Origin of the sequence: Subdoligranulum sp. APC924/74, from assembly GCF_003324125.1 — a bacterium.
Taxonomy (GTDB): Bacteria; Bacillota; Clostridia; order Oscillospirales; family Ruminococcaceae; genus Gemmiger; species Gemmiger qucibialis.
The window spans coordinates 1-40,448 of record NZ_PSQF01000018.1 but is presented as its reverse complement, the minus strand read 5'-3'; the positions used below and the strand labels follow the sequence as shown (position 1 = coordinate 40,448).

The 40,448-nt window shown below is 57.1% G+C and carries 49 protein-coding genes, 1 tRNA gene and 1 pseudogene; 38 read left to right on the top strand and 13 right to left on the bottom strand.

What is annotated here, in order from left to right:
• Positions 1 to 75 precede the first annotated feature (75 nt).
• From C4885_RS06845 to C4885_RS06805, 9 genes and pseudogenes are all read right to left on the bottom strand, one after another.
• Positions 76 to 1,104, bottom strand: a complete 1,029-nt coding sequence (locus C4885_RS06845; protein ID WP_113999627.1) for a 3-deoxy-7-phosphoheptulonate synthase — start codon at positions 1,102 to 1,104, stop codon at positions 76 to 78.
• 254 nt (positions 1,105 to 1,358) lie between these two features.
• The gene (locus C4885_RS06840) at positions 1,359 to 2,057 is read right to left on the bottom strand and encodes an LrgB family protein (protein WP_113999626.1); all 699 of its coding nucleotides are present in this window, start codon (positions 2,055 to 2,057) and stop codon (positions 1,359 to 1,361) included.
• On the bottom strand, positions 2,054 to 2,410 hold the full coding sequence (locus C4885_RS06835) for a CidA/LrgA family protein (protein WP_113999625.1): 357 nt from the start codon (positions 2,408 to 2,410) through the stop codon (positions 2,054 to 2,056). Before C4885_RS06835 ends, C4885_RS06840 begins: the two co-directional genes overlap by 4 nt.
• A gap of 461 nt (positions 2,411 to 2,871) precedes the next feature.
• Positions 2,872 to 3,777 (bottom strand): type I phosphomannose isomerase catalytic subunit, encoded by a 906-nt coding sequence (locus C4885_RS06830; protein WP_113999624.1) that lies wholly within the window; start codon positions 3,775 to 3,777, stop codon positions 2,872 to 2,874.
• Positions 3,778 to 3,868: 91 nt separating this feature from the next.
• Entirely contained in the window at positions 3,869 to 4,201 is a 333-nt protein-coding gene (locus C4885_RS06825; protein WP_113999623.1) for a GH36 C-terminal domain-containing protein, read from the bottom strand.
• Positions 4,202 to 4,256: 55 nt separating this feature from the next.
• Positions 4,257 to 4,709 (bottom strand): annotated as a pseudogene (locus tag C4885_RS06820) (glycosidase); the annotation flags it as partial.
• Positions 4,710 to 4,761: 52 nt separating this feature from the next.
• Entirely contained in the window at positions 4,762 to 5,034 is a 273-nt protein-coding gene (locus C4885_RS06815; protein ID WP_147237790.1) for a hypothetical protein, read from the bottom strand.
• A 53-nt stretch (positions 5,035 to 5,087) separates the two neighbouring features.
• On the bottom strand, positions 5,088 to 6,461 hold the full coding sequence (locus C4885_RS06810) for a sodium-dependent transporter (RefSeq protein ID WP_113999621.1): 1,374 nt from the start codon (positions 6,459 to 6,461) through the stop codon (positions 5,088 to 5,090).
• A gap of 321 nt (positions 6,462 to 6,782) precedes the next feature.
• Positions 6,783 to 6,859 (bottom strand) — tRNA-Ile (locus C4885_RS06805).
• Positions 6,860 to 7,188: 329 nt separating this feature from the next.
• Here C4885_RS06805 and C4885_RS06800 point away from each other — a divergent pair.
• Positions 7,189 to 8,376, top strand: coding sequence for a glycoside hydrolase family 10 protein (locus C4885_RS06800; RefSeq protein ID WP_158538832.1), 1,188 nt, complete (start codon positions 7,189 to 7,191; stop codon positions 8,374 to 8,376).
• A gap of 166 nt (positions 8,377 to 8,542) precedes the next feature.
• Complete coding sequence (locus C4885_RS06795) at positions 8,543 to 9,484, top strand: DUF1848 domain-containing protein (RefSeq protein WP_113999619.1); 942 nt, start codon at positions 8,543 to 8,545, stop codon at positions 9,482 to 9,484.
• 1,739 nt (positions 9,485 to 11,223) lie between these two features.
• On the opposite strand, the gene C4885_RS06785 is transcribed toward C4885_RS06795, so the two are convergent.
• From C4885_RS06785 to C4885_RS06770, 4 genes are all read right to left on the bottom strand, one after another.
• Entirely contained in the window at positions 11,224 to 12,312 is a 1,089-nt protein-coding gene (locus C4885_RS06785; RefSeq protein ID WP_113999617.1) for a tyrosine-type recombinase/integrase, read from the bottom strand.
• 145 nt (positions 12,313 to 12,457) lie between these two features.
• Positions 12,458 to 12,880 (bottom strand): hypothetical protein, encoded by a 423-nt coding sequence (locus C4885_RS06780; protein WP_113999616.1) that lies wholly within the window; start codon positions 12,878 to 12,880, stop codon positions 12,458 to 12,460.
• A 36-nt stretch (positions 12,881 to 12,916) separates the two neighbouring features.
• Positions 12,917 to 13,540 carry a restriction endonuclease gene (locus tag C4885_RS16995; protein WP_242979501.1) on the bottom strand — a complete coding sequence of 208 codons (624 nt, stop codon included), beginning with the start codon at positions 13,538 to 13,540 and terminating at the stop codon, positions 12,917 to 12,919.
• A 52-nt stretch (positions 13,541 to 13,592) separates the two neighbouring features.
• The gene (locus C4885_RS06770) at positions 13,593 to 14,303 is read right to left on the bottom strand and encodes an XRE family transcriptional regulator (protein WP_113999614.1); all 711 of its coding nucleotides are present in this window, start codon (positions 14,301 to 14,303) and stop codon (positions 13,593 to 13,595) included.
• 214 nt (positions 14,304 to 14,517) lie between these two features.
• On the opposite strand from C4885_RS06770, the gene C4885_RS06765 reads away from it, so the two are divergent.
• The 36 genes from C4885_RS06765 to C4885_RS06615 form a co-directional block, all read left to right on the top strand.
• Positions 14,518 to 14,712: a helix-turn-helix transcriptional regulator gene (locus C4885_RS06765; protein ID WP_113999613.1), complete on the top strand. Its 195-nt coding sequence runs from the start codon at positions 14,518 to 14,520 to the stop codon at positions 14,710 to 14,712.
• 71 nt (positions 14,713 to 14,783) lie between these two features.
• On the top strand, positions 14,784 to 15,023 hold the full coding sequence (locus C4885_RS06760; RefSeq protein ID WP_113999612.1) for a helix-turn-helix domain-containing protein: 240 nt from the start codon (positions 14,784 to 14,786) through the stop codon (positions 15,021 to 15,023).
• Positions 15,024 to 15,037: 14 nt separating this feature from the next.
• Positions 15,038 to 15,307, top strand: a complete 270-nt coding sequence (locus C4885_RS06755) for a hypothetical protein (protein WP_113999611.1) — start codon at positions 15,038 to 15,040, stop codon at positions 15,305 to 15,307.
• Positions 15,292 to 15,594 carry a hypothetical protein gene (locus C4885_RS06750; protein ID WP_113999610.1) on the top strand — a complete coding sequence of 101 codons (303 nt, stop codon included), beginning with the start codon at positions 15,292 to 15,294 and terminating at the stop codon, positions 15,592 to 15,594. The genes C4885_RS06755 and C4885_RS06750 overlap by 16 nt, the downstream gene beginning before the upstream one ends.
• Complete coding sequence (locus tag C4885_RS06745) at positions 15,591 to 15,797, top strand: hypothetical protein (RefSeq protein ID WP_113999609.1); 207 nt, start codon at positions 15,591 to 15,593, stop codon at positions 15,795 to 15,797. Before C4885_RS06750 ends, C4885_RS06745 begins: the two co-directional genes overlap by 4 nt.
• The gene (locus C4885_RS06740; RefSeq protein ID WP_113999608.1) at positions 15,794 to 17,296 is read left to right on the top strand and encodes a hypothetical protein; all 1,503 of its coding nucleotides are present in this window, start codon (positions 15,794 to 15,796) and stop codon (positions 17,294 to 17,296) included. Before C4885_RS06745 ends, C4885_RS06740 begins: the two co-directional genes overlap by 4 nt.
• Positions 17,287 to 18,594 carry an ATP-binding protein gene (locus tag C4885_RS06735; RefSeq protein WP_113999607.1) on the top strand — a complete coding sequence of 436 codons (1,308 nt, stop codon included), beginning with the start codon at positions 17,287 to 17,289 and terminating at the stop codon, positions 18,592 to 18,594. Before C4885_RS06740 ends, C4885_RS06735 begins: the two co-directional genes overlap by 10 nt.
• Before the next feature lies 1 nt (position 18,595).
• On the top strand, positions 18,596 to 19,672 hold the full coding sequence (locus tag C4885_RS06730) for an ATP-binding protein (RefSeq protein WP_113999606.1): 1,077 nt from the start codon (positions 18,596 to 18,598) through the stop codon (positions 19,670 to 19,672).
• 22 nt (positions 19,673 to 19,694) lie between these two features.
• Entirely contained in the window at positions 19,695 to 20,189 is a 495-nt protein-coding gene (locus C4885_RS06725) for a DUF669 domain-containing protein (RefSeq protein ID WP_113999605.1), read from the top strand.
• A gap of 158 nt (positions 20,190 to 20,347) precedes the next feature.
• Positions 20,348 to 21,982 carry a DEAD/DEAH box helicase gene (locus C4885_RS06720; RefSeq protein WP_113999604.1) on the top strand — a complete coding sequence of 545 codons (1,635 nt, stop codon included), beginning with the start codon at positions 20,348 to 20,350 and terminating at the stop codon, positions 21,980 to 21,982.
• Between the two features lie 5 nt (positions 21,983 to 21,987).
• Positions 21,988 to 24,213 (top strand): AAA family ATPase, encoded by a 2,226-nt coding sequence (locus C4885_RS06715; protein WP_113999603.1) that lies wholly within the window; start codon positions 21,988 to 21,990, stop codon positions 24,211 to 24,213.
• A gap of 233 nt (positions 24,214 to 24,446) precedes the next feature.
• Positions 24,447 to 24,848, top strand: coding sequence for a RusA family crossover junction endodeoxyribonuclease (locus tag C4885_RS06710; RefSeq protein ID WP_113999602.1), 402 nt, complete (start codon positions 24,447 to 24,449; stop codon positions 24,846 to 24,848).
• Positions 24,845 to 25,078, top strand: a complete 234-nt coding sequence (locus C4885_RS06705) for a hypothetical protein (protein ID WP_113999601.1) — start codon at positions 24,845 to 24,847, stop codon at positions 25,076 to 25,078. Before C4885_RS06710 ends, C4885_RS06705 begins: the two co-directional genes overlap by 4 nt.
• A complete protein-coding gene (locus C4885_RS06700) occupies positions 25,065 to 25,331 on the top strand; it encodes a hypothetical protein (protein ID WP_113999600.1) in 267 nt (88 codons plus the stop codon). The genes C4885_RS06705 and C4885_RS06700 overlap by 14 nt, the downstream gene beginning before the upstream one ends.
• Positions 25,331 to 25,489, top strand: a complete 159-nt coding sequence (locus C4885_RS16450) for a hypothetical protein (protein WP_158538831.1) — start codon at positions 25,331 to 25,333, stop codon at positions 25,487 to 25,489. Before C4885_RS06700 ends, C4885_RS16450 begins: the two co-directional genes overlap by 1 nt.
• Positions 25,489 to 25,731, top strand: coding sequence for a hypothetical protein (locus tag C4885_RS06695; RefSeq protein WP_113999599.1), 243 nt, complete (start codon positions 25,489 to 25,491; stop codon positions 25,729 to 25,731). Before C4885_RS16450 ends, C4885_RS06695 begins: the two co-directional genes overlap by 1 nt.
• 6 nt (positions 25,732 to 25,737) lie before the next feature.
• Entirely contained in the window at positions 25,738 to 26,145 is a 408-nt protein-coding gene (locus C4885_RS06690; protein ID WP_113999598.1) for a sigma-70 family RNA polymerase sigma factor, read from the top strand.
• 165 nt (positions 26,146 to 26,310) lie between these two features.
• Positions 26,311 to 26,844, top strand: coding sequence for a hypothetical protein (locus C4885_RS16275; protein WP_147237788.1), 534 nt, complete (start codon positions 26,311 to 26,313; stop codon positions 26,842 to 26,844).
• Positions 26,841 to 27,152, top strand: coding sequence for a hypothetical protein (locus C4885_RS06685; protein WP_113999597.1), 312 nt, complete (start codon positions 26,841 to 26,843; stop codon positions 27,150 to 27,152). Before C4885_RS16275 ends, C4885_RS06685 begins: the two co-directional genes overlap by 4 nt.
• Before the next feature lie 25 nt (positions 27,153 to 27,177).
• The gene (locus C4885_RS06680) at positions 27,178 to 27,594 is read left to right on the top strand and encodes a protein-export chaperone SecB (RefSeq protein WP_158538830.1); all 417 of its coding nucleotides are present in this window, start codon (positions 27,178 to 27,180) and stop codon (positions 27,592 to 27,594) included.
• Positions 27,595 to 27,944: 350 nt separating this feature from the next.
• The gene (locus tag C4885_RS06675; RefSeq protein ID WP_113999595.1) at positions 27,945 to 28,427 is read left to right on the top strand and encodes a terminase small subunit; all 483 of its coding nucleotides are present in this window, start codon (positions 27,945 to 27,947) and stop codon (positions 28,425 to 28,427) included.
• Positions 28,414 to 29,688 carry a PBSX family phage terminase large subunit gene (locus tag C4885_RS06670; protein WP_113999594.1) on the top strand — a complete coding sequence of 425 codons (1,275 nt, stop codon included), beginning with the start codon at positions 28,414 to 28,416 and terminating at the stop codon, positions 29,686 to 29,688. The genes C4885_RS06675 and C4885_RS06670 overlap by 14 nt, the downstream gene beginning before the upstream one ends.
• Positions 29,689 to 29,690: 2 nt before the next feature.
• A complete protein-coding gene (locus C4885_RS06665; RefSeq protein WP_113999593.1) occupies positions 29,691 to 31,091 on the top strand; it encodes a phage portal protein in 1,401 nt (466 codons plus the stop codon).
• Positions 31,092 to 31,102: 11 nt separating this feature from the next.
• Positions 31,103 to 32,857 (top strand): phage minor capsid protein, encoded by a 1,755-nt coding sequence (locus tag C4885_RS06660; RefSeq protein WP_113999592.1) that lies wholly within the window; start codon positions 31,103 to 31,105, stop codon positions 32,855 to 32,857.
• Positions 32,826 to 33,011 (top strand): hypothetical protein, encoded by a 186-nt coding sequence (locus tag C4885_RS06655; protein ID WP_113999591.1) that lies wholly within the window; start codon positions 32,826 to 32,828, stop codon positions 33,009 to 33,011. The genes C4885_RS06660 and C4885_RS06655 overlap by 32 nt, the downstream gene beginning before the upstream one ends.
• 67 nt (positions 33,012 to 33,078) lie before the next feature.
• Positions 33,079 to 33,222: a hypothetical protein gene (locus C4885_RS16445; protein ID WP_158538829.1), complete on the top strand. Its 144-nt coding sequence runs from the start codon at positions 33,079 to 33,081 to the stop codon at positions 33,220 to 33,222.
• Between the two features lie 200 nt (positions 33,223 to 33,422).
• Positions 33,423 to 33,947 carry a phage scaffolding protein gene (locus C4885_RS06650; RefSeq protein ID WP_113999590.1) on the top strand — a complete coding sequence of 175 codons (525 nt, stop codon included), beginning with the start codon at positions 33,423 to 33,425 and terminating at the stop codon, positions 33,945 to 33,947.
• 14 nt (positions 33,948 to 33,961) lie between these two features.
• Positions 33,962 to 35,146 carry a phage major capsid protein gene (locus C4885_RS06645; RefSeq protein ID WP_113999589.1) on the top strand — a complete coding sequence of 395 codons (1,185 nt, stop codon included), beginning with the start codon at positions 33,962 to 33,964 and terminating at the stop codon, positions 35,144 to 35,146.
• 10 nt (positions 35,147 to 35,156) lie between these two features.
• Positions 35,157 to 35,567, top strand: a complete 411-nt coding sequence (locus C4885_RS06640; protein WP_113999588.1) for a hypothetical protein — start codon at positions 35,157 to 35,159, stop codon at positions 35,565 to 35,567.
• Positions 35,543 to 35,851: a DUF6751 family protein gene (locus C4885_RS16440; RefSeq protein WP_158538828.1), complete on the top strand. Its 309-nt coding sequence runs from the start codon at positions 35,543 to 35,545 to the stop codon at positions 35,849 to 35,851. The genes C4885_RS06640 and C4885_RS16440 overlap by 25 nt, the downstream gene beginning before the upstream one ends.
• On the top strand, positions 35,851 to 36,300 hold the full coding sequence (locus C4885_RS06635; RefSeq protein ID WP_158538827.1) for a minor capsid protein: 450 nt from the start codon (positions 35,851 to 35,853) through the stop codon (positions 36,298 to 36,300). Before C4885_RS16440 ends, C4885_RS06635 begins: the two co-directional genes overlap by 1 nt.
• A complete protein-coding gene (locus C4885_RS06630) occupies positions 36,297 to 36,710 on the top strand; it encodes a hypothetical protein (protein WP_113999586.1) in 414 nt (137 codons plus the stop codon). The genes C4885_RS06635 and C4885_RS06630 overlap by 4 nt, the downstream gene beginning before the upstream one ends.
• 2 nt (positions 36,711 to 36,712) lie before the next feature.
• Complete coding sequence (locus C4885_RS06625; RefSeq protein WP_113999585.1) at positions 36,713 to 37,225, top strand: hypothetical protein; 513 nt, start codon at positions 36,713 to 36,715, stop codon at positions 37,223 to 37,225.
• 3 nt (positions 37,226 to 37,228) lie between these two features.
• The gene (locus C4885_RS16435; protein WP_158538826.1) at positions 37,229 to 37,663 is read left to right on the top strand and encodes a hypothetical protein; all 435 of its coding nucleotides are present in this window, start codon (positions 37,229 to 37,231) and stop codon (positions 37,661 to 37,663) included.
• Positions 37,660 to 38,211, top strand: a complete 552-nt coding sequence (locus C4885_RS06620) for a Gp15 family bacteriophage protein (protein ID WP_158538825.1) — start codon at positions 37,660 to 37,662, stop codon at positions 38,209 to 38,211. The genes C4885_RS16435 and C4885_RS06620 overlap by 4 nt, the downstream gene beginning before the upstream one ends.
• A gap of 3 nt (positions 38,212 to 38,214) precedes the next feature.
• Positions 38,215 to 40,448, top strand: a 2,234-nt coding sequence (locus tag C4885_RS06615; RefSeq protein WP_147237786.1) for a hypothetical protein, incomplete at its 3' end; no start/stop codon positions are given.

Below are 40,448 nucleotides of genomic sequence, written 5' to 3'. Positions count from 1 at the left end.
TTGGCAACGCAGATGCCGTGCCGCAGCCGCCGGAGCGGTGCTTAAGCCGTCAGGCGGGAATTGTGCGGTGTTGCCTTAAGAAAGCTCTGCGATATCGTACAGCAGTCGCTCGGTATCGTCCCAGCCCAGGCAGGGGTCCGTGATGGACTTGCCATAGCAGTGCTCGCCGATCTTCTGGCTGCCCGGCTCAATATAGCTTTCGATCATCAGGCCCTTGACCAGGTTCTTGATGTCGTCCGAATGGCGGCGGCTGTGCAGAACCTCTTTTGCAATGCGGATCTGCTCCATATACTGCTTGCCGGAGTTGCTGTGGTTGGTATCCACAATGCAGGCGGGGTTCTTCAGGTTGCGCTTCATGTACAGCTCATACAGCAGGCGCAGATCCTCGTAATGGTAGTTGGGGATGGTCTGGCCGTGCTTGTTCACCGCGCCGCGCAGAATGGTGTGGCTGAGCGGGTTGCCGGGGCACTGGACCTCCCACCCGCGGAAGATAAAGTCATGGGGCACCTGGGCCGCCACAACAGAGTTGAGCATAACGGTCAAATCGCCGCTGGTGGGGTTTTTCAGGCCCACGGGCACATCGCAGCCGCTGGCCACCAGGCGGTGGAACTGGTTTTCCACCGAGCGGGCACCCACAGCGATGTAAGACATAATGTCCGAAAGGTAACGCAGGTTTTCGGGATAGAGCATCTCGTCCGCAGTGGAAAAGCCGGTTTCCTGCAATACGCGCATGTGCATATGGCGGATGGCCAGAATTCCCTCCAGCATATCCGGCTTCTTTTCCGGGTCCGGCTGGTGGATCATTCCCATGTAGCCCTCGCCGGTGGTGCGGGGCTTGTTGGTGTACACGCGCGGAACGATCACCAGGCGGTCCTTCGTCTTCTCCTGCACCTTGACCAGACGGGACACATAATCCACAACGGCTTCCTCGTTATCCGCCGAGCAGGGGCCGACAATGACCAGGAGCTTGTCGCTTTCGCCGGTAATGATCTTTTTGATTTCTTCATCCCGCTCTTTTTTGCGGACGGCCAGTTCCGGCGCAAGGGGAAACCTTTCCCGAATGACATCCGGGGAAGGAATTTCTGTCACAAACGAAAATCCCATGATTTTATGATCCTCTCTCCGTCAGCGTCGCACATTCCAGCCCTCTATTGCCGGGCGGCGCTGCGCTTTTTTCTCTGTATTTTGCACATACAAACAGCTTATTTATTATAGTATAGAACCCGCCGCGCGGCAAGAGCTGCCCCCGCTGCCGGGCAAAAAACTTGCAAAAAATGCCGTTTCCCGCCGTCCGGCGGCATACAAACAGCCCGTCCGCGCACCACAAACCAGGTGATGCGCGGGCGGGCCTTCTGTATTTAGTGAATCAATTCCGAGAACAGCGGGCAAAGCACGGCGGTCATGATACCGGCCACAGCAACGGAAAGGCCGCTCATCGCGCCTTCCACTTCGCCGATTTCCAGCGCCTTGCTGGTGCCCACGGCGTGGGACGCCGTACCAATGCCGATGCCTTTGGCAATGGGGTTGGTAATGCGGAACACCTTGCAGACGGTTTCCGCCGCCAGCGCGCCCACAATGCCGGTCAAAATCACAATGGCACCCGTCAGGGTGGCAATGCCGCCCAGCTCGCGGGAAACATCCATGCTGATGGCAGTGGTAACGGACTTGGGCAGCAGGGTGATGTACTGCTCATGGTTCAGGTCCAGCAGCAGGGCCAGTGCCAGCACGCTGAACAGACTGGCCATAACTCCGGCCAGCACACCGGCCACAATGGCTACCAGATTTTTGCACAGCAGATCCCATTTTTCATACAGCGGCACTGCCAGGCTGACCGTTGCGGGCAGCAGCAGGTAGCTGACGGGCGAAGCGCTGGCAGCGTATGTATCATAGGGGATTTTCAACACGCTGAGCACCACGATGACAAACGCCGTGCCCAACAGCAGCGGGTTGAAAATTGCCTGACCAGTGCGCTTGTTGATGAGCACCCCCAGGCCGAACGCAGCCAGCGTGAGCAGCACGCCCCATACGGCGGAAGATTCCAGAACTTGTGTGATCATTGCTTTTTCTCCTTCCGCTCTGCCAGGCGCTGGGTCACGCAGCCGGACACCGTCATGACCAAAATGGTAATGGGGATCAAGGCCAGCAGCACCGGCACCAGCATGGCCTGTAAATCCGCCCACAGATCCATCACGCCCGCAGCCGCCGGAACAAATAGCAGCGGGAAAATGCCGGTCAGAAACAGCGCCGCCGTGCGCACCTGCTCCAGTTTGACCCCCCCAAAGCGCAGCGCCGCCAGCAGCAGCATCAGCCCGTACACGCTGGCCGGGATGGGCAGCGGCAACACCAGGTGGCAAACCTCCCCCGCAAAGCAGAACGCCGCAATGCGGGCAAATTCAAATATCAGTTTCATTTATGCTTTCCCCTTTTGTCCGGCAGTGCCCCCACTACCGCCCTGCGCAAAACAAGACGCCTTATCGTTATCTTTTTTTTGCTTTCCCGGGCTGCACAGACAGCCCGGCTCTCATTTTTTCATGCTTCACAAGTATAGCAGACTCCCCCACCGGGGGCAAGGTCAATTTTCGACATGTTTGACAAATATGCAGGTGTTTTTTTGCATATTGTGACGAATCGTTTCGCCGCGCGTATCGCTCATTCTGTTTTGTTTTTCGATAAATATACAAATTGTATTTTTTGTGTTTTATTTCCAACTACAATAAATCCCTGCCCGGGAACCATCCGGACAGGGATTTGAAGGAGAAACGCAGCTTATTGTGTTCATGGTTCCCCTGCCTCCGTTTTGGCGCAGCCGGCGTTCCGCATACGCGGCTGCACAGCAGGCCGGGGTTCTTGTTCACTCTGCTTTGGTAATAATCAAACGGTTGTCAGCAGGGCTTTGCAGCTGCCCGTTAAAGCATAGGCACCGCTGCCCGCCGTGATAAAGAAACTGTCGCCCTTTTTTGCCTGCACCGTTTCGCCGCCGCAGGTCAGGCGCCCCTCCCCTTCGGTAATCAGGAGCGAAACAAAGGACGTCTCGTCCGCTATGCCGGTGTGACCACCTGCCACCACATCCACGGTAAAGTAATCGCACTTTGCCAGATGGGGGCTGAAATCATGCTGTTCCGGCGGGGTACGGCGCATTACCTCCAGCGCCTGCTTTACATGCAGCGCGCGCGGTTTGCCGTCCGCCCCCACGCGGCCGTAATCGTACACACGGTAGGTCACGTTGGAGTTCTGCTGCACTTCAACCACCACAACACCCTTGCAGATAGCGTGCAGCGTGCCGGACGGGATAAAGAAGCAATCGCCTTTTTTCACCGGCACGGCGTTCAGCACCTCGGTCAGGGTATTGTTCCGGATGCGCTCTTCCAGTTCTTCCCGGCTGATCTCATGGTCAAAGCCGTAATACAGGAACGCGCCCGGTTCACAGTCCAGCACATACCACATCTCGGTCTTGCCGTACTGGTGTTCGTGCTCCAGCGCATACTCGTTGGAGGGGTGTACCTGGATGGAAATGTTATTCTTGGCGTCAATGAACTTGGTCAGAACGGGGAACATTTCAAACTTTTTGCAGTCTGTTCCCGCCGCTTCCGGGTGGGCGGCCAGGTAGTCCGCCAACATGGTGCCGTCCGGCAGATAGCTGGGGCCATCGGGATGGCAGGAAAGCACCCAGGCTTCCGCCAGCGGGTTCAAATCGCTCTGCACGCCAAAGTCGGTGCGCAGGCGGCTGCCGCCCCAAAGGTAATCCTTGCAGGAAGGGGTCAGTTTTAGAATTGACATTGTCGATTTACCTCATTATATCACAGCACATTATAAAATGATAGGGTCATATCGCGGAATCATTTTCAGGTTGACGCACAATTTTTGCGCATTACACTTTGTGCAGGTACCACAGCTTTGCGGGCACCTGGCCGTAATCGCCGGGCAGAGGCAGACCAAGGGTCTGCAGCATAAAGCCGGTGTACCGTTTCCCTGCCTCATCCTGATAGGCTGCAGCCTCCTCCAGCCCCTGCAGAATCAGACGCGGGCAGGGTTTTCCACGGCCATTCAGGGCGCTGCCAGATGCCGTCCACAATTTCCGGGCGGGGGCGAAATCCAGGCAAAAGCTAGCCGCACCGCGCAGGGTCAGCAGCCCGCCCCACGGCACCGGGAACTGCGCGCCGACGCTGACATCCAACACCAGCAAAGCCAGCAGCGCCAGCATGGGCAGCCAGGGTGCGCCAGGGTGGACGCCCCCGCCGGGGCACGGGCACGCGATATTACCGGTCTTGCTGATTGAGATATGCCTGATTTTTTTCGATCAGCGCCACACGCTGGGCCACGCAGTCACGGCTGCGCAGCGGGTCTGCGGGGTTTTTGAATGCAAAGTCCAAAAGCTGGCCAATGGTCGTGGAAGCAACGTGCAGGCGCGTATCACTGGCGGCATAATAAATATACACCTTACCGTCATCATCCGCAATAGCACCATTGGTAAATACCACGTTGGAAACATCGCTGACGCGCTCCCAGCCACGCGGCGCGATCAAAAATCCGGCCGGTTCGGCAATCACTTTCCAGGGCTCTTTCAAATCGGTCACAAACAGGTAGATCACATAGCGCAGGCCCTCCGCAGTGTTGCGCACGCCATGGGCAATGTGCAGCCAGCCCCTGGCCGTCTTGATGTAGGTCGCGCCCTCGCCGTTCTTGCCTTCGGTGATGGTGTGGCAGCGGCGGGTCAGCAGGGCGTCCAGCTTTGCCTGCTGGCGGTAAAATTCAGAGTGCAGTTTACACATTGACATCGGGGTTCCTTCTCATGAGTTCCATGCACATCCGGCCATTGTGGTAAGGGCACTTCCACGGCTCCACAATGGGCTTGTGGGCGGGGGTGCCGTATTTATCCGTCTGCCAGAACCATTCGCTGCCGGGGCGGGTATCGACCATCTTATCCAGGATAAAATGGTACACATCGGCGGCAGCATCGGCATAGCGATATTCACCGGTTTTCTGGTATACACCTTTTTCAACCGCTGGCCGCCAAAGGTTTCGCCTGTAAATCATATTGAGGGGGTGTAAATCCATTTCCCCATATGGTATGATAATATCAAATTCTTTTACATCGAGATCCACCCGAGGGCATTCGCCACAGAACTTACCAGAATGATGGCAGCAAACACCGGGCAAAGGGTGCGGATCATAAAATTGAAAACCTTTTTTCGGCGGAAAGGTTGACCATTCTGGGTCACCTCTTCCTCAATCTTTTCCACGCCGATCACGCTGGTCACCAGCAGGCAGGTTGCAATGGCCGCAATGGGCATCATAACTGAGTTTGTCAGGAAGTCGAAAAAGTCAAGGAACTGCATCCCGATAACGGTCACGCCCGACAGCGGGCCATAGCCAAGCGCCGACAAGCTTCCAAGCAGCACCATAATAATCCCAATCACTGCCGCAGCCTTTTTGCGGCTCCATCCCAGTTCATCCTCAAAAGTCGATACTGCGCTTTCTGTCAATGCAATAGAGCTTGTCACCGCTGCAAACAGCACCAGCACAAAGAACAGCACGCCCACCAGCGAACCAAGTTCCATGCTTTCAAAAACTTTCGGGATCGTAATAAACATCAGTGCGGGACCGGCCTGCAGGGTGTCCGGGTCACCACCAGAGAACGAAAACACCGCCGGAATGATCATCAACCCGGCCATCATTGCAATCAGCGTATCAAAAATCTCAACGTTCTTGGTAGATCCCTCAATGGACACATCTTTTTTCATGTAAGAGCCGAATGTTACTAAAATACCCATTGCGATGGACAAAGAATAGAACATCTGGCCCATGGCTGTAACCACTGTCATCCATGAAAAATTGGCCGGATTCGGTACCAAAAAGTACTTCACTCCTTCCAGCGCACCGGGCCGTGTTACTGAATAAGCTGCAATAATTACTGATAACACCACCAGTACCGGCATCATCATCCGGGAAACACGCTCCACACCATTGCGGACACCGGCAAAAATGATGCCCAGTGTAAGCAGGGTAAAGAGCAGGAATACGATTTCCACCGAAGCGCCATTGGCGATGAAAGAGGAAAAATACCCATCCTGTGCCAGCTCACTGCCATGACCGGTAATATACCCCACCAGATACTTGATAACCCAACCGCCAATAACCGAATAATACGGCACAATCAAAATGGGAATTACCGCGTTGATCCATCCTCCAAATGCACGCCAGCGTCCCCTTCCAGAAGCTGCAAAGGCCCCAACCGGACTTTTCCGGGTCATCCGTCCCAACGCTGTCTCTGCCATAATCATTGTATAGCCAAAGGTGACCGCCAGCAGAATGTAAATCAGCAGAAAAATTCCACCGCCATATTTTGCCGCCAGGTATGGGAACCGCCAGATATTGCCCAAGCCAACCGAGGCGCCGGCTGCCGACAGGACAAAGCCAAGTTTGCCGGAAAATGAGCTCCGGCCGCTGTGTTGTGTTTCAATTTATTTTTTCTCCTTACCATTTTCACACTATTATTTTAGTGTAACATAACCGCCAAAAAACTGCAATCTACGCCACAAACAATCGCTTTCATAGGGAGGGGCAAAGTCGTTGCTTTTATATCCCTGTCTGCCATTCTATAAAAAAGCTTCCACCTTACGGCAGAAGCTTTTCTTTGGTGGGCCATCCAGGGACCCAACACCCACGGACTAATGAACAGTCCACTGGACTGTTCATTACCTCGCTCTCGCTCGGCCGTCCTTTCAAGTCCTAGATGGCCTTTTTATAAAAAAAGCTTCCGCCTTACGGCAGAAGCATTTCTTTGGTGGGCCATCCAGGACTTGAACCCGGGACCAAGCGGTTATGAGCCGCCAGCTCTGACCAACTGAGCTAATGGCCCTCATGATGTCAGATACCTGTTTAGTATATCACAATTTTACCCGCTTGCCAACACTTATTTTCGGCAACACCGCACAATTCCCGCCTTGCGGCTTAAGCACCGCTCCGGCAGCTGCGGCACGGCATCTGCGTTGCCAAAATGCTCGATAAGACATCCAGTATTATCTGCGCTTTTGGCTTGGCATCTGCCGCACCTCGCTCGCCGTATCGGCACTTAGAATTATGCGGTATTGCCTTTCGTTTTCGGCGCATATGCTGGGGTGTATGGCAAACCGGCAAAGGGGTGGTATCATGCGCATATTCTTATCAACCTTGGGGGTGTTTTTCCTTATGTCGTTTCTTTTCATAATGCCCGCCGTATTGGGGCCGTCTACCACGCCGCAGCCATCCGCAAGCCCGGTGCTTTCCGCTGCACCCGCTCCGTCCCCTGCTGCCGCGCAGGAGATTCGCGCCGTCTGGGTCAGCTTTCTGGAATGGCAGCATACCGATTTCAGCAGTGAATCCGCTTTCCGTGCCGATGCCGCCGCCATCATGCAGAACATTGCCTCCCTTGGGGCAAACACCGTTTTTGCCCATGTGCGGCCCTTTGGAGATGCCCTGTACCCCAGCCGGTATTTTCCGTTCAGCCACCTTTGCACCGGCACCCAAGGGCAGGACCCCGGTTTTGACCCGCTTGCCGTGCTGGTAGAAACCGCCCATGCCCAGGGCCTTACGCTGGAAGCCTGGATCAACCCCTACCGCCTGCAGGCCAACGGAACCCCGGCTGAGCTCTGCGCGCAAAGCCCTGCTCTGCTGCATCCCAACTGGGTCAAGCACACTGCAACCGGCCAGTATCTGGACCCCGCCAGCATCGAAGTCCAGCAGTACCTGGCCGATTCCATCCGTGAGCTATGTACCAATTATGCCATCGACGGCATTCATTTTGATGATTACTTTTACCCCACTACTGCCCCGGATTTTGATGCCGACAGTTATGCCGCAAGCGGCAGCACCCTTTCGCTGGCCGATTGGCGGCGGCAAAATGTAAACGATCTAATGCGGGCCTGTTACGCCGCCGCCCATGCGTTCAATGTGCGGTTTGGGGTTTCGCCACAGGGCACACTGAGCGGCTGCCGCGACGGCCAATACAGCGATGCCGCGCTCTGGCTGGCCAAGCCAGGCTATTGTGATTATCTGATCCCGCAGCTGTACTGGGGCCTGAACTACCGCAAAAATGGTTCCGATGCCCTGTCACTTGGCCGCCTTGCCGCCGAGTGGCTCTCGCTGCCGCGCACAGAATCCGTTCAACTGGCATTCGGCCTTGGTGCTTACCGTATCGGTGACGGCGACGAGGGCGATACCTCCGGTCCCGGCACCGAGTGGTGCACCGGCCATGCCCTCGCCACCCAAGCCACCACGCTGCGCTCCCTCGGTGCCAGCGGCGCTGCCCTCTACCGCTATGCTTTTCTCTTTGGCAATACGCTCTATCCTACTCTGGCGGAACAGGAGATTGCGGCGCTGCGGGAGGTTTGGGGATAGATTGTCGGTACCCACACTCACTTATTGTTCTAAATGTGGAATGTGCGAATTATAAAATTCAAGAAGAAAATTGTCAATCTAATTGTAAGAAATATTTAAGTAGATGGCCTATTTTAAAAGTAGGACATATTAGATATCAGGTAATCATATTTGAAGGGTGAATTAGATGATATTAAGCGTAAGTAGAAGAACTGATATTCCTAATTATTATTCGGAATGGTTCTATAATAGAATAAAAGAAGGATTTTTATATGTTCGTAATCCGATGAATGCTCATCAGATAAGTGAAATAAAAATTACTCCAGATGTTGTAGATTGCATAGTGTTTTGGACAAAGAATCCGTTGCCAATGATGAAAAGGTTAAACGAGATAAAAGATTATAATTACTATTTTCAATTCACATTGACTGGATATGGAAATGATGTTGAGGTTAATTTACCAAATAAAAAAACAGAAATGATTCCGGTATTTCAAGAACTGTCAGAAAAAATTGGCAAGCAAAAAGTGATTTGGAGATATGATCCTATATTCTTTTCTGATAGATATACGAAAGAATATCATTTGAAGGCATTTAAAAGCATTGCTGAGGCTTTAAGTGGATACACGGAAAAATGCGTGATTAGTTTTGTTGATATATATCCTAAGAATAAAAAAAATATGGATGGATCGTCAAGTTATGAATTAAATGATGATGAGCTGCGGGAATTTGCTGAGAAATTAAGTAAGATAGCTGCGGATAATAATATTAAGATTGGAAGTTGTGCAGAAAAAATAGATTTGGATGAATGTGGTATAATTCATAATTGTTGCATAGATAGAGAATTAATTGAAAAAATTATCGGATGTAAACTTAATGTTGGCAAAGACAAAAATCAGCGTAAAGAATGTGGATGCGTTGAAAGCGTTGAAATAGGTACTTATAATACATGCAAAAATGGATGTGCATATTGCTATGCAAATTATAGTTCAAAAAGTGTAGAAACAAACGCTGCCAAATATGATCCTTCGTCACCTCTTCTATGTGGGCAAGTTCAAGAAGATGACAAAATAACGATTAGAAAAGTTGAGTCATTAAAAGAAACACAGCTAAGTATTTTTGATATGTGAGTTCATTATTATAACGTATATTTTTAAGAGTATATTTGGCTCCATTTTGGCTCTAAAAATTTTAGACGAGGTACACAAAAATGCGAAATAAGATGAATATGAAGAATAAAATGCACAAATGTGCACCTAGAAACAGCCAGATAAATCTCTCCGCCCAAGAGTTCGTATAACGCGCTGCTGCAAACTATTGCCATATACCACGACGCGTGCTCCATTTGTAGTGGCCGATGCTCACCATCGGCCCGCCTGAGCACCCGCTTTGTGTATTAGGGCAATACCGCATAATTCTAAGTGCCGATACGGCGAGCGAGGTGCGGCAGATGCTAAGCCAAAAGCGCAGATAATACTGGATGTCTTATCGAGCATTTTGGCAACGCAGATGCCGTGCCGCAGCCGCCGGAGCGGTGCTTGAGCCGTAAGGCGGGAATTGTGCGGTGTTGCCTTAGCTTAAAATTCTGCCGCTACTTTTCCACATCCGTAGGGAACGGTCTTGACCGTTCCGGAGCATTTGGACGAATCTCCCTTGTGGAATATTATTTATAGGTTTCGGAAGGGCCAAAACCGTTCCCTACAAATCATTTTATAATTGGCCGCCAACATTAAAACTCCCTGTAGAGCGCGGTCACCCGACCACGCCACGGCCTGCTGTACGGCACATCAAAAATCCGCAACGAACCCTGCCCCATCCGTAAGGCGGAGTGCCCTCACCCCGCCGTTTACCCCAATTTTCCTCTATGCTAAAAATTTCGCAACAAATTACCATCAAACTTATTGTTGCCATAAACACTCTTGCAAACTTGCACTTTTTTATTTCAAGGCCCTGCCTCTCCCCATCGCCTCGCCTTTCCACACCCGCCACATTCCCGGGGGCTCTCCCGCGGGCTAAGGAACGCCGCACTGTAGGGAATGGTGCAACAAAAAAGCCGCAACATTCGTTGCAGCTTTTTCTGGTGCACCATCGGGGACTCTCCCGCGTTCTAAAAACGCCTCACTGGGGCGTTTTTGCCCGCCGGACTGGCGGCGGGCCCGAGCTGTTCTCGTCACCCGATGGTGCACCAGATTGAACCTTCTTTGAAAGATTGCAATAAAAAACGCGCTGCAATTTCTTGCAACGCGTACTTTGGTGCACCATCAGTGGGCGCGTTAAGAATTCAGTCCGGTTCGCTTGTCGGCCTGTAAGGCCTCCATTTTGCTTTGCAAAACCGCTCGTGCGGTTGTACGCCGCGCGCGGCGTACATTGTTCGCTCCCCGCTTTCGCTCCCCGCTTTCGCTCACGCTCAATCGTGGTCCCTGCTTCACAAACCCGCAACCATTTTTAGCGACCAGTCCCCGCGAGACGAACACGAGCGCTTGCGCGAAGTGCGAGTCCGTCCCAAAGGGAATGGTGCAACAAAAAAGCCGCAACATTCGTTGCGGCTTTTTCTGGTGCACCATCGGGGACTCTCCCGCGGGCTAAGGAACGCCGCACTGTGGCGTTCCTTACGGCACTGCGTGCCGCCGCCCTGTTCGAGTATCCCTGACGGTGCACCAGATCGTGCCTTCTTAAAATAGAGCAACAAAAAAACGCCCTACACTTTCGTGTAAGGCATTCTTTGGTGCACCATCGGGGACTCGAACCCAGGACCCACTGATTAAGAGTCAGTACTGGGCAACGATACAACGTTCAAATTATTGCTTTGCCGTTAGTCTCAGGTAGTCAAAAGTAGTCAGGATGGCTCCGGGATGTAGTCAGTTTGTAGTCAGGCAGTTCCCGCCGTACTATCCGCGGCGGGCGGGGCAGAGTTGAAATAATCGTCCAGTTTGCCGCTTACTTTCAGGCCGTCTTCGGCTTCCAGATGGGTGTAGATGCGGGCCGTCATCTCGATGCTGGCGTGACCAAGCAGCTGCTGGGCGGTGCGCAGATCCACACCGGCGTGGTACAGGCAGGTGGCATAGCTGTGGCGCAGCATGTGGGCGTGCACCGGCAGCAGTGACACCCCCGCCACATAATAAGCCCACATCTTTTTATAGGCTGATTGCGTCATCACGCCGCCGTCAGCTTTGGTCACAACGTGCTCTCCCAGGCGCGGGGTGGCATCCAGAATCGCCCGCAGCTTGGCGGGCACCGGCACCAGGCGGTGGGAAGCCGCGTTTTTCAGTTCCATACTGGGGTCCGGCTGATTGCCGCCCGCAAAGGTCACGGCCCTGCTGACAACCAGCGCCGCCGGGCCGACATCCCGCCATTGCAGGCCCAGGGCCTCTTCCTTGCGCAGGCCGCAGTAGTAGCAGAGCGCGCAAAACACCTTGGCCCGCGGCTCCGCAATGGAGGACAGCAGCTCCTCCGCTTCGTCCTGCGTCAGGTATTTCTTTTGCTTAGGGCGCGCGTGGGTCGTAATGCGGATGCCGTCGGTGGGGTCATCGCGGATCAGGTGGTTCGCTTGGGCCGTCTGCATGATCTGCCGCACCGTGATCAGCACCTTGTGCTGCAGGGATTCCGACTGCTCCGTGATTTCCGCCATAATAGCCCGGATATGTACCGGCCGCACCTCCTGCAGCTCCATGCATCCAATGTGCTGCATGATGTGCAGATTGTAGGCATCCCGGTACATTTTGGTGGTGGCGGGCCGCAGCCCCTGCTTGTAGGAGCGCAGCCAGATTTTTGCCCACTCGCCCACCAGGGTGTGGTCCCCCACTTCCAGCCCCGCTTCATCCTGCGCCTGCACGGAGCGCACCGCGGCTTTCAGTTCCGCTTCGGTGCGGCCATACACCAGCCGCGTTTTGCCGTTGGAAAGGGTGATCCGCTTCTGGTAGCGGCCATCTGGACGGCGGGTCAATTTTTGTTTGGGCATAAAAAATACACCTCCAAGGTATGACTTGTAAGCCTGCCTTAAAGGTGATACAATACAAGTGTTGGGTTGGTATTGTATCCACTTTTAGTGGGCAAGCTGATCTATGGAAACGCTCTCGGTGTTGGTAGCACCGGGGGCGTTTTTTTTATTTATATGTTGCTATTTCAATAAAAAATTTTGTCCTTTTGTCAATCAAAGAAACTGCCGCAAAAATGGGGCGCGCTTCCTTTTTTGCATTGTAAATAGCGTCTTCCAAATAGCTGGGTCGCAGTTCCCCAATCTTTGTATCGTTCCAATATGCTTCAATCGGAAAGCACTCCGCATCTCCCGATTTTGATAATTTTAATTCTATTGGATCTCCTCTTTTCACTCCCATGGAGAGAAGCGTCGATGTCCTCTTTCTGTTACTACTTAGCGTAACATCTGCGTACAAGTTAGCTCGCAGACGCCCCTCCATCTGTGCTGGTGACAGCGGATTGTCTCCCAGTAATTTTCTAATCTCAGATTCTGAAGCATACAAAAATTTATCTTCAGCCGTGATCCTGCCTACTTGTTCCTGAAAAGTCATCGCGTTTTTTCTCCCTTCTGCAGACAACTTACCACTTCACGCCATCATTTCTTTCAGCTTTTCCCTGTCCCAAAGCAAGACATTCGTCTTTTGGGCCGTTTCGATTGCCGCGGGGGTAAATGTACTGTTGGTAAGCACTACAGCAACCATCCGGTGGTAATACTGCGCGCCGGATGTTGCTTCCTGCACAGCATGGTTTCCCACCTTATCCGAATAGCATTTACACTGCACGGCATAAGTTACGCCGTCTTTTTCTGCCAGAACGTCCACACCAAAATCCCCGCTGGCCTGCGTGACTTCTACATTTACAAAGCCATTTTCCTTTAGCAGTTCAGCACAGAAATATTCAAATTCATGGCCATCCATGGCATCTACTGCCGCAAGCTTGTTTTGCATTTCCGGGTAGTAGTTATCTGACAGCACTTTTTTGAGCTTTTTAATCTTATATTCAAGAACCCGTATTCTGATTAGATTCTCGATTCTTACCAGCGGAAACGAAAGAAGCGCCGCAATAATTGCTATTCCTAAAAGGACAAAGGCCGTGGCTTTTCCTCTTTGAATTGAGGAAATTCCAAATCGCAAAAAGATCAGCACGAAAACCGCGCAAAATGTTATTAGGTATGGACGACTTTTTATCGTTTTCCAGAGCTGTGTTTTCACAAGGTGCCGCCTTTCCGCCACTCTCTGTGGCATACTTATTTAACGTACTTTCTCAAAACCAGTGTGTATACCCCGTTGCCTTGCCTTCTATCTGGATGTCATCCAGCTCCGGGCCGGAGTAGGATTTGGGGCGGTAGGCGCTGTTGGCTGGCACAAGGGTGATGGTGCTGCCGTCATAATACACGCGCTTGAGGGTGGCTTCGTCCCCAATGCGGACGGCGGCTATTTCGCCGTCCTCCACCTGCGGCTGGGTTTTGATGTAGACCACATCATTATCCCGGATGCCTGCATCGATCATGCTGTCGCCATGGCAGCGCAGGCAGAAATCGCAGACGATGCCCTCCGGCACATCCACATACTCCTGCACGTTCTGCTCTGCGGTGATGGGCTCACCGCAGGCAATATCCCCCACCAGCGGCCGCTTGACGGTTTTGGGGCGGGGTTCAAAGCCGGTGGGGATGGCATCATCTCGCTTTTTCTGCAAGATTAGGGCATCCTTAATATTGCCTGCTTGAGCAAGGAGATCTCCATCTATTTCATTTACAATATCTAAAGTTTTGTCATCTATTCTAACATTGCTTTTTCCCAGCAGATAATCAATAGAAGTATTATAGAAATTCGCAATGTTAATTAGCGTTTCGGAATTCGGTTCGCGTGTACCTTTTTCGTAATTCACATAAGTGGTATAGGGCATTTCCAGCGCACGCGCTGCATCTTTCATGCTTATCCCGCGTTCCTGCCGCAGTTCCTGCATTCGGTTCATTATACGAACCTCCTTTTACTCTATATGTATATTATAATACACAAAACGAGTAACGGGTCAACTACAAACCGCAAAAAATACTCAAAATGGGCATGGTGCACAATTTGCATCAACTCATTTTGAGCATTTTTTGTCTTTACAAATACCCAAAACGGGTATATTATAATCACAGTTACCCGAAATGAGTAACGCAAAATGAAAGGAGGTAATAGTAATGCCTTATCCCAACATAAATGCCGAGCGAAGCCGCATGGGGCTGACTATTGAAGAATTGGCTGAAAAGCTTGGCGTAACTCGGAAGACTGTTTATAACTGGATGGCTCGCGGGAACATTCCCCAGTCAAAGCTTGAAGCTATGTCGAGTCTTTTCAATTGTTCTATTGACTATCTGCTCAAGAAAAATCCTTAAGCCCCCACCAGTCCCATGCTTCGGACTTCCAAGGGGTTGACAAGGATAAATTTGCAAAAGGAGGTGACCCCATGATCCTCTACACCGCCGACCGCCTGGCCGAGATGCTGGGCGTGCAAAAATCCACCGTACAGCAGCTTGTGCGTGCCGGGGAGTTTGGGCCCACGGTTAATGTGGCACGCAAGCATCTGGTGACCGAGGACGGCCTGGCCGGGTTCATTGCGCGCCGCACCGGCCCCGCGCACAGCGGCCTTGCCCCCGCACCGCAAACCAACTATCACCACCGGCACAGTGACCCTGGGCCGATCTGAAAGGAGAACCAATCATGCCCCAAACAAAAACAGCCGCCCCGGTGTTGCAGCACCGTGACGGCCAGACGAAAAAATTCATCACCTGTATTTTACCCTACATCAGCCCCATTTGCAAGGCTTTCGCCAATTTCACGCTAACGGCCTGCGGGCTGGGCGCGCTGTGCGCCGTGGCCGCCCTGACCCAGGGTGGAGGGGCGGCTGCCCTGGCCGGGCTGGCAGCCTGCCTGCTGGGCGGGTGGGCTGCCATCACGCTGCGGGAGGTGGCGACATGCGCGGAATCGTGATTGACCCCGGCGCAAAGCCGGAACTTTACCGCCTGCCGGATACCCTGCAGGAACTGCAGCGCTTTATGGGCGGGTACGCGCAGCGTTGCCCGATCGACAACAAATTTGCCGCGCTGTTTTATCTGCCGCAGGCAGGGCAAAGCCTGCCGACCCGGCATTACAATGGCCGCTGGTTTTATGGGCGGCTCTGTCTTGTGGGCTGGCGCAACGCCCGCATGACGGATCTGCCCATGCCGCTGGCCGAAGAGTTGCTTCAGAAATTCACACCTGTGGAGGTAACGCCATGAACGAGTATGACGCCATCCGCGCTGCCTTTGCCCACAACCGCAAGGACGCCGAACTGCTGCTGCACGAAACCGTGCGCGGCATTCTGGCCGAGGCAACGAGCAACAAGGTCAAACAACTGGAAAAGATCAGCCTGTGCTACAACGCCGCAGACACCGGCGCCGCCCAGCGCAAAGCGCTGATCGACATGGAGGTAGAAGATTGACAGACTACATGATCTGCCAGAACCAGGACAAACACCTGCTGTACGCCTTAAAACACGACAGGTTCTGGTTCTGGGACAAACACCAAAACAAATGGGTGCCCAGCGATTGGGCCGCCCAGCAGTACGCCAAGGCCCAGACCAAAGAGCCTGACCTGGCGCAGGAGGACTGGCTGGGGAGATGCTTCGGCATCCTGAAGGATGACTACGAAGTACCGGACGCTGTGGGAAAAGCCCTGCGCGCGCTGTCCAACAAGGAGGAACCACCATGCAAAGTGAACACGACTGCCCCGAATGCGGATGCTGCTGTGACTATGGCCGCCCCTGCTGCCACGTTGGCGGAGGAAACATCGACCACCCAGGCGGATGCAAACAGCTGCCCGCCGGGCCCCTGCTCCCCTGCGGGCACTTCTGCTGCAATATCAAGCCCGTCCGGTGCCACAGCTGCCTGTTCGGCTCCGGCGTTTGATTACAGCGGGCTGGATGAGCAAACGGTCAACGACCTGCACCTTGCAGAACGAGAATGCGCAGCAGGGCGGAGGTTGGCAGAAGCTGGGCTGCGCCGCATGGCTGATGGGGTAGCAATCGCGCATGAGACGCTTGTCCCAAATTGGGACAAGCGTAACAACCAATACAGCGAGGATACATTCCGCCGTTGGTGCGAGAGTATAGGCGTCAGCAAGTCCGCGGCCTACCGTCTGCTGCAAGTTACCGCTCTGTTTGATAACAGCAGTCCCGAACAGCAGAAAATCCTTGATTCGCTTTCCCCTTCTTTATTATATGCTGCCGCCAAGCCCAGCGCCCCCGCCGATCTGGTGCAGGCCGTCAAATCCGGCGACATTACCACCCACAAGCAATACCAGGATTTGCTGAAAGAAAACCAGCAGCTGCGCGCCGACCGGGTGAACGCCATCAACGCCGCCCGGCAGGCCGAATCCGAGCGTGACGCCGCTCTGGCCGATGTTGACGGCCTGCATGAGCAGAACCGCCAGCTGCAAGCCGCCGCCACCGGTGCCCAGGAAAGCTACCGCACCGCCCACAAAAACGAAGATTCCGCCCTGCGCCGCGCCACCGAAGCCGAACAGCGGGCAAAGGAAGCGGAAAAGCAGCTGGCCGGTGCCCGCCAGGTTGCCGATGCCGCCCGGATGCGTGCCGACAAATACCAGCGGGAAGCCGAAGCCGCCAAAGCGCAGCCGGTGGCCGCCGCTGTGGACGAGGATGAGATCAACCGCCGTGCCCACACCCTGGCCGATGAACTGACCGCCCCTTTGCGCAGCGAGCTGGAAGCCGCCAAAGCTGCCGCCGCCACACCGGACCAAATCGAGCTGGACACCCGCAACGCCTATGACAGCCTGCTGCTGGCCGGGCGCGCCATGCAGAACGCCTGGAAGTCCGTCAAGCCGCAGCTGGCCAAACTGCCGCCGGACACCCGCGCCGGGGCCATCAACCAGCTGACCAACACCCTGACTGAAATTCAAACGGAGGCAATAAAATGTCTGTAAAAATTGCGGCTCTGGAAGCCGAAAATGTAAAACGCATCAAGGCGGTTGCCCTCACGCCCTCCCCCACCGGGCTGACCATTGTGGGCGGCAACAACAACCAGGGCAAAACCAGTGTGCTGGATGCCCTGGCCTGGGCCCTGGGCGGCGAGAAGTTCCGCCCTACCGCCGCTGTGCGGGACGGTGCCCTTGCCCCGCCCCACCTGAAAGTGATCCTGTCTAACGGCGTTGTGGTGGAGCGCAAGGGCAAAAACAGCAGCCTGACCGTGACGGACCCCACCGGCCAGCGCAGCGGCCAGCAGCTGCTGAACGCTTTTGTGGAGCCGCTGGCGCTGGACCTGCCCCGCTTTATGCAGGCCAGCGATAAAGACAAGGCCGACACCCTGCTGAACATCATCGGTGTGGGGGATGCTTTGACCGGCCTGGACCGGGAGATCAAAGCCCTGTACGACCGCCGCACCGTGATCGGCCAGATCGGTGCCCAGAAACGCCACGCCGCCGAAGAGCTGACCGAATACCCGGACGCCCCGTCCGAACCTGTCAGCGCCATTGAGCTGATCCAACAGCAGCAGGAGATTTTGCTCCATAACGCCGACAACCAGCGCCAGCGCGACCGCCTGACCGAGATTACCCACGCCAAGCACCGCGCCATGGATGAGCTGACCCGCTTGGAGGAACAGCTCAAAAACCTGCAGGAACGCCGCAGCCAGCTGATGGAGGAATACAATGCCGCCTGCGTGCAGGAGGAAGCCGCTACCAAGACCGTGGCCCAGCTGCAGGATGAATCCACCGCCGAGCTGGAGCAGAGCATCCGCAATGTGGAGGAGATCAACCGGCAGGTATCCGCCAACCTGGCAAAATCCAAGGCTCAGGACGAAGCCGAGCGCTATGCGCAGGAATACACCGCCCTGACGGAGCAGATCAAAGCAAAGCGCACCGCCCGCATGGACCTGCTGAACGGCGCAGACCTGCCCCTGACCGGCCTGGGTGTGGAGGACGGCAGCCTGACTTACAACGGCAAGCACTGGCAGGACATGAGCGGCAGCGACCAGCTGCGAGTGGCCACCGCCATTGTGCGCCGCCTGAACCCCGACTGCGGCTTTGTGCTGCTGGACAAGCTGGAACAGATGGACCTTGCCACCCTGGCGGAGTTCGGCAGCTGGCTGCAGGCCGAAGGATTACAGGCCATCGCCACCCGCGTTTCGACCGGCGGGGAGTGCCAGATCATCATTGAGGACGGCAGGGTAAAAGACGCCGAGGAACCACCTGCCCCCAAAGCATGGACGAAAGGAGCGTTCTGAAATGAGCAAATACGCAATCACATCCGGCACCATTGCCGCGCCGGTCAAAACCGTTCTGTACGGGCCGGAGGGCATCGGCAAAAGCACGTTTGCCGCCCAGTTCCCCGCCCCGGTATTCATTGACACCGAGGGCGGCACCAAGCGGCTGAACGTTGCCCGCCTGCCCGCGCCCACCAGCTGGGCCATGCTGCTGGATGAAGTTGCCGAGGTCAGCCGCGGCAATGTGCCCTGCGGCACCCTGGTGATCGACACCGCCGACTGGGCCGAACGGCTCTGCATTGACGCCGTCTGCGCCCGCGCCAAGGTCAAGGGCATTGAGGATTTCGGGTACGGCAAGGGCTATACTTACGCGAAAGAAGAGTTCGGCAAGCTGCTGGATGCCCTGGAAGAGGTGCTGAACACCGGGCACAACGTGGTGGTTCTGGCCCATGCTGCCATCACCAAGTTTGAGCAGCCCGATGCCGTTGGCAACTATGACCGCTGGACCATGAAAACCAGCAAACAGGTAGCCCCTCTGCTGCGGGAATGGTGCGACATGCTGCTGTTTGCCAACTACAAAACCGTGGTAGAAAAGGCCGGCAGTGCCCCCAACGCCAAGAACAAGGCCAGCGGCGGGCGGCGGGTTCTCTACACCAGCCACCACCCCTGCTGGGATGCCAAAAACCGCTTTGGCCTGCCGGAAGAACTGCCCTTTGAGTATGCCAGCATCGCCGCCTGCATCCCGGACCCGCACCCCGGCGCAGCCCCCGCGCCGCGCCCCATCATGGTAGAGGATGCCCCCGCCCCCAAGCCTGCACCGGTGCCGGTTCCCGCTGCACCTGCTGCACCGCCTGCCGTGCCTGCCGGGATCTCCGCCAGTGATCTGCAGGCGCAGGGCGTGCCGACCGCCCTTGCCCAGCTGATGGCCGCCAATAATGTGACCCCGGAGGAACTGCAGACCGTGGTCGGCCAGCGCGGGTACTTCCCCGCCGATATGCCGGTCAAGGATTACCCGGCTGATTTCGTCAGCGGCTGCCTGGTGGCCGCCTGGCCCCAGGTGCTGGAGATGATCTGCACCAACCGCGATGTACCGTTTTAACAAATGCAAAGGAGATTTACCCATGGCTGAATATATGAACAACATGCCGGATGCTGCCCTGGACTGGGACAGCGAGGTTACCAACGAACAGCGGGAATTTGTGCTGCTGCCTGCGGGCGATTACCTGTTTACCGTGCAGAGCTTTGAGCGTGCCCGCTATGAGGGCAGCGCCAAGCTGCCGCCCTGCAGCATGGCCAAGCTGACCATTACCATCCATGGCGGCGACAAAGGCGAAACCACCGTCACCCACCGCCTGTTCCTGCACACCAAGACCCAGGGCCTGCTGGGCGCCTTTTTTGAGAGCATCGGCCAGTGCAAGCGCGGCGAGACGTTCCGCCCCCGCTGGAACGAAATTGTCGGTGCGCAGGGTATGTGCCGCCTGGGCGTGCGGGAATACACCAAGCAGAGCGGCCCCCACGCCGGTGAGACCGGGCAGGCCAACGAGATTGAAAAGTTCCTGCCCCGCCCCGAACCCACCGCCGCCCCCAGCACCGGGTGGAAGCAGGGAGCTTTTTAAGTTAGGAGGTAGGAAGTAGAAGTTAGGAGTTTATGGTGTGCGCTAACGCGCACGGTTTGAATATCAGGCTTTTCATAATTTCAAAATTGCGGCGCAAGCCGCTTCTTCAACTCCTAACTCCTCACTCCTAACTCCTCACTAACACGGAAAGGATACTTATGCCCAACACAAACTCTCTCCCCCTCCGCCCCTATCAGCAGCGGGCGAAAGAACAGATCCATACAGAGTGGGAACAGGGGCGGCTGCGCACGCTGCTGGTGCTGCCCACCGGCACCGGCAAAACCATTGTGTTTGCTGCCGTGGCCGAAGACCAGGTGCGCGCCGGGGACCGGGTGCTGATCCTGGCCCACCGCGGCGAACTGCTGGAACAAGCCGCCGACAAGCTGCAAAAATCAACCGGCCTGGGCTGCGCGGTGGAAAAAGCCGAACAATCCTGCCTGGCCAGCTGGTACCGCGTTGCCGTTGGCAGCGTGCAAAGCCTGCAGCGCCCCCAGCGGCTGGAAAAGTTCCCCCACAATTATTTCAGCACCATCATCATTGACGAAGCCCACCATGCCGTGACCGACGGCTACCGCCGCATTCTGGACTGGTTCCCCGCGGCCAAGGTCCTGGGCGTAACGGCCACGCCGGACCGCGGCGACCTGCGCAATCTGGGCGAGGTGTTCGACAGCCTGGCCTATGAGTACAAACTCACCGATGCCATCCGGGACGGCTTTCTGTGCCGCATTATGGCGCAGACCATCCCCCTCAGGCTGGACATCTCCACCGTGGGCATGTCCGGCGGGGACTATGCCGTGGGCGAGCTGGGCAGCGCCCTGGACCCTTATCTGGACCAGATCGCCGCCGAGATGGCGCACTACTGCAAGGGGCGCAAAACCGTTGTCTTTCTGCCGCTGATCAAAACCAGCCAGAAATTCCGGGATACCCTGAACCGCCACGGATTCCATGCTGCCGAGGTCAACGGCCAGAGCGCCGACCGCGCCCAGGTCCTGGCAGATTTTGACGCCGGAAGCTACAACGTGCTGTGCAACAGCATGCTGCTGACCGAAGGCTGGGACTGCCCCAGTGTGGACTGCGTTGTGGTGCTGCGCCCCACCAAGGTGCGCAGCCTGTACAGCCAGATGGTGGGCCGCGGCACCCGCCTGCACGAAGGCAAAAAGGACCTGCTGCTCCTGGATTTCCTCTGGCTGACCGACCGCCACGAGCTCTGCCGCCCGGCCGACCTTGTGTGCGAGGACCACGCCGTTGCCCAGCAGATGACCGATAACCTGGCTGCCGCCGCCTGCCCGGAGGACGTGGAGGAAGCCGCCCGGCAGGCCGCCGAAGATGTGGTGGCCCAGCGGGAGGAAGCCCTTGCCAAGCAGCTGGAAGAACAGCACCGCAAGCGCGCCCGCCTGGTTGACCCGCTGCAATACGAAATGAGCATCCAAGCTGAGGATCTGGCCGGTTATGTGCCCGCCTTTGGGTGGGAAGCCGGTCCCCCCAGCGCCGAGCAAACCGCCGCGCTGGAAAAGCAGGGCATCTGCCCTGATGCGGTGGAATCCGCCGGCAAAGCATCCCTGCTGCTGGACCGGCTGAACAAGCGCCGGGATGAGGGATTAACCACCCCAAAGCAGATCCGCTGTCTGGAAAAATACGGCTTCCAGCATGTGGGCACCTGGAGCTTCAACGCCGCCAAGCACATGATCGACCGTATCGCCGCCTGCGGCTGGCGCGGCACCCCCAAGGGCGTGGACCCAAAGACCTATATGCCCTCTGCGGAAACAACCCCAATCTTTGACTTCGGATGGTAAACGGAATGGACAATGCAAATGATCTCAAGGAAGCCTTGGACTTTATCTCCCCGGCAAACTTGACCTATGAGGAATGGGTCACAGTGGGCATGGGCTTGAAAGAAGCCGGGTTCCCTGTTACCGCATGGGAGCAATGGAGTTCCCGCGATGGCAGCCGGTACCATAAGGGCGAATGTGCCCGCAAGTGGGAAAGTTTCCGCGGCAATCCCAAACCGATCACCGAGAACAGCATTTTCGCCCTGGCACGCAATCACGGCTGGCCGGGCCCCGCCGGGCATGAGCTGGACTGGAACGACGCGATCTGCGCCCCCGGCACCCGGCCGGACGGCGTTGTGGTGGATACCCGCTGGCTGGATGTGCAGGAGCTGAACATCCCCGAACAATGGGACCCCGCCGACCAGCTGCGCCGCTACCTGCAAGCCCTGTTTGAGCCGGAGGACCATGTGGCCTATGTGACCGAAAGCTACCTGCGGGATGACCGCTATGCCCCCACAAAAGGCTGCTGGGACCGCACCGCCGGTCAGCTGATGGACGAGCTTGCCCGCTGCGGCGGGGACATCGGCGCTGTGGTGGGCGATTACAACCCCGCCGCCGGTGCCTGGATCTGCTTCAACCCCGTGGAGGGCGGCCGCAGCAACAACAATGTGACCGACTACCGCTATGCCCTGGTGGAATGCGACAACATGGAGCTGGAAAAGCAGCAGGCCATTATCCGCCAGCTGGAACTGCCCTGCGCGGCCCTGGTGTACAGCGGCAGCAAAAGCCTGCACGCCATTGTGCGGGTCGGCGCGCCGGATTATACCGAGTACCGCCGCCGGGTTGACTACCTGTACGCTGCCTGCAAGAAAAACGGCCTGACGCTGGACGAAGCCAACCGCAATCCTGCCCGCTTATCCCGCATGCCGGGCATCCTGCGCGGCGGCAAAAAGCAGTACCTGCTGGAAACCAACACTGGCAAATCCTGCTGGGAGGAATGGAAAGACTGGTTTGAAGCCTGCACGGACGACCTGCCCGATACCGAAAATCTTGCCGATGACTGGGCCAGCCTGCCGCCGCTGGCAGATGCCCTGATTGAAGGAGTGCTGCGCCAGGGCCACAAAATGCTGCTGGCCGGGCCCAGCAAAGCGGGCAAAAGCTTTGCCCTGATCGAACTGTGCATCTGCCTTGCCGAGGGTGCCCCCTGGCTTGGCCGCTTTGCCTGTGCGCAGGGCAAGGTGCTTTATATCAATCTGGAACTGGACCGCGCCAGCTGCCTGCACCGCTTCAAAGATGTATACGAAGCCCTGCACCTGCCGCCCCGAAACCTTGCCAACATCGACATCTGGAACCTGCGCGGTGCCTCCGTCCCCATGGATAAGCTGGCTCCCCGCCTGATCCGCCGGGCTGCCAAGAAAGGCTACCTGGCCGTTGTGCTGGACCCGATCTATAAAGTCATCACCGGCGATGAAAACAGCGCTGACCAGATGGCCAAGTTCTGCAACCAGTTTGACCTGGTCTGCCGGGAACTGGACTGTGCCGTCATCTACTGCCACCACCACAGCAAGGGCGCGCAGGGCGGCAAGCGCAGCATGGACCGTGCTTCCGGCTCCGGTGTGTTTGCCCGTGACCCGGATGCCATGCTGGATATGACCGAGCTGGTCCCCACCGAGGCCATCCGGGAGCAGCTGCACAACAAAGCGGCCTGCGCCGCAGCCAAAGCCCTGCTGGATGCCCGCGGCCATGCCGATGCTTACGGCCCGGACGATGCCCTGAGCCGCAGCCGGATGCTGGCCATTGCCAAGGAACACCTGCCGCTGCCCGATCTGCACCGCCTGGATGCAGACACCGCGGCTGCCATCAAGCGCGCCGATGCCATGACCGCCTGGCGCATTGAGGGCACTCTGCGCGAGTTTGCCCGTTTTGACCCGGTCAACCTCTGGTTCGACTATCCCGTACACAAGCTGGACAGCGGCCTGCTGGAGGACCTGCAGCCAGAAAGCGATTACAAGCAGCTTGGCTCCCGCGGTGCCGCAAAGCGCTGGGGAGACAAAGATACTGCCGCCAAAAGCAAGCGTGCCGAACTGCGCACCGCCTTTGAAGCCTGCACCATGGATGGTAAAGTGACCATTTACAGCATGGCTGAATACCTGAACCTGAAGCCCGATACCGTGCGCCGACGCCTGAAATCCGACGGCGGATTTTGGATTGATGGCACCAGCGTGGGGCTGAAAGAGCCCGGAATCAACGGATAATATTTCTTATATTTCACGGAAAATAGCCGCTATCACAAATCCGTCCGAACTTCCGTATTTCGGAAAATAGCCGCTATCCGTACCAAATACGGACGGAAAATAGCCTTATATATATATAGTAAAAATCCGTCCGTGTGTTGGGGTATCCCAGAGGATGGGGCGTACACAGCCCCCATCCCTCCGGGAACCCACCCCAACACGTTGGCCACAAAAAAAGAACGAGGTGAAAATACATGCAATTTTTTATTCCCATGCAGCCGCCCACCACAACCCACAATGCCAAGCAGCTGCATGCCTTTATGCGCGGCGGCAAGCCCTGCGCCGTGTTGCACGACAGCCCGGAGCTGAAAGCCACCCGTGCCAAGCTGCACGCCTACCTAGCCCCTTATGCACCGCCTACCCCCTGCAGCGGCCCGGTGCGGCTGTTGGTCAAGTGGCTGTTTCCCACTGACGGCCGCCACAATGACGGCGAGTGGCGCACCACCAAGCCCGATACCGACAACCTGGAAAAAGCCCTGAAAGACGAAATGACCCGCCTGCACTTCTGGCGCGATGACGCATTCGTGTGCAGTGAGGTGATTGAAAAGTTCTGGGCCGATACCCCCGGCATTTTCATCAAGGTGGTGGAATTATGATGCCTGTTTCAAGCGACATGCGGTTCGATACCGAAAACAGCCGGTGCATCCCTGCCGAACTGATGACGCCGGAAGAGCTGCGCCAGCTGCACCGCCTGGCCATTGAGCGCCGCCCCGCAGCCTGTTTGGGCTGCGGGCTGGAACATAATTGTTTTGTGTATGGGCATGGATGTGCCGTCATCCGCAAAGCATTGCGGCTGTTGGGAGGTGAGGCAGATGTCAGTGTTTGAATTTAATTGCTTGTATGCTGCAAAAGCGCTATTTCTGGTTTTTGTTGTAGCACCGCTTCTTTTTATGTTGGGTGTTTCGCTGGTATATGCTGTATCGCAATTTCTGGGCAGCATCTGGAATGCGATCATTCTGCACCATTTTCCGATTTTACGCTGCAGAAAGTGCCGCTACTGGGCCACCGTGCAGTGCCCATTGTATGGCCGCAACACGCCAAGCGATTTCTGCAGCCGCGGCGAAAGGTGGGTTGACTGATGGATATTCTGCTTTCGATTATCGGCAGCGCCGTTCTGGCCGCGCTGCTAGCCGCCGCCTACACCGCCGGGCTCTGCGCCGGAAAGGCCGCCGCACATACGGACGAGGACGACGAACCGAAGATCTACATGGATCATACGCATGGAGGTGAGGATTGATGCCGAAATATTCCGATAAGCCCTGCGCCCGCTGCGGCAAAATGATGCTGCACGCCTATTGCAGCCAGCGCTACTGCAAAGCCTGTGCCCTGCTGGTGCGCAGCGACGATGCCATCATCAGCCGGGCCAAACAGCGCAGCCGCCGCGCCAGGAGCGAGATTGCCCGTGTGAATGCTCTCGCCCGTGCCGAAGGCAAGACCTATGGCTGCTATGTGGCCCTGCATGAGCCGCGGAAGGGGTGATGCCGATTGACCTATGAAGAGAAAGTCGCCTGGCTGCGCCGCTACCAGAACAGCCTGTGCCGGGAGCGGGAGCTTGAGCAGGAGCTGCTCACACTGCGCAGCCAGGCTTGCCGCGTCACGCCGCTTCTCTCCGCCCTGCCGAGCGGCACCCCGGACGGGCAAGGCATCCCCCGTGCCGTGGAGCGCATCATTCAGGCGCAGCAAGAACTGGAACGCCAGATTGCCATCTGTGCAGATACCCGCCGCGACATCATCACAATCATCAATCAAATCACCGATGCCCGCGATCAGGAAATTTTGCGCAGAAGATACCTGCTTGGCCAGCGCTTTGAACAGATCGCAGTGGAGATGCACCTGGAATATCGGTGGGTCAGGAGGAGGCATAAGCAGGCAATCGAAATGTTGCTTTTTTAGTCGTTTTGAGCATTTTGGGGCATTTTTAAGCCGTTTTAAGCAAATTTCAGCACTTTTTCAAGCATTTTGGGATCACAATCCATTTACATTTCGGGGACATTCCGTTATAATAATCTAAACAAAAGTGCACCAAAACAAACAAAACTGTGCATAGGATGTGATGAAGTGGCTTATAATGAAATTGCTTTTCATGGCACCATAGAACCATATGCACAGAATATTCTTGCTGAACAGCACTTTAATCCTAGTACGAAACCGAACGAGTGGTTGGGCTACGGTATATATTTTTTCTCTCATCGCGTCCACGCCGAATGGTGGGCAAATGATCAAGCTTCCCGGCATCATAAGCCTGCTGCTGTTTTATCTGCAACGCTTCAATATGAAGATAATGCCTTTTTTAATCTTGACTTAAACGAAAATGCTTACGCATTTAATCGCTTTTCTCAAAGATTTTTGCAAGAAATAAAAAGTGCGAAAAAAATTCAAATTGATTTTAATGATCGAGCACAATTACGTTGCTTTTGCATGGAAGCGTTTAAGCTCCAGCATCCCGAAATCAAACTAGTTTCATATACGTTTGATACGCCGGGGCGTTGTGGGCGGTGGCTATTTCGTCCAAGGCAAGTGCAATACTGTGTAATTGACCACAGTATTATCAGCAATATAGAATTGGTCACCAAAGGAGGTGTTCCCACATGAGTGCGCAAGTTTCTGCAACTGAGTTGGCTATGCAAATTTGTAACCGTCTCGGTATTCATTACAGTTTTGGGGAGGGACCTTCTACCTTGATGGGAGTTCCCATTGAAGAGGTCGGGGATCTGTTTCCCGTTGCAAAAGACTATAAAGTATCCATCGCTTTTGAATTGAAGAACCCGGAAGTTAGTTCTGCTTTATATAAAAGCAGCCTTTCCCGCGAGACAAAGCCCGCTTCCTACTGGATGAGTCAAGATATTTCTTGTGTATCGGACCCCGATGATTTCACTTCCAGTAATCCCTCTGCTGCCTGATCTACAAAAGAGGAGAATAAATGAAATGAATCCGCAAGACAAAGATATTCGAAGTGTTCTTTCTATTAAGCATTTCATCTTTAATAGCATTACCTTTGAACGCATCGGTTTCAGAAATGACTCTCAAGAGCTTCCTACTTCTTTCTCAGTAAATGTAGAAAAACAAGGTGAAAACAATTACATTGTCACCTTGGATGTCAATGTAGAAAAGAAGGGTGAATTCAAGACCGATATCAGCATTTCTGGCTATTGCGAAATTGACGATAATCATCCTCAGCTGGATACGATTTTGCGGGTAAATGCTCCTGCTATTTTATTCCCGTATGTTCGCGCACAGCTTTCCCTTTTAACCGCACAGCCAGAAATGAGCCCCATCGTGCTTCCTGTTGTGAATTTCCAGAAGATTTACGAGCATTCTAAAGAGAATGCTGCTGAAAATTGACCCTCGCAGACCCCCAATAAACATGCTATAATACCATCATCAAAAGCCGTAAGGAACCCAAAACGTCCTTACGGCTTTTGTATTGTCATTTTATCCTCCCCATTTCAGCCAGACGGCCATGCCCCGCCTGGCTGTTTTTATGCCGCACAGCCGGCCCTTTGGCAGGGGCGCTGTGTTCCCAAGCAACGGCACAGCAAGGGTGCAAGGCCCTTGTGCGGCCCCACTCCCCGGCGCCCGGCAAAGGCTCACACATTTACTCTCTTTCCTTTTGCCCGTGCGTGCCGGGATTTATCAAAACTTCAACCCCGCCAGACCCGGCGGGGTATTTTATTGCAGAAAGGCGGTGAAACATGGCATACAAACGCAACCCGGTTGGGCGGCCCCCGAAGTACAAGAGCGTGGAAGAGATCCAAGGCAAAATTGATGCCTATTTCACCGCCTGCAAGGGGCACCCCCTGATGAACCCGGATACCGGCGAGCCGTTCCTGGACAAATACGGCCTGCCCATTATTGTGGATGCCAAACCACCGACGGTAAGCGGGCTGGCCCTAGCGCTGGGGTTTTCCTGCCGCCGGGACCTGAACGCCTACCAGGGCAAAAAGGAATTTTGCACCACGATTACGCGCGCGAAAGCCCAGTGCGAAGCATACGCCGAAGAACGCCTGTTTGACCGGGACGGCACCAACGGCGCGCAGTTCAGCCTGCGCTGCAACTTTGGCTGGAACGAAAAGCCCGCCGAAGCACCGCCCCCGCCCACTGATGACGGCTTTTTGACCGCAATGCAGCAGCAGGCGCCCGCAGCCTGGAAGGATGGTGCGGATGAACCCGGTTAAGCCTGCCGCGTTCCGGTTCCAGCCGTTCAGCCGCCGCCAAAAGCAGGTGCTGACCTGGTGGTGCAGCACCTCCCCCATGCAGGCGGCGGACGGGCTGATCGCGGACGGGTCCATCCGCTCCGGTAAAACCGTTTCGCTCTCCCTCAGTTTTGTGCTGTGGGGCATGGCGCGCTTTAACGGCCAGAACTTTGCCCTGTGCGGCAAGACCATTGCCAGCCTGCGGCGCAACGTGGTGGGGGTGCTCAAGCAGATGCTGACCGCCCGCGGCTACACTGCCGCCGAGCGCCGGGGCGACAATCTGCTGATTGTTACCCGCGGGACCGTGACCAACTATTACTACCTGTTCGGCGGCAAGGACGAAGGCAGCCAGGACCTGATCCAGGGCATTACGCTGGCAGGTGCGCTGTTTGACGAAGTTGCCCTGATGCCGGAAAGCTTTGTAAACCAGGCCACCGCCCGCTGTTCTGTGGACGGTTCCAAGTTCTGGTTCAACTGCAACCCGGAGGGGCCGGAGCACTGGTTCTACAAAAGCTGGATTTTGCAGGCCCGCGCCAAGAACCTGCTGTACCTGCACTTTACGATGGATGACAACCTGAGCTTGTCCGAGCCGATCAAGGCGCGGTACCGGGCGCAGTACACCGGCGTGTTTTATGAGCGGTACATCCGCGGGCGCTGGGTGGTGGCCGAAGGTCTGGTTTATCCCTTTGTGGCGGCCAACCCGGATGCCTACCTGCTGCGCGGGCCGACCGCCGGGATGGACGGTCGCTTTTTTGTCTCGATCGACTACGGCACCCACAACCCGTGCAGCATGGGGCTGTGGTGCGTGCAGGCCAACCGGGCAGTGCGCATCAAGGAAAGTTACTACAACTCCCGCGAGGTCCAGCACCAGCGCACCGACGAAGAGCATTACACCGCGCTGGAAGAGCTGACCCGCGGTTACTATGTGCAGGAAGTGGTGGTGGACCCCTCCGCCGCGTCCTTTATCGAAACCATTCGCCGCCATGGGCGGTACATGGTACGGGCTGCCGCCAACGAAGTGCTGGACGGCATCCGGGTCACGGCCAGCTTGCTGCAAGCCGGGCGGGTGCAGATCCACGAAAGCTGCACGGATGCCCTGCGGGAGTTCAAAACCTACTGCTGGGACGACAAGGCCCCGCAGGATGCCGTCATCAAGGAGAACGACCACGCCATGGACGACATCCGCTATTTTTGTTATACCGTGCTGGCCCGCGAATACCGCTGGGCGGATTGGAGGAAGTGAAGATGTTCCAAAAGCTTTTGCGCTGGCTGCGTGCCCAGATCGGCACGCTGTTTGGCGATGCCCCCGGCGCAAACGACATTATCCTTTCCGGCCAGATGGAAAACGCCCTTGCCCTGTGGGCCCAGATGTACGAGACGGGCGGCCCCTGGTGCACGGCCAAAAACGACCTGCACAGCCTGCGCATTGCGGCCAGCGTGGCGCGAGAGTTCGCCCGGCTGGTCACGATGGAGCTGAAAGTCAGCCTGTCCGGCTCTTCGCGGGCGGACTATCTGGCAGAACAGCTGGCCCCGTTTCTGGACAAGCTGCCCAACTACACCGAGATTGCTTGCGCACTGGGAGGGGCAGTGTTCAAACCCTATGTTTCCGGTGACCGGCTGCTGGTGGATGTGGTGCAGGGGGACTGCTTTTTCCCCACCACCTTTGACACCACCGGCCGCCTGACCGGGGCGATCTTCTCCGAGCAGCTCAAACGCAAAAACACGATCTACACCCGCCTGGAGCGGCACGAATACGCCGCCGGGGTGCAGACCATCCAGAACAAGGCGTTTGCCAGTTCCAGCACAGCAAGCCTGGGGCAGGAGATCCCGCTGGCCGATGTTCCGGAGTGGGCCGACATTGCGCCGGAGGTGCGCATTGAGGTGGAGCGGCCATTATTCGCTTACTTCCGCATTCCCCTTGCCAACCGCAATGACCGGCACAGCCCGCTGGGGGCCAGCGTTTACGCCCCCGCTGTGGATACCATCCACGATGCAGACGAACAGTTTGGCCGCCTGCTGTGGGAGTACGAGGGCGGCCAGCTTGCCATTGATGTGGACGCTGCGGCCCTGCGCCCCACCAGGGACGGTGGGTTCCAGATGGACCAGCGCAGCGGTCGGCTGTACCGCGGCTGCATGACGGGCAACGTGGCGGACCGCACGCTGTTCAACGTGTTTGCACCCGCCCTGCGGGATGAAGCCTATCTGCGCGGGCTGGACGGAATCTTGAAACGCATTGAGTTCCAGTGCGGCCTTGCCTATGGCACCCTGAGCGACCCCCAGAATGTGGACAAGACCGCCACCGAGATCATGGCAAGCAAGCAGCGCAGCTACTCCACCGTAAAAAGCATCCAGCACGCGCTGCAGGTGGCGCTGGATGACCTGCTGTACGCGATGAATGCCTATGCCGACCTGTACCAGCTGGTTCCCGCGGGCAGCTACACCGCCGTGTACAACTGGGACGACAGCATCGTGAATGACCCCGGCGAGCGCAAGCAGTTGTTCTGGCAGTATGTGCAGGCGGGCAAGTTCCCCATGCAGCGCTACCTGACCGAGTTTGAGGGCTACAGCCAGGAGGAAGCCGCCCAGATCGCGGCTGAAACCAGCGCCGAGAACAACGCCGACGAAACCCTGACCTTTGCCCCGTGAGGTGATGCCCCATGCTGACCCCTGACCAGCTGGAAGCCCTGCCCCGCCGCTTTGTGCAGCTATGGCAGCAGGTGGAAGATGACATTTTGCAGGACATTGCCCGGCGCATGAAAAGCCTGGGCGAACTGGACCCGCTGACCCCAACGGCCATATGGCAGGCATGGCGGCTGGCCGAAACCCGCGCCGTGCGCAGCAACACCGTTGCCACCCTGGCCAGGTACACCGGCAAAAGCCGGGCGGAGATCAAGCGGCTGCTGGAAACCGCCGGGGCACAGGCCCTGGCTGCGGACGATGCTGTTTACGCTGCGGCCGGGCTGGACCCGCCGCCGGTCAACCAGTCCCCTGCCCTGCTGAACCTGCTGAATGCCGGGTACCGCCAGACCTGCGGCACCTGGCAGAACCTGACGGCCACCACCGCCAACACGGTGACCGGCACGTTTGAGGACCGGCTTTCCCGCGCGTGGGGGCTGGTCAGCACCGGGGCCATGGATTACAGCACCGCCATCCGCCGCACGGTGGATGACCTGGCGGACACCATGCCGTACATCACCTACCCCAGCGGCCACACCGACACGCTGGAAGTGGCCGCCCGCCGGGCGGTGCTGACCGGCGTGAACCAGACCTGTGCAAAATTGCAGCTGGCCCGCACGGAAGAGATGGGCTGCGAATTTGTGGAAGTGACCGCCCACGAGGGGGCCCGCCCCACCCATGCGGTGTGGCAGGGCAGGGTCTACCACCGCGGCGGCGCTGTGGTGCAAGACGGTGAGCGGTACGAGGATTTTGAAACCGCCACCGGTTACGGCACCGCCCCCGGCCTGTGCGGCTGGAACTGCCGCCACAACTTTTACCCGTTCTACCCCGGCATCTCCGTGCGCAACTACACGGACGAACGCCTGGCCGAACTGGATGCCCGCAATATCCCCTACGGCGGCGGGCTGTACACCCGGTACGAGATCACCCAGATGCAGCGGGCGCTGGAACGCAGGGTGCGCAAGTACAAGCGCCGTTACCTGGCCGAGACCGCCGCCGGGGTGGATGCCAGCCAAAGCGCCGCCAAGCTGAAAGCCGCCCGGCAGCAGCTGAGTGCTTTCCTGGCAGAAACGGGGGAGCGGCTGGACGGCGCAAGGGCGGAGGTGCCGGGCTTCGGGCAAAGGGAGGCGAAACAGGCGGATGAGGCGGCAAGCGCCTTGCAATCCGTACAAAACAATGCTACACTGAAAGAAATCAGCCTGGGGTACAAGGAGATTACCATCCAGAGCATTCAGCGTATTCAGCCGTTTGCCTGTGAGACGCTGGACGCTGCGGGCAGCCGCGCCCTTGCCAACGCGCACAAGAAGCTGCTGCTGGAAGCCCGAAAGGTTCCGCTTGGGATAGAAAAGGCCCGCTGCTATGGGCTGGATATGCAGCCTCTGGGCGGTTACAAGGAAAGTTCTGAACCGGGAACATCTGTAAAAATCAAGGTTCCGAATGTCGACTGTATTGTAATGCACTCGCACCCAAGCGGGCTGACATTTTCACCTGATGATTTGGACGCATTCTCTAAAAACAAAACCATCCGCATTCTGACCGCCGTTGGCAATGATGGTTCCCTTTACGCGATTGAAAGAACCAACAATACCGATGAAACAGCTTTGGAAAACCTGACTTCCCTGTTGATGTTTGACATGAACAAAGCGACAACCAAAGCCGCCGTTTATGATACATTGAATACTTATTTCAAAGAGGTTCAGAATTATGGCATTCACTATTACGCCAGAGAAAATTGAAGAAATGAAAAAGTTCCTTCAAGAGAACCCTATTGACCCAAAGTATACCGTGCCGGACGGTTGGGTTGCGCTTGATGGAGACATTCCTCCTGCCCAACTGGCTGCCCGTGGATGCTACAACATTCTGAAACGATTGGGCGAACTTCCCGAATAGCCCTTAACGATTCAACCACGATGCACGCGCACCGTGGTTTTTTCATGCCCATTTTTAGGAGGATGCAATGAAGAATCTGCTTGTTTTGATGCTTGCCATTTTGACCGTGTTGACCAGCCCGGAACAGTTCAAAATGAATTCTATCTGCCCGCATCAGTACCGGCTGTGTTTTTACACGGACGTTTTGCCCAGCATTGAAATTGTGCCGTAAAGGCCGCACCAACAAATTATTGAAACCACGATGCAAATTCTGCGCCGTGGTTTTTTCATGCCTGCCTGCCCTGCATGAGGGGCGGGCGGGCACTTTTTATACCCTTTTGCCCGGCTGCGGCAGGGCTGAAACAGCCGCACAGACGGTGACGGCCACCACCTAAAACGCCTATCTGACACCCTACACAGGAGGTAACACCCATGAAAACCGAAGATCTCAAAGCCCTTGGCCTGAATGATGAGCAGGTGCAGCGTGTGTTCGCCATGAACGGCGCGGACGTGAACCGCGAAAAGCAGGCCGCTGAGACGGCCAAAGCCGCGCGTGATGCCATCCGCACCCAGCTGGACGAAGCCAACACCAAGCTGAAAGGCTACGACCCCGACTGGCAGCAGAAAGCCGCCGATGCCCAGAAAGCGGCGGACGCAAAAGTGGCCGAGCTGCAGGCAGGGTATGCCGCCCAGAATGCAGCCGCCGGGCTGCACTTTACCAGCGCCAGCGCAAAAAAAGCATTTATGGCCGACCTGTCCGCCAAGAACCTGCCCCTGCAGGGGGACAGCCTGCTGGGCTTTGACGACTTTGTAAAGACCTACCGCGAAAATGACCCCGGCGCGTTTGCCGCCGATACCAAGCCCGCGCGCATTGTGGCAAGCGCTACCGGCACCCCGGCAGCTGCCACCAGCCGCGAAGAAGCAAATGCGGCGATCCGTGCCGCGTTTGGCAAATGAAAGGAGTATAACCCATGCCCAATGTTATTGATCGTTCCCGCGCTGAAGCCCTCATCCGTGAGCAGGTTGTCAGCACCATTTTTCAGGATGCCCCCAAGCAGAGCGTTGTGATGCAGCTGGGCCGCAAGCTGCCCAACATGACCAGCAAGCAGACCCGCATTCCGGTGCTTTCCATGCTGCCGCTGGCCTACTGGGTCAACGGCGATACCGGCTATAAGCAGACTTCCCGCCAGGCGTGGGAAAACGTCTACCTGACCGCCGGTGAGCTGGCAATCATTGTCCCCATCCCCGAAGCCGTTCTGGCCGATGCTGAGTTTGACATTTTGGGCGAGGTGACCCCGCGAGTCAACGAAGCCATCGGCCTGCGGGTGGACCAGGCCATTCTGTTCGGCATCAACCGCCCGGCAGAGTGGCAGAACGACATTATCACCGTTGCGCGCCAGGCCGGCAACAACGTTTCCGGCGGCATTACCTATGATTCCCTGCTGGGCGAAAACGGACTGTTTGCCAAGGTGGAGGATGCAGGCTACACCGTGGACGGCGTTGTGGCTGCCATGGGTGCCAAAGCGTCCCTGCGCGGCATCAAGGACACCAACGGCCACCCCCTGTACAAGAGCGATATGCAGGGCACCACTCCCTATGCCCTGGACGGCGCGCCGATCTACTTCCCGGAGAACGGCAGCTTTGATACCAGCGTTGCCCGCATGGTGGCCGGCAACTTTAAACAGCTGGTGTACGCCATCCGCCAGGATGTGGACGTCAAGATTCTGGACCAGGCCGTGATCCAGGACCCCAGCACCAAGTCCATCATCTTCAACCTGGCCCAGCAGGACATGATTGCCCTGCGTGTTACCTTCCGCATGGGCTGGGCTATGCCGAACCCCGCCACCCGCATGAACGAGAACCGCGTCAACGTGCCCTTTGCCTACATTGACGCCGCGACCGCCTACACCGACCAGACTGTGACCTTTACCGTCAAGGATAATGCCGAAAGCTCCCCCAATGCCATTGCCGGTGCAGCTGTCAATGTGAACGGCTCCATCCGCCTGACCGGCACTGACGGCACCGCCGTGTTCCACCTGCGCGCCGGTGAATATCCCTACAGCGTCAAGGCAGACGGTTACCGCCCGCAGACCGGCACCGTAACGGTTGCCGCAGCCGCCGTACCGGTTGCCGTCACCCTGCCTGCATCCAAGTAAGGGGGCTGCCATGTATGCTGATTTTACCGACTATCAGGGCGCCTACTGCGGCACCCTGATCACCACCCAGGGGCAGTGGATGCCCGCCGTGCGGGAAGCCTGCGCTTATCTGGACAGCATCACATTTGGCCGCCTGCAGTGCGGGGCGCCGGTGGATGATACCGTAAAGCTGGCGGCTTGCGCGCTGGCGGATGTTGCCGCCCGCTACCAGGCCGCCAAGGCCGATGAGCGCAGCCGCCCCGGCCTGGCAGCCTTTAACACAGACGGCTACAGCGAAACGCTGAACACTGCCGCCCTGACCGCACAGTATACGGCAGACATGCAGGCGGCCGCGGATATTTACCTGCCGCGCAGCCATCCGCTGCGCTATGCGGGCCGGGATGGGAGGTGCGGCCCTTGTACGGCTGTGACCAGACCGTGACCTTGACCCACCTGCACTATGACGGCGATGCCGACTGGGATGTGAGCGAGGAAACCACCCTGACCGGCGTGAGCTGGTACGGGCAGGCAAAGACCGCGGTGGATTCCACCGGCCTGCACGCGGCGCGGGTGTACAAATGCCGCATCCCGGAAAGCGCCGCCCCCGCTGGGCTGGACATTGCCCCCGGCGACAAGATCACCTGCGGCACCGTGACCGCCACCGTGCTGGCCGTCCACGACAACCGCGGCCACCCCGCGCCGCACTGGTATGTGGAGGCAAGCTGATGGGACTGAAATATGATGCCCGCCTTGACCTTTCCGCCCTTTCTGATGCCCTGGAAAAACGGGGGCTGACACCGGGCGGGAGGGTGCAGAAGGCGGTGGACGAAGCGGTGATCCGCTATTGTGACCCCAAGGTGCCGTTCCGAACCGGCACCCTCAAGCACAGCGCCATCACGGCAAGCGCCATCGGGGACGGCATGATCGTGTACGCCACGCCCTATGCGCGCTACCTGTACTATGGCGAGGTGTACGGCCCCAACATTCCCATCTTTGAGGGCGGCGAGCTGGCAGGCTTTTTCAGCCCGCCCCACAAGTACCCCACCGGCCGCCCGCTGACCTACAACGGCGCGCCGGATCGCGGTGCCTATTGGTTTGAGCGGGCCATGGCCGAACACAAGGATGACGTCATCCGCGAAGCCGCCGCCCTGGCAGGAGGAAGACCCGGAAGATGAACGTACTGGATGCCACCCGCGCCTGGATGCGCGCACAGTGCCCCCTGATCAACAGGCAGGACCTGTTCAACGCCAACTACCTGGGCGCAGAGCCGACCGAATACACCCTGCGCACGGCCAGCGAGAGCCACCGCACCGACGTGCTGGGGTATGACCTGGCCGAATACAACCTGACCTTTGTGGCACAGCTGCCGTTTGGGCGGGAGCTGAAGCCCAACCTGGACGCTGCTGATTTTTTCGCCGCGCTCTCCGCCTGGATCCGCGGGCAGGAGCGCACCCACAACTACCCCGCTGTCAGCGGGTACCGCGTGACCAAAATCACGGCATCCAACGCCGGTGTGCCCACCGGGGCGGATGCCAACGCGGCCCGCTATCAATTACAAATCAAACTCTATCTTGAGGAGGAATAACCATGGCAGAAGCTGCTATCAACCTGACCGCCGGCCAAAAAGCTGACCGCAAACTGGACATGATCTTTGTGGACGTCGGCGGTTCCGGTACTGAAACCTGGGAACTGCTGGGCCGCGGCGTTGAGGACGCAAGCGTGGAATACAACCACGACACCGACACCGTGACCGACATCCTGGGCATTACGGACGTGAACGTGAGCGCCGCAAAGCCGGAGCTTGACCTGGACCCCTGCACCATCCGCGGCGGCCAGAAGCTGAGCGCCAAGCTGCTGGACATTGAGCGCCGCAACGCTGTAAGCGAGCTGAGCATGTTTGATGTGCTGCACGTCCACTGCTTCCTGGGGGCTGCTTCCGGCTCCTTCACGGCGGAAAAGCACACCGGCTGCACCATCGTGCCCCAGAGCCTGGGCGGCTCCGATTACGTCGGCATGCCGATGAACGTACACCTGTCCAACAACAAAACGCTGGGCACCTGCACCATTGCGGCCGGCGTGCCCACCTTCACGGAGGAATAACCAATGGAGCTGAACATTGACCGCGGCTTAAAAAGCTATGACGTCAAGGATGCGGACGGCACCCTGATCGGCACCATCCGCTTCAACCCCTCCGACATCGGCCTGGCCGGCCGCATGGAGGAAGCCCGCGCCAAGATCGCCGAAATTACGGCCGCGCCCGTGACCGGCCCCGAGGATCTGGTGGAGTGGGACAGGCAGGTGCGCCACTGGTTTGATTACATCTTCGGCACGCCGGTATCGGATGTATTCTTTGCCGGGGTATCCAGCCTGGCTTTCTGCGAGGACGGCAGCCTGGTGGCCGAAGCCGTGCTGGATGCCGTCACCCCGATGCTGACCCAGGCGGTGGAAGCCGCCGCCAAGGCCAGCGCGGCCCGCATTGCCAAACACGCGGACGCCTACCAGGGCAGCACCGCCGGGCTGGCCCCGGAACAGCAGTGAGCGGCTGGAAGCTGCCCACCAGCGTGACGGTATGCGGGCAGGAGTTTGCCATCCGCAGCGACTACCGCGCCGTGCTGGATGCCATCTCCGCCCTGCGTGACCCGGAGCTGAGCCCGCAGGAACAGACCCTTGCCTGCCTGGAGATCCTGTACCCGGATTGGAAGCGCCTGCCGGACCTGAGTGCAGCAGCCCAGGCGGCCATGGTGTTCATCAACTGCGGCAAGCCGGTGGAAGCCGCCGTGCCAAAGCCCGCCCTTGTGGACTGGGACACCGACGCCGCCATCATGGCACCGGCAGTGGACAAAGTTCTGGGCTACAGCTGCCGCCGCTGCGCCTACCTGCACTGGTGGGAGTTCATCGGGGCATTTGGCTGCATCGGGGACGGCCAGTTTGCGCAGGTCGTCTCCATCCGCAATAAGCGCCTGCACGGCAAAAAGCTGGACAAAGCCGAGCAGGAATTTGTGCGCAACAATCCCGATCTGGTCACCCTGCCCAAACACAAGCTGACCAGCGCGGAAGAAGAATTTTTCAAAAGTCTGGGGGTGTAATTTTTGGCTGATGGGGCGATCATTCTGGATACCAGAATCAACAATAAAGGCGCCTATGCCGAGCTGAAAGAGCTGCAGGCCAAGGCCAAGAGCACCGCCCAGCAGGTTGCTGCGCTGGACAAGCAACTGGCGCAGGCAGGTGCCAAGCATACCAGCCTGGGCGATGATCTCAAGCGTGCCCGGCAGGAAACCGCCGAAACCGCGCGCGAACTGCAAAAATTAAACACTACCATGGACTTGCAGCACCAAAAGAATGGGCTGGATTTCTCCCCTGCTGACGTTAAACGCAGTGATAAGCTGCGGGCCACGTTGGATCAGCAGCAGCAAAAAATTGGCGCGATGTCCAAGGAATATCGTGACCAGGTTCCCATGCTTGAAAAGCTACAAGAAGAGCACGATGCCCTTTTGCAGCAAATGGATACCGAAAACCTAGCGGTTGAGCATCAATCCCGGCGCATTGAATCCCTGTTAGGCCGACAAATTGCCGCATCGCGCGCAGTTCAGGGCGTAAAAAACGCCGTTCGTCTTTCGGCTGCAGCGATTCAACAGCCCTTCAAAGCAATTCAGGCCAGGTTGTCCGCCATGACAAAGGGCATGGGGCGGTTTTCCCGCCGCATTGCCGGACTTGCTTCCAGTGCTCTAATTTTCAACTTGCTCTCGTCTGGTCTGCGCCAGATGACCAGCTACATGGGCACTGCCCTGCTTTCCAGCGCATCCCTGCGTCAGGCCCTGGGCAACCTGCAAGGTGCTGCGGCTACTGCTGCCGCACCGTTAATTCAAGTTCTGACCCCCGCCCTGACCGCGCTGGCAAATGCGGCAGCAACTGTGTTCGCGTATTTGGCCAAGCTGGTGGCGTTCCTGACCGGCAAGACGGTATCCTCCGCCAAGGCCGCGGCCAAGGGCATGAGCGGAACATCCAAGGCAGCGAAAGATGCTGCAAAGAGCCTGGCCGGGTTTGATGAAATCGAACGGTTAGATGCCAAGACAGGGAGCAGCGGCGGCGGTTCGGGCGCCAGCAGCATCACCCCCAACTATAACTTTGACGCAAAAAGCCCGTTCCTGGATTCCGTGCTGGCCGCCATCGAGGCAGGCGAATGGAACCAGGTCGGGCAGCTTTTCGCCCAAAAGCTGAATGAAGCCATGGCGGCGATCCCCTGGCCGGATATCCAGGACAAGGCCCAGACCTGGGCCGCAAACATTGCGGATACCCTCAACGGCTTTATCGACCGGCTGGACTGGCGGCTGGTTGGTTCTACCTTGGCACAGGGGCTTAACACGGCACTGATCTTTGCAGACACCCTGGTACAAAGTATCCACTGGGACACCCTGGGCAATGGCATCGGCAATGGGATGAACCAGTGCGTGGAAGAACTGGACTGGGAAGCCCTTGGCCGCTTGATGATTGCCAAGTGGAAGATCCTCTTCGAGACGCTGCACGGGTTTATCCAAACCTTTGATTTTAGTGCGCTGGGGGACGCATTCGCCCGCGCGACCATGGCCGCCATCAATAATATTGACTGGCCCCAGGCTGCCGCAGACCTTGTATCCGGTGCGGCGGGGCTGCTGGAATCTCTGGCACACTGGATCGATGGGCTGGATTGGCAGCAGATCGGCAGCACGATTGCCGAATGCATCACCAATATCGACTATGCCGAACTTGCGCAGGCAATTCTGGATTTGCTGTCCGCCGCCGTCACGGGGCTGGCAGATGGGCTTTCAGCCCTTGCTGGGCATCTTGTCGGTGATTTTATCCAGGGCATAAAGCAGTGGTTTGATGACGTCCAGACCCAGGCAGCGGTTGCCGGATACGGTGACGACGTTGCTCAGTACCTGTTCGATGGTTTTATCGACGGCCTGGAAGCACTCTGGAACGGCATCGGGCAGTGGATCTATGATCACATTTTCACGCCGTTCAAAAACGGTATTTGCGAAGCATTCGGCATCCACTCCCCCAGCACCGAAGCCAAATCCTGGGGTTCCTACATCTCGCAGGGACTTCTGGACGGTCTGGCCAGCAAGTGGGAGAACATCACCGGCTGGCTGCGTGACCTCAAGCAGAATTTTGTAGACGCATGGGATAACATCCGCGCTAAAACTACTGAGACATTCAATTCCCTTGGGCAGACGATTTCTGACATCTGGAACGGCATCACCAGTACCATCAAAACCGCCGTCAATGGCATCATCGGCTTCATCAATCGGATGATCTCCGCCGTTGTCACCGGCATCAATGCGGT

Bases quoted from the DNA above. Each gene is read 5' to 3' on its own strand.
- C4885_RS06845 (WP_113999627.1), bottom strand. From the start codon at position 1,104: ATGGGATTTTCGTTTGTGACAGAAATTCCTTCCCCGGATGTCATTCGG.
- C4885_RS06840 (WP_113999626.1), bottom strand. From the start codon at position 2,057: ATGATCACACAAGTTCTGGAATCTTCCGCCGTATGGGGCGTGCTGCTC.
- C4885_RS06835 (WP_113999625.1), bottom strand. From the start codon at position 2,410: ATGAAACTGATATTTGAATTTGCCCGCATTGCGGCGTTCTGCTTTGCG.
- C4885_RS06830 (WP_113999624.1), bottom strand. From the start codon at position 3,777: ATGTCAATTCTAAAACTGACCCCTTCCTGCAAGGATTACCTTTGGGGC.
- C4885_RS06825 (WP_113999623.1), bottom strand. From the start codon at position 4,201: ATGCTGGCGCTGCTGGCTTTGCTGGTGTTGGATGTCAGCGTCGGCGCG.
- C4885_RS06815 (WP_147237790.1), bottom strand. From the start codon at position 5,034: ATGATTTACAGGCGAAACCTTTGGCGGCCAGCGGTTGAAAAAGGTGTA.
- C4885_RS06800 (WP_158538832.1), top strand. From the start codon at position 7,189: ATGTCGTTTCTTTTCATAATGCCCGCCGTATTGGGGCCGTCTACCACG.
- C4885_RS06795 (WP_113999619.1), top strand. From the start codon at position 8,543: ATGATATTAAGCGTAAGTAGAAGAACTGATATTCCTAATTATTATTCG.
- C4885_RS06785 (WP_113999617.1), bottom strand. From the start codon at position 12,312: ATGCCCAAACAAAAATTGACCCGCCGTCCAGATGGCCGCTACCAGAAG.
- C4885_RS06780 (WP_113999616.1), bottom strand. From the start codon at position 12,880: ATGACTTTTCAGGAACAAGTAGGCAGGATCACGGCTGAAGATAAATTT.
- C4885_RS06770 (WP_113999614.1), bottom strand. From the start codon at position 14,303: ATGAACCGAATGCAGGAACTGCGGCAGGAACGCGGGATAAGCATGAAA.
- C4885_RS06765 (WP_113999613.1), top strand. From the start codon at position 14,518: ATGCCTTATCCCAACATAAATGCCGAGCGAAGCCGCATGGGGCTGACT.
- C4885_RS06760 (WP_113999612.1), top strand. From the start codon at position 14,784: ATGATCCTCTACACCGCCGACCGCCTGGCCGAGATGCTGGGCGTGCAA.
- C4885_RS06755 (WP_113999611.1), top strand. From the start codon at position 15,038: ATGCCCCAAACAAAAACAGCCGCCCCGGTGTTGCAGCACCGTGACGGC.
- C4885_RS06750 (WP_113999610.1), top strand. From the start codon at position 15,292: ATGCGCGGAATCGTGATTGACCCCGGCGCAAAGCCGGAACTTTACCGC.
- C4885_RS06745 (WP_113999609.1), top strand. From the start codon at position 15,591: ATGAACGAGTATGACGCCATCCGCGCTGCCTTTGCCCACAACCGCAAG.
- C4885_RS06735 (WP_113999607.1), top strand. From the start codon at position 17,287: ATGTCTGTAAAAATTGCGGCTCTGGAAGCCGAAAATGTAAAACGCATC.
- C4885_RS06730 (WP_113999606.1), top strand. From the start codon at position 18,596: ATGAGCAAATACGCAATCACATCCGGCACCATTGCCGCGCCGGTCAAA.
- C4885_RS06725 (WP_113999605.1), top strand. From the start codon at position 19,695: ATGGCTGAATATATGAACAACATGCCGGATGCTGCCCTGGACTGGGAC.
- C4885_RS06720 (WP_113999604.1), top strand. From the start codon at position 20,348: ATGCCCAACACAAACTCTCTCCCCCTCCGCCCCTATCAGCAGCGGGCG.
- C4885_RS06715 (WP_113999603.1), top strand. From the start codon at position 21,988: ATGGACAATGCAAATGATCTCAAGGAAGCCTTGGACTTTATCTCCCCG.
- C4885_RS06710 (WP_113999602.1), top strand. From the start codon at position 24,447: ATGCAATTTTTTATTCCCATGCAGCCGCCCACCACAACCCACAATGCC.
- C4885_RS06705 (WP_113999601.1), top strand. From the start codon at position 24,845: ATGATGCCTGTTTCAAGCGACATGCGGTTCGATACCGAAAACAGCCGG.
- C4885_RS06700 (WP_113999600.1), top strand. From the start codon at position 25,065: ATGTCAGTGTTTGAATTTAATTGCTTGTATGCTGCAAAAGCGCTATTT.
- C4885_RS16450 (WP_158538831.1), top strand. From the start codon at position 25,331: ATGGATATTCTGCTTTCGATTATCGGCAGCGCCGTTCTGGCCGCGCTG.
- C4885_RS06695 (WP_113999599.1), top strand. From the start codon at position 25,489: ATGCCGAAATATTCCGATAAGCCCTGCGCCCGCTGCGGCAAAATGATG.
- C4885_RS06685 (WP_113999597.1), top strand. From the start codon at position 26,841: ATGAGTGCGCAAGTTTCTGCAACTGAGTTGGCTATGCAAATTTGTAAC.
- C4885_RS06680 (WP_158538830.1), top strand. From the start codon at position 27,178: ATGAATCCGCAAGACAAAGATATTCGAAGTGTTCTTTCTATTAAGCAT.
- C4885_RS06675 (WP_113999595.1), top strand. From the start codon at position 27,945: ATGGCATACAAACGCAACCCGGTTGGGCGGCCCCCGAAGTACAAGAGC.
- C4885_RS06670 (WP_113999594.1), top strand. From the start codon at position 28,414: ATGAACCCGGTTAAGCCTGCCGCGTTCCGGTTCCAGCCGTTCAGCCGC.
- C4885_RS06665 (WP_113999593.1), top strand. From the start codon at position 29,691: ATGTTCCAAAAGCTTTTGCGCTGGCTGCGTGCCCAGATCGGCACGCTG.
- C4885_RS06660 (WP_113999592.1), top strand. From the start codon at position 31,103: ATGCTGACCCCTGACCAGCTGGAAGCCCTGCCCCGCCGCTTTGTGCAG.
- C4885_RS06655 (WP_113999591.1), top strand. From the start codon at position 32,826: ATGGCATTCACTATTACGCCAGAGAAAATTGAAGAAATGAAAAAGTTC.
- C4885_RS16445 (WP_158538829.1), top strand. From the start codon at position 33,079: ATGAAGAATCTGCTTGTTTTGATGCTTGCCATTTTGACCGTGTTGACC.
- C4885_RS06650 (WP_113999590.1), top strand. From the start codon at position 33,423: ATGAAAACCGAAGATCTCAAAGCCCTTGGCCTGAATGATGAGCAGGTG.
- C4885_RS06645 (WP_113999589.1), top strand. From the start codon at position 33,962: ATGCCCAATGTTATTGATCGTTCCCGCGCTGAAGCCCTCATCCGTGAG.
- C4885_RS06640 (WP_113999588.1), top strand. From the start codon at position 35,157: ATGTATGCTGATTTTACCGACTATCAGGGCGCCTACTGCGGCACCCTG.
- C4885_RS06635 (WP_158538827.1), top strand. From the start codon at position 35,851: ATGGGACTGAAATATGATGCCCGCCTTGACCTTTCCGCCCTTTCTGAT.
- C4885_RS06630 (WP_113999586.1), top strand. From the start codon at position 36,297: ATGAACGTACTGGATGCCACCCGCGCCTGGATGCGCGCACAGTGCCCC.
- C4885_RS06625 (WP_113999585.1), top strand. From the start codon at position 36,713: ATGGCAGAAGCTGCTATCAACCTGACCGCCGGCCAAAAAGCTGACCGC.
- C4885_RS16435 (WP_158538826.1), top strand. From the start codon at position 37,229: ATGGAGCTGAACATTGACCGCGGCTTAAAAAGCTATGACGTCAAGGAT.